39 protein-coding genes and 1 riboswitch are annotated in these 41,725 nt (G+C 46.9%); of the genes, 7 read left to right on the top strand and 32 right to left on the bottom strand.

The window, feature by feature from the left end; all coding sequences use genetic code 11:
- Window positions 1–135 precede the first annotated feature (135 nt).
- From D479_RS09875 to D479_RS09865, 3 genes are all read right to left on the bottom strand, one after another.
- Window positions 136–648: a GrpB family protein gene (locus D479_RS09875; protein ID WP_008636445.1), complete on the bottom strand. Its 513-nt coding sequence runs from the start codon at window positions 646–648 to the stop codon at window positions 136–138.
- A 75-nt stretch (window positions 649–723) separates the two neighbouring features.
- On the bottom strand, window positions 724–2,745 hold the full coding sequence (locus tag D479_RS09870; RefSeq protein WP_008636442.1) for a penicillin-binding transpeptidase domain-containing protein: 2,022 nt from the start codon (window positions 2,743–2,745) through the stop codon (window positions 724–726).
- 137 nt (window positions 2,746–2,882) lie between these two features.
- Entirely contained in the window at window positions 2,883–3,254 is a 372-nt protein-coding gene (locus D479_RS09865) for a VOC family protein (protein ID WP_008636440.1), read from the bottom strand.
- 119 nt (window positions 3,255–3,373) lie between these two features.
- Between D479_RS09865 and D479_RS09860 the strand changes: the two genes are divergently transcribed.
- Window positions 3,374–4,054, top strand: a complete 681-nt coding sequence (locus tag D479_RS09860; RefSeq protein WP_008636437.1) for an alpha/beta fold hydrolase — start codon at window positions 3,374–3,376, stop codon at window positions 4,052–4,054.
- A gap of 1 nt (window position 4,055) precedes the next feature.
- Here D479_RS09860 and D479_RS09855 read toward each other — a convergent pair whose 3' ends face one another.
- The 4 genes from D479_RS09855 to D479_RS09840 all read right to left on the bottom strand — a co-directional run bounded on the left by D479_RS09855 (window position 4,056) and on the right by D479_RS09840 (window position 7,186).
- On the bottom strand, window positions 4,056–4,787 hold the full coding sequence (locus D479_RS09855; RefSeq protein ID WP_008636435.1) for a ZIP family metal transporter: 732 nt from the start codon (window positions 4,785–4,787) through the stop codon (window positions 4,056–4,058).
- A gap of 422 nt (window positions 4,788–5,209) precedes the next feature.
- Window positions 5,210–5,662 carry a DUF6376 family protein gene (locus tag D479_RS09850; RefSeq protein ID WP_008636432.1) on the bottom strand — a complete coding sequence of 151 codons (453 nt, stop codon included), beginning with the start codon at window positions 5,660–5,662 and terminating at the stop codon, window positions 5,210–5,212.
- Between the two features lie 125 nt (window positions 5,663–5,787).
- Window positions 5,788–6,825, bottom strand: a complete 1,038-nt coding sequence (locus tag D479_RS09845) for a hypothetical protein (RefSeq protein ID WP_152413367.1) — start codon at window positions 6,823–6,825, stop codon at window positions 5,788–5,790.
- Entirely contained in the window at window positions 6,785–7,186 is a 402-nt protein-coding gene (locus D479_RS09840; protein WP_008636430.1) for a hypothetical protein, read from the bottom strand. The genes D479_RS09845 and D479_RS09840 overlap by 41 nt, the downstream gene beginning before the upstream one ends.
- Window positions 7,187–7,474: 288 nt before the next feature.
- A riboswitch (purine riboswitch) is annotated at window positions 7,475–7,576 on the top strand.
- Window positions 7,577–7,696: 120 nt separating this feature from the next.
- On the opposite strand from D479_RS09840, the gene D479_RS09835 reads away from it, so the two are divergent.
- From D479_RS09835 to D479_RS09825, 3 genes are all read left to right on the top strand, one after another.
- Complete coding sequence (locus tag D479_RS09835) at window positions 7,697–8,284, top strand: xanthine phosphoribosyltransferase (RefSeq protein ID WP_008636429.1); 588 nt, start codon at window positions 7,697–7,699, stop codon at window positions 8,282–8,284.
- Entirely contained in the window at window positions 8,281–9,573 is a 1,293-nt protein-coding gene (locus tag D479_RS09830; protein ID WP_008636428.1) for a nucleobase:cation symporter-2 family protein, read from the top strand. The genes D479_RS09835 and D479_RS09830 overlap by 4 nt, the downstream gene beginning before the upstream one ends.
- Window positions 9,574–9,659: 86 nt before the next feature.
- Entirely contained in the window at window positions 9,660–10,130 is a 471-nt protein-coding gene (locus tag D479_RS09825) for a GNAT family N-acetyltransferase (protein ID WP_008636427.1), read from the top strand.
- A 42-nt stretch (window positions 10,131–10,172) separates the two neighbouring features.
- Here the strand turns inward: D479_RS09825 and D479_RS09820 are convergent, their stop codons facing one another.
- The 5 genes from D479_RS09820 to D479_RS09800 all read right to left on the bottom strand — a co-directional run bounded on the left by D479_RS09820 (window position 10,173) and on the right by D479_RS09800 (window position 14,106).
- Window positions 10,173–10,457: a hypothetical protein gene (locus D479_RS09820; protein WP_152413366.1), complete on the bottom strand. Its 285-nt coding sequence runs from the start codon at window positions 10,455–10,457 to the stop codon at window positions 10,173–10,175.
- Window positions 10,458–10,557: 100 nt separating this feature from the next.
- The gene (locus D479_RS09815; protein WP_008636425.1) at window positions 10,558–11,148 is read right to left on the bottom strand and encodes a class I SAM-dependent methyltransferase; all 591 of its coding nucleotides are present in this window, start codon (window positions 11,146–11,148) and stop codon (window positions 10,558–10,560) included.
- 102 nt (window positions 11,149–11,250) lie between these two features.
- A complete protein-coding gene (locus D479_RS09810; protein ID WP_008636423.1) occupies window positions 11,251–12,651 on the bottom strand; it encodes a Spore coat polysaccharide biosynthesis protein spsB in 1,401 nt (466 codons plus the stop codon).
- A complete protein-coding gene (locus tag D479_RS09805; RefSeq protein ID WP_008636422.1) occupies window positions 12,644–13,414 on the bottom strand; it encodes a CDP-glycerol glycerophosphotransferase family protein in 771 nt (256 codons plus the stop codon). The genes D479_RS09810 and D479_RS09805 overlap by 8 nt, the downstream gene beginning before the upstream one ends.
- A gap of 2 nt (window positions 13,415–13,416) precedes the next feature.
- Window positions 13,417–14,106, bottom strand: coding sequence for a hypothetical protein (locus D479_RS09800; RefSeq protein WP_008636421.1), 690 nt, complete (start codon window positions 14,104–14,106; stop codon window positions 13,417–13,419).
- Window positions 14,107–14,563: 457 nt separating this feature from the next.
- Here D479_RS09800 and D479_RS09795 point away from each other — a divergent pair, with 457 nt between their 5' ends.
- On the top strand, window positions 14,564–15,070 hold the full coding sequence (locus D479_RS09795) for a hypothetical protein (RefSeq protein ID WP_008636419.1): 507 nt from the start codon (window positions 14,564–14,566) through the stop codon (window positions 15,068–15,070).
- Window positions 15,071–15,290: 220 nt separating this feature from the next.
- On the opposite strand, the gene D479_RS09790 is transcribed toward D479_RS09795, so the two are convergent.
- The 17 genes from D479_RS09790 to D479_RS09710 form a co-directional block, all read right to left on the bottom strand.
- On the bottom strand, window positions 15,291–16,652 hold the full coding sequence (locus D479_RS09790; protein ID WP_008636418.1) for a gluconate:H+ symporter: 1,362 nt from the start codon (window positions 16,650–16,652) through the stop codon (window positions 15,291–15,293).
- A 42-nt stretch (window positions 16,653–16,694) separates the two neighbouring features.
- The gene (gene dgoD / locus D479_RS09785; RefSeq protein ID WP_008636417.1) at window positions 16,695–17,843 is read right to left on the bottom strand and encodes a galactonate dehydratase; all 1,149 of its coding nucleotides are present in this window, start codon (window positions 17,841–17,843) and stop codon (window positions 16,695–16,697) included.
- Window positions 17,840–18,484, bottom strand: a complete 645-nt coding sequence (locus D479_RS09780; protein WP_008636416.1) for a bifunctional 4-hydroxy-2-oxoglutarate aldolase/2-dehydro-3-deoxy-phosphogluconate aldolase — start codon at window positions 18,482–18,484, stop codon at window positions 17,840–17,842. The genes dgoD and D479_RS09780 overlap by 4 nt, the downstream gene beginning before the upstream one ends.
- Before the next feature lie 14 nt (window positions 18,485–18,498).
- Window positions 18,499–19,452, bottom strand: a complete 954-nt coding sequence (locus D479_RS09775) for a sugar kinase (RefSeq protein ID WP_008636415.1) — start codon at window positions 19,450–19,452, stop codon at window positions 18,499–18,501.
- Window positions 19,453–19,464: 12 nt separating this feature from the next.
- Window positions 19,465–20,214, bottom strand: coding sequence for an IclR family transcriptional regulator (locus D479_RS09770; protein ID WP_008636414.1), 750 nt, complete (start codon window positions 20,212–20,214; stop codon window positions 19,465–19,467).
- A gap of 179 nt (window positions 20,215–20,393) precedes the next feature.
- Complete coding sequence (locus D479_RS09765; RefSeq protein WP_008636413.1) at window positions 20,394–21,725, bottom strand: hypothetical protein; 1,332 nt, start codon at window positions 21,723–21,725, stop codon at window positions 20,394–20,396.
- 146 nt (window positions 21,726–21,871) lie between these two features.
- Window positions 21,872–22,990 carry a D-alanyl-D-alanine carboxypeptidase family protein gene (locus D479_RS09760; protein ID WP_008636412.1) on the bottom strand — a complete coding sequence of 373 codons (1,119 nt, stop codon included), beginning with the start codon at window positions 22,988–22,990 and terminating at the stop codon, window positions 21,872–21,874.
- A gap of 192 nt (window positions 22,991–23,182) precedes the next feature.
- The gene (locus D479_RS09755; RefSeq protein WP_008636411.1) at window positions 23,183–23,917 is read right to left on the bottom strand and encodes a tryptophan-rich sensory protein; all 735 of its coding nucleotides are present in this window, start codon (window positions 23,915–23,917) and stop codon (window positions 23,183–23,185) included.
- A 183-nt stretch (window positions 23,918–24,100) separates the two neighbouring features.
- Window positions 24,101–24,475 carry a nuclear transport factor 2 family protein gene (locus D479_RS09750; protein WP_008636410.1) on the bottom strand — a complete coding sequence of 125 codons (375 nt, stop codon included), beginning with the start codon at window positions 24,473–24,475 and terminating at the stop codon, window positions 24,101–24,103.
- A gap of 130 nt (window positions 24,476–24,605) precedes the next feature.
- Window positions 24,606–26,345: a glycoside hydrolase family 35 protein gene (locus tag D479_RS09745; protein WP_008636409.1), complete on the bottom strand. Its 1,740-nt coding sequence runs from the start codon at window positions 26,343–26,345 to the stop codon at window positions 24,606–24,608.
- Window positions 26,346–26,419: 74 nt separating this feature from the next.
- On the bottom strand, window positions 26,420–29,521 hold the full coding sequence (locus D479_RS09740; protein ID WP_008636408.1) for a glycoside hydrolase family 2 TIM barrel-domain containing protein: 3,102 nt from the start codon (window positions 29,519–29,521) through the stop codon (window positions 26,420–26,422).
- Window positions 29,522–29,551: 30 nt separating this feature from the next.
- The gene (locus tag D479_RS09735; protein WP_008636407.1) at window positions 29,552–30,379 is read right to left on the bottom strand and encodes a carbohydrate ABC transporter permease; all 828 of its coding nucleotides are present in this window, start codon (window positions 30,377–30,379) and stop codon (window positions 29,552–29,554) included.
- Window positions 30,376–31,308 (bottom strand): sugar ABC transporter permease, encoded by a 933-nt coding sequence (locus tag D479_RS09730; RefSeq protein WP_008636406.1) that lies wholly within the window; start codon window positions 31,306–31,308, stop codon window positions 30,376–30,378. Before D479_RS09730 ends, D479_RS09735 begins: the two co-directional genes overlap by 4 nt.
- A gap of 125 nt (window positions 31,309–31,433) precedes the next feature.
- Window positions 31,434–32,729 (bottom strand): extracellular solute-binding protein, encoded by a 1,296-nt coding sequence (locus D479_RS09725; protein ID WP_008636405.1) that lies wholly within the window; start codon window positions 32,727–32,729, stop codon window positions 31,434–31,436.
- 123 nt (window positions 32,730–32,852) lie between these two features.
- Window positions 32,853–34,658 (bottom strand): sensor histidine kinase, encoded by a 1,806-nt coding sequence (locus tag D479_RS09720; protein WP_008636404.1) that lies wholly within the window; start codon window positions 34,656–34,658, stop codon window positions 32,853–32,855.
- Window positions 34,659–34,667: 9 nt separating this feature from the next.
- A complete protein-coding gene (locus D479_RS09715; RefSeq protein WP_008636403.1) occupies window positions 34,668–36,209 on the bottom strand; it encodes a response regulator transcription factor in 1,542 nt (513 codons plus the stop codon).
- Between the two features lie 202 nt (window positions 36,210–36,411).
- The gene (locus tag D479_RS09710; protein ID WP_008636402.1) at window positions 36,412–36,768 is read right to left on the bottom strand and encodes a hypothetical protein; all 357 of its coding nucleotides are present in this window, start codon (window positions 36,766–36,768) and stop codon (window positions 36,412–36,414) included.
- 222 nt (window positions 36,769–36,990) lie between these two features.
- Here D479_RS09710 and D479_RS09705 point away from each other — a divergent pair, with 222 nt between their 5' ends.
- Window positions 36,991–37,764: an alpha/beta fold hydrolase gene (locus tag D479_RS09705; protein ID WP_008636401.1), complete on the top strand. Its 774-nt coding sequence runs from the start codon at window positions 36,991–36,993 to the stop codon at window positions 37,762–37,764.
- Window positions 37,765–37,804: 40 nt separating this feature from the next.
- Here the strand turns inward: D479_RS09705 and D479_RS09700 are convergent, their stop codons facing one another.
- From D479_RS09700 to D479_RS09690, 3 genes are all read right to left on the bottom strand, one after another.
- Window positions 37,805–38,755, bottom strand: a complete 951-nt coding sequence (locus D479_RS09700) for a ribose-phosphate pyrophosphokinase (RefSeq protein WP_008636400.1) — start codon at window positions 38,753–38,755, stop codon at window positions 37,805–37,807.
- A gap of 155 nt (window positions 38,756–38,910) precedes the next feature.
- Window positions 38,911–40,146: an MFS transporter gene (locus D479_RS09695; protein WP_008636399.1), complete on the bottom strand. Its 1,236-nt coding sequence runs from the start codon at window positions 40,144–40,146 to the stop codon at window positions 38,911–38,913.
- A complete protein-coding gene (locus D479_RS09690) occupies window positions 40,143–41,189 on the bottom strand; it encodes a metalloregulator ArsR/SmtB family transcription factor (protein ID WP_008636397.1) in 1,047 nt (348 codons plus the stop codon). Before D479_RS09690 ends, D479_RS09695 begins: the two co-directional genes overlap by 4 nt.
- Before the next feature lie 234 nt (window positions 41,190–41,423).
- Here D479_RS09690 and D479_RS09685 point away from each other — a divergent pair, with 234 nt between their 5' ends.
- Entirely contained in the window at window positions 41,424–41,669 is a 246-nt protein-coding gene (locus D479_RS09685; RefSeq protein ID WP_008636395.1) for a hypothetical protein, read from the top strand.
- The last annotated feature ends 56 nt before the right edge of the window (window positions 41,670–41,725 follow it).

The following is a 41,725-nucleotide window of genomic DNA, read 5'->3' as shown; positions in this document are numbered from 1 at the left end:
ATTATGTGAATTACAACACATACAAGCAAAATAAGTCATTTTATGTTAGAATGCTGGGTTAACAAAATGTTATAAATGTATTTTTTTTACTTTTTAGTTCTTTTCTGTACGGCTGCACCGGTTCTCCTTGTACTTCTATTCCCTGTCACGCCTCCATGCAAGCGCCCTTCTTTCCAATTGCGCAACGTATTTCTTTTTTGCGGGACTGTATCCGCTCGTGCTTTCATGAATGGCAGCCAGTTTTTCCTTGAACCGGCTGTACGCCTCCACTTCCTCCGGGTGTTGAAGCAGGTAATCTCTTAGAATTAAATGTCTGTCAATCTGGGAATTATCCTGCTGGTAGAAATGAAGGTGATGGGTTCGCTGATCGCCGCCCTTCCGGAACAGCCTTCTTCCTTCAATCCCCCATTCCCCTGCTGCTTCATATCCCTCTGCTTCCAACAACGATGCATAGCCATCGATCGTTTCTATCCTGCGTACAAGCCCCATCATATCGATGACCGGTTTAGCTTTCATGCCAGGAACGGCGGTACTCCCGAAATGCTCGATGGAGATGATCTCTTTACCGAATATCCGCTTTAACAGCCGGGCCTCTGCCTCAAATCTTGTTTGCCACTCTTTCTGATAATCGGTCAGACGCACTTTCAACGTCTTTCCCCCCTTTTTTAATATGTTCCGCAAAAAAGCCCGCATATGGATAACCACATGCGGACGTAACTGCTTCTAAGAGGACTGCTCGAATACTTTTTTCACTTTGGGAACGACTTCCGCACTTCCTTTATCAACATCCTCGATCATCATCGAAACGAGGAGATCCCAAGATTCCGTATCCCAAGCGACAAACCAACCGTTTTCTTGACCATTCTCATCTTCCAGTGACTGTTTCAACTCGGCTGTACCTGTCTTACCGGCAAGCGACAAGCCCTCTGTCACCGGCTTATGGGCAGTCCCTTCTTCATCAGCGACAACCGCACGCAGGTCTTCTTTAATGGTTGCTGCCGTCTCTTCCGATAGCACGTTCTCATGCCACGGTTCTCCTGCTCCTTCGTCTTTTATCAACGTCGGTTTCAGAAGCGTACCGTCCGTTATAAACGGCGTGTAGGTCATCGCCAGATGCAGCGTGCTCATCTGAACCTGCCCCTGCCCATAGCCGGTATCGGCAAGCAGCGGCTCCTGCTCCTTGAATGCATCAGCATTCAGAATCTGAGAGGACTCGACTGGATAAGGGAAAGGAATATCTTCTCCGAAGCCGAACGGTTCTGCCCCTTTAAGGAACGCTTCGCCTCCGATTTCCAGGATGGACCGGGCAAAATAAATATTGTCGGAGCGGACGAGTGCATCACGCAGATTCACTTGTGTATCGACGGCGGCTCCAGGAACCCGGGTGACAGAGTATCCTCCCCAGCCGTCCTGTGTGTATGTGCGATCAGGAATGGAAAGCTCTTCTGCCGGATCAATGGCTCCCGTTTCAAGACCGATTGCTGCGGTAATTGGTTTGAACGTAGATCCTGGTGAATAGGTCCGCGTGAACTTGTTCAGCAATGGACTTCCCGGTGCCTCCTGAAGCTTCTGACGCTCTTCAGCCCCCATGCCGAGTATGAATTGGTTAGGGTCATAGGCAGGTGCGCTGACCATTGCCAGCACTTCCCCTGTCGTAGGGTTGACGGCAGAAGCGGAGCCGGAGTCATCCTTCATTTGGTTATAGACATTCTTCTGGACATCGGATGAGATGGTCAACGTAACATCTTCTCCAGCTACCGGTTCTGTTTCAGCCAATACCTCTTCTTCGTTGCCTTTCTCGTCTCTGATGGCGACCTTTCCTCCCGGTGTCCCGCGCAGTCGATCTTCGAAAACAGCTTCCAGTCCTGCCTGACCGATTCTGCTCGTACTGGAGTACCCTTCGCCTTTTCTATCCTCCAGCTGCTCCGCGGTAATCGCTCCTACGTACCCCGTCAAATGGGCGGCAGCTTCTTTCAGTGGATAGACTCTTGCTCCTTCTGCCTTGAATATGAACCCTTTCGGAAGTTTTTTCAACGCCTCGATTTTCGCTTCGTCATCCGCTGCAACTGCTCCAATCGGCACGAAGGAACTAGGCTCGACCCAGGACTGATCGAGTTTCGCGTCAATCGCCTCGACCGTCATTCCAAGCTCTTCCGAAAGCCCTTCCTTCAATGCTTCTTCCTGTCCTTCTTCGATCTGCTCCGGTACCAAACCGACGCGTTGGACTTCTCCGTTAACGGCAAGTCCCTGACCATCCGCATCAAAGATTTCCCCACGCTCGGAAGAAAGCGAATCGGCATAGACCGTATAGCCTTCCTTCATTCCAGGAAAGATCATGGAAGAGTCCCAATCGATTGCCCAGCGTTCTTCTTCGCCTTCTTCAAACACGAGACTTGCTGCATGAGTGAAATCAATCTCTCCACCGATCGATCCCATCTTCACTCCAAAATCGAAGGAAGGTTCCTCTCCCTCTCCATAGTCTTCCGACTCCTCGGGCAGATCATATGTAACCGCCAAGTCCTCCATGGAGATCCCGTCATAGATGGTTTCATAGCGATCCACAAATTCTTCTTCTGTCATCAAACCCTGGGAACTTTCACTTAACAATCCGTACATTTTGTCGTACTTTCCGTTTTCCCAGGCATCCATATAGGCCGTGAACGTATCTTCAGGCTTCGGCTGCTGACTGCAGGCAACAAGGCTTAAAAACACCAAGACTGCAGCCCATAGCTTCCAACTCCTCATAAACTCTCCCCTTCTTCTGTCATCTTCTGACAAAACTCTAGTATCTCTTACATAGTATATCAAAATATTCTGTATCAAAAAGAATCCAGCTCGTAAAAAAGCACGCGGCCCTTTTTCCTGGTCCACGTGCTTTCTGTTTATCGATTGAATTCAATAAGATTGCCGTCCGGGTCGGAGATAAACACTTGATGCCACTCTGTTTTGTTGTGCGGCTTATTCAGCATGGCCACATCATTCGCTTCCATCTTCTCTATGAATGCTTCCACATTATGTACACGTACAGCAAAGTGGGCATCGCGGGAGTCAATTTCCGTCGTATCTCTCCTCGCTTGTCCTGCCTCGTGCTGAATCAAATGGATTTGGGTCTCTCCTAATTGATACCAGGCACCGGGGAAGCCGAAGTCCGGGCGTTCCTTACTTTCTTGAAATCCCAATACTTCCCCGTAAAAATGTTTCGCCCTATCCAGATCCGTTATTAATATAGATACATGATGAATCCCTTCATACATTTCCAAACACTCCTTCTTTCTCTTACGTCTACCCTTTTTACATTCCATATATCCATACTAAATCCCTTTTAGAAATTTGCTATACTAAATAATGGAATGGATGAAGGAGGAGGAACCGAATGAAACGACTATATTTCCTGCACGGGTTCATGGGGACAGCAGAAACGCACTTCCAAAGCCAGCTTATTCATTTAAAAGAAGAGTTTGAACTTGTTCCCCTCGATTTACCAGGACATGGATCCTGCTCAACAGATGCCGGTGATCCATACTTCCCGTCAGCCCTCCAATGGGTAATCGAACGGATACAGGAAGAAGGAAAGGGCTTCCTATGGGGATTGTCCCTCGGAGCTTCGCTTGCTGTTCATACCGCGATCAAACTTCCACAGTATGTAGAAGGAATCATCCTGACAGGCTACACTCCCAGGGTCCCCGAGTCGCTGACAGAGGTGATGAACAAGCAATATGACTACTTCCTTCACATCGAAGAACACGAGAGAAGCCTCGCCGACCAGTTCAAAGCCCTGCATGGGGACAGATGGAAATCCACATTGAGAAACGTACTTCACGGGATGACCTTCCACTACCCTGCATTAGATGATGAAGCAATCGAGCAATTAACCGCTCCGACGCTCGTATTAAACGGAAGCACAGAGAAGCACGAACGGGAAGCTGCCATACATATGAAAGCACGTAACGCTGCCATCCAGATCGGTCTGCTTCCGAACGCCGGCCATACTGCAAATATGGACCAACCGGAAGCATGCAGTAAATTGGCATCGTCCTTCCTGCAAGGCTTGTAGACTAGCGAAACCATTCGACAAGGCCGATCATACTTAACAGTCCAATAAGAAAGGAAAAGGTCGCCAGGCGCTCGTATCCATGACCGTGTGTTTCCGGAATTAATTCTTTATATACGATGAACAACATGGCACCGGCGGCGAACGCGAGCCCGTATGGAACGATCCATAACGCTGCACCAACGGCGAAGAAACCGAAGACGCCCGCAAAGAACTCAATACAGCCGGTAAGTGTCGCAAATAAAAATGCCCGCAGCTTGGACACTTCCTGATTCATAAGAAAGATCGCGACAAGAAAACCTTCCGGAGCGTTCTGTAAAGCCATCGACAAAGCGACCACAAGCCCGAGATTGTCGACATCACTGGCAAGGCTGGCTCCGACTGACAGTCCCTCCGGAATATTATGAAGCGTCATGGCAACGACCAGCATCATCCCCTGAAACGGAAGCATCCGCCCATGCCTTTCATGGTCTGCATCGATGTGGGGAAGGATGTATTCCAAGGCATTTAATAGAAGCGCCCCCAACAGGACTCCGAAACAGAGGACATATAAATTCGTCAGTTTAAGCGATGCCGGGATCAGTCCGTATGTAGAAGCAGCTACCATGACCCCAGCTGTGTAAGCAAGAATTGTATCCATACCCCTGTGGGAAATCTGCCTGATGGCAAGAACCGGCAGTGCCCCGGCCGCCGTTGCGAAAGCAGATATCAACATAACTCCGATATTCCAGTCCATGCCGCTCCCCCCACATTCGTCCTGCTTCCACTATACGTAACAGCATGTCCGGATAGAAGCTCTTTTCTTTCACACAAAAAAGCCCCCTTTAAGGGAGCCTTTTTCACAGACTGTCTAGAAATTCCGAGAAAGGGATCAAAGGGAGAAAAACCTTCCTCTCATGAAAATTTCAAAGCAACCATCGATAACTATAGAATACAGGAATGAAACGAAAGATAGACATGTATAACAAAGGGTGGAGGGGAATAAAGCAGACTCCTGTGGGAATAGTGGCACAGGTGAGACCCCGGAAGAGCGCAGCGATGAGCAGGCGCGCCGGCCACCCCACGAACAGCGCTCTATTCCCCGGAGCCCGATTTCTCCCTCTGAAAAGTACTTCTTCTACAAGTTGAAAAAAGGCTCCCTGTAAGGAAGCCTCATCGTCATTCACCCAGCTGCTGAATTTCTTCGATTTGATCAACGATCTGCGACAGCTCACTCATTGTCTGAAACAGTTCTGTGTTTTCAATGACGGACGGGTCGAGTGTTCCGTTCTCCACGTTATCCAAGTAAACTTGGATACCCTCCAATGCCTTGTCATTCTGTGAAACGACCTGTTGATGCAGATCTTCCGCAACAGAAGGCGCATCCAGCTCATTGAATTCTTCTATATCCGCCTTCATTTCTTCCAGCTTTGTCTCCAGCTCACCAGCGGCATCCGGATCTTGAACTGCCTGTTCCGCAAGAGACGGTGCTTCTTGTGCAAAAGAACTGGCTTCATTGGCATATTCCGTCGCTTCATTGACGTACGACAGGGAATTATTCACTCCCTCCAGCATCGAACAACCGCCGAGCACGCCGATTGCTCCTACTAAAGCTGCCGATAATTTCTTCATGTCATCCCTACTTTTTTCTTTTAGTATAGCACGAACCCCATAAAAATAGACCCTCCATCCGAGGGCCTTCCTGCTATTATCAATAGACTCCCTGGCGGTTGCCAGGAAGCAGAAATTTCCGGTATTCATAGTGTGATTTGGGTGATCAAAGCTTTCAGTTTCGTAATCGACAGCGGTGGTGCGACAGGATAATGCTTCTGGATAAAAGCATCCTTCTTCTTATTCCAAGCCTCCGGACCGACCTTTCCATCAAGAACGGCCATCATCTTCCCAATCAAGAGATTCGGATCCTGAAAAATGTATTCGCTCAGGTCGCTGTAGTAATTCGTAGTGCTCGACGCTAATGCTTTCAACTTCCAGATGAATGCTGGTTTACCAGCAAGCAGTGCTTCCATCACGATCGTCGATTCGTAACTGACGACCGCATCCACATTTTGCAGCAGATCATATAAGTGCACACCATTTGCGAACTTGACCGTTTTATATTTTTGCTGGAGGGCAAGCGTTTGGGACGTTCTACTCTGTTTGCCATTCCTCGGCTTGATCAGAATGTTGTATTTCCCTGTTTTCAAGAGCTTATCAATGATGATTTGTGGAATTTCCGTCTCCTGATGATGCAGAACCAGCAGAATGGTCTTTTTAGTCGGTACAAGTTTGAACTTCGCCTGAAAGACTTTGGGAGACATCGGTTTTCTCTTCACCATTTCGTCGAACCTAGGATGGCCGACCACTTTGATGACTGCCGGAGGGACACCTTTACTGGTGTACCAGGCTACATCTTTCGTCCCGTACACACCGAGATAGGTAGCGGCACGCGGGAGGTAGCCGAATTCAAGCAATGGAATGCCGTGCTGAAGACAAATGGAGGGAATCCCTTTACTTGCAGCTGTCAATGCCAGTATCCTCGTGTCACTGCTGTTCGTCGTACCAAGCACGAGACAGGAAGCCGGGTAGCTCGCGAAGAACTTATTGGCAGCGAAGATCTGCTTCATGACGACCGGAATCTGTCTCAGAAATCGTTTCTTGAAATGTTTATTCCCGTAAATAAGATGTGATCGTTTGGAGAGAAGAATACGATTTGCTTTCTTTTTGAAATTATCTATCATCTTCTTAGGAATCGTTTCATATTTGCTTAATGCAATAGACGGAATGGATGATTTCACCTGGAGACGGCCGGTGCATGAGCAGGAGAGCTTTACCAGGCTTGAATTGTTCAGCGATCAACGAAGAAGGGATGCGAAGGACATTGTCATAGAAGACGACCCTCCCTTTCCTCTTCACTACTTTCTTCCGGTAAGGGGCCAGATGTTTTTCAAAATGAGCCTGAATGCTTTTTTCTTTGACGATTTTTGTGCGAAGTATTTTCTCCGCTCCTCCGCCTTTTAATTTATGGATGGCATTTTCATGAATAAGGACATAATATGGCATGACGAGAGGCAGGGAAATCCCAAGGTAATTCAATGCTTTAAAGTCATTAATGAAATCACAATAGGATGACCAATACCTTCGTTCGAATTGATTCATGGTAGTCAAGAACCTCCTTTCTGAAGGACCCGTGCAGCCATAGGTCCCTACCATTTATGAGTCCTTAACTATCTTATGCCGGGATGCTGATTCTGTATAGTTGTGTGACTATGGTGCAGAAGGGAGAAAAATTTAATGACGAAGGAGCTTGAGATGAATGTTTGGTTGACACATACATTTCTTTGATTTTCCTCCTTTATTACAGACTGAATATTCCCTCTATTCATCCGGTTGTACAAAATGACGAATTCGGTATTGTCTTCCAGTTTTCGCGTGCTATACTGTGGATATTAACTGAATAAACGATTTCATATAATAGCAGGGATACGGCCTGCGAGTTTCTACCGGTTCACCGTAAATGAACCGACTATGAAAGGAAGAAAAGAAGATGGATGATCGTGTTTGTCATGGTCGTTCTCTATGTTACATGCGCAGCAGCTTTGCTCCCTTCATAGTCAGGGAATGAAGCTGCTGCGCATTTTTTACTTTCCATAAGGAGTGATCCATTCTATGCATCTACTAGAAGAAAAGATAAAAAAAGAAGGCCGCGTCCTTTCCGACACGGTTATCAAGGTCGATTCCTTTCTCAATCATCAGATCGATCCACAGTTGATGAAGGAAATCGGTGAAGGCTTCGCCGAACGATTCCAACAGGCCGGCATTACCAAAATCCTGACGCTGGAATCCTCCGGCATCGCACCGGCCCAAATGACCGGACTCAGCCTTGGAGTACCCGCCATATTCGCAAGGAAGCGGAAATCCCTGACGCTGAATGACCATCTCTATTCTGCCGAAGTCTATTCGTTCACGAAACAGCAGACGCATGAGATATCTGTTTCGAAAGACTACTTGACTGCCGAAGATACCGTCCTCATACTGGATGATTTCCTCGCCAATGGACAGGCAGCACTCGGGCTTGTTGATATTGTTGAACAAGCCGGGGCAGCGCTTGCAGGTGTCGGAATTGTCATAGAGAAGGGATTCCAAGACGGCAGGAAGCGGCTTTTGGACAAAGGCATCCGGGTGGAGTCGTTAGCCATTCTATCTTCCCTTGAGAATGGAGAAGTACGCTTCGCTGAAGAGGAGGCGTCCGTATGAAAACAGGTGCACTGGCTGTCCAACACCTCCTTGCTATGTATGCGGGAGCCATTCTCGTCCCACTGATCGTCGGTGCTTCTCTTGGTCTGAATTCCGAGCAGCTCACTTACCTCGTCGCCATAGACATCCTTATGTGCGGCGTGGCGACGATCCTCCAGGTACTGAGGAACCGCTTCTTCGGGATTGGTCTCCCGGTCGTTCTCGGCTGTACGTTCACAGCCGTCGGGCCGATGATCGCCATCGGCGGCGAATACGGGGTATCTGCGATATACGGGGCGATTCTAGTATCCGGTTTGTTCGTCATCCTCATCAGCTGGTTTTTCAGTAAATTGGTCCGCTTCTTCCCTCCTGTCGTCACGGGTACGGTCGTTACGATCATCGGGATTACCCTGATCCCTGTTGCTATCAACAATATGGGAGGCGGCGAAGGAGCAAGCGACTTCGGATCCGTTTCAAATATTGCCCTTTCTTTCGGTACGCTCTTATTCATCGTGCTCTTATACCGTTTCACGACTGGCTTCACCAGATCTGTCGCTATTCTGATCGGCATCATCGCCGGCACCGCGGCGGCATCCTTCATGGGGAAAGTCGATGTCACTTCCGTCATGGAAGCTTCCTATTTCCATATGGTCGAGCCCTTCTATTTCGGTACGCCCACCTTCCATTGGTCTGCCATCCTGACGATGATCCTCGTTGCCATGGTGTCTCTCGTTGAATCGACGGGTGTCTATTTCGCTTTGAGTGACTTGACGAAAAAAAAGATCGAAGAGAAGGATTTAGCCAACGGCTATCGAGCAGAAGGGATCGCCATTCTGCTTGGAGGAGTGTTCAACGCTTTTCCTTATACGGCTTTCTCCCAGAACGTCGGTTTGATGCACATGACAGGCGTAAAATCACGGAAAGTCATTTTCGTCACAGGCGCCATGCTCATCACCCTCGGATTCATTCCTAAAATTGCAGCCCTGACCACAATCATCCCGGAACCTGTGTTAGGGGGCGCGATGGTTGCGATGTTCGGCATGGTCATTGCACAGGGAATCAAGATGCTCAGCGCTGTCATCGCGGAATCACACGAGAATTCCATGATCGTCGCCTGTTCTGTAGGGATGGGGCTCGGCGTAACGGTCGTGCCCGAGCTGTTCGCCAAGCTCCCTCAAAGCTTCCAAATCCTCACGAGCAACGGCATCGTCGCTGGAAGCGTAACAGCGATCGTTTTGAATATCCTATTCCATATGCTCCCTTCCAAAGCCTCTAAGAAGGTTACGGTACTAAGCGAACGAGGAGCTTGAACAAATAAGGGGAGCGTAAATGCTCCCCTTGTTTATTTCCATAGAATGTATATACTTATTAAAAAAACAACCAGGGAGAGATGACCATGAACATCCACCAGGCTACCATGGAAGAAGTGGAAGCAGCCGCTGTCTTATTCGATCAATACCGCCAATTCTACAAGCAAGATCCGGATTTAGAAGGAGCGAAAGCCTACATAGAACAACGAATGACGCGGAAGGACTCTGTCATCTTTCTCGTAAAAGAAAAGGATAACTACGTCGGCTTCACCCAGCTCTATCCGACCCATTCTTCCATTTCCATGAGGAACGCTTGGATATTGAATGATTTGTATGTCATACCAGCAGCCCGCGGCAAAGGCATCGGAGAACTTCTGTTGAACAAAGCCAAAGACTTTGCCAAAGATACCAGAGCCGTCAGCCTCAGCCTGTCGACTGCTTTTGATAATTATACGGCGCAAAAGCTGTACGAGAAAAAAGGGTACAGCAAGGAAGCAGATTTCTTCCACTACAGTCTTCCCCTGGACGAAGCCGCAACTATACAAAATCCCCGATAACAGGTAAGGTCAGGCACAGGTCCCGACCTTACCTGTTTTTTGTCAAAAGGCCCTCATCACCTTCTTCCTCTTCCCGCACCTCCTGCATTCATAGATTGCTCCCGACGCCATTTGCTCATCCCAACCGATATGAACGAAACTGTGCCAGCCGACCCGGCAGCGAATGGCGGTCTCTTTATTAATCCTTACAGCATAGACGGTGAATAAGAACACAGCGGCGAAAAGACAGAGAAAAGGGAAGAAGATGAGGGCATCCCCCGTGATCCATCCCCATAGAAACAGAACCAAAGCTGCGAACAAGAAGACACCGGCAGACTTCTCTATCATGATATCCTCTCCAGACTTAAGCAGAATGTTCCTTTTATTCCCTTCCTTCAATCAGAAAAACTCTTCCTGGGAATATCCCAACAAGAGTCGCTTTCTGCTGTTATTTCAATTTTTTAAAGACCCGAAGCGTGTACGCCTTCAATCCGGCAGCTTTTGCATTGCTTTCCGTCACTTGTTTAAAACCGAGGTCTTCAAAGATAGCTTTATAATTACGAGGAAAAATGTGCCAACCTGATGCTTGTTCTGCCTCGACCGTGATGATGTAATCCCGGGATATCCTTGCCATCTCTTCGAAAACCCAGTCGCTGTCCGGGTGTATATGAAGGAGCACGGCCATGGAAAACACGAGATCATAGGAATTGGACGGCAGGCGTTTGATGATTTGTTCCACGGGTGCATTCATGATGTGCGCCGCTTCGGCTAATTCCGGAAACGTCTTCTTCATCGCCATTACCGCTTCCTCGCTGATCTCAATTCCACTCAGGTTCTGGTAGCCCTGCTCTCTTAAATAGTTCAAGTTTCGACCGACGTTGCAGCCGACCTCCAGAATTTGTCCATTTCGGACGATGCATTTGCGGATATATTTGGTCAGGAACTCACTTCTCTCTACTCTCGGAGCATACAAATCTGGTGTACTGCTGCTCTTCCAGTGGTCATGAAGCTCTTCCATCGTTTTTTTCTCTTCTTCCATTTTCTTTATCCCCCCTTCTATTTTCAAGCATACGTTATTCTATGAAAGTTATGGAAAAGCGTATTGGTAGATGACTAAGATACTCTATCTTTTTATCGTTCGTTACAGAATTAAAGATCGAACAAGCTCTGCCAGAACCTTTGTGGAGGTTCCACTGCGGTTCTGGTAAAGGGATGCAATCGTCTTTTCCCTTACAGCATGATACCCCTGTTTATACGACCCATCCTCAAGTAAAAGACAGAGGGCTTCAACGAGCTCTTCCGGCTTCTCAAATCGATAGTATTCCAATGAATCGTAATAATTGGTAGAACTGCGGGACAGGCTGTTCAGCGACCAAAGCAGGACAACCTTTCCAGCAAGCATCGCCTCAAGAACGATCGTAGAGTCATAACTGATCACCGCATCCACATGACGGAGAACGTCATGCAAAGGCAGATCATCGACATAAGTGAGTTTTTTATATTTCTTGGCAAGTGCAAGCGTTGCCTCCGATTTGCGCTGTCTGCCGTTTCGTCGCTTGACTACTATGTTGTACACTGCATTCTTTTGCAGCTCAGAAAGAATGGAATCCACCATCTCCATCTCTTCATGATGAAGCACCAAAAGGATAGTCTTCCTCTTTTTATTCAACGATAATCGATGACAGAAGGCTTCTCTGCTCATTCCTTTCCTCTTATAAATATCATCCATGCGCGGGTGGCCGATCATCCTCAGAGTAATGGACGGAACCCCCCGGCTCTCATACCATCGCTTGTCTCTTTCCCCATAGACCGCCTGGAACGTGGCCACTTTAGGAAGATAACCGAACTCCAGCATAGGAATACCATGCTGCAGACAGATAGTAGGAATGCCCCGCTGCGAGGCAGCAAGTACGAGACTGCGGCTGTCGCTGCTGTTTGTCGTCCCGACGATCAGACAGGAAACTTCTGTCGTTTCAAAGAACTTGGCAGCTGCCGCGATCTGCATAAGCGCAGAAGGCAGCAGCATCCGGACCTTCTTCCGAAAATGAACATTTCCATAAATCGGATGGTCGACATACTGATCCATCGTACTATTCCATTCTTTAATGAACGATTTCTTCGTTTCCTTATCCACCTGCTGAAGCGAGTAGAAGTACTTGGTCTTATAAGCTGTATAGGGATTGACCGACTGCTTCTGACGGAGAATCAATGTCTCGGCCGGGGAGAAGGAAGACCGTAAGAGGTATTGGGGGATTCTTAATACCGCATCATAAAAAACGATTTTCCCTTTTCTTTTCGTATTTCTTTTCTTATATGGCTTTAATACTTGTTCAAAGCGTGACTGCAGCTCTTCTTCCTTCGCTAATGGGACAGACCATCTTCTCCCAGCAGCCGGAGTTCCCAACTTATCCAGCCCGCGATCCATGATAAGGACGTAATAAGGAAGCACAAGCGCCACAGGAATACCCATAAACTTCAATGCTTTAAATTTATCAAGAAAATCGAAATACGAACTCCAATAGTCTCTTTCATAATCATTCAAACGGAATCCCCCCTTGCTTCGAGAGACGTCGAAGCAGTTCCATCAGTCTGGTTCCGGACGGCTTGGCCGTTGGGTACGCATGATTTAGAAACGCCTGCCGTGTTTCTTTCACCTGCTGCTTCCATCGATCATCGCTGAAGTATTTCCCTACCATACGGGCTACTTTCATAGGACGCGGATCTACTAACGGGACCAGTCTGTCAAAATAACCTGTATAGGTCGGAAAAGTAGTGGATAGGACGAACACTGGTTTATCCGCGATCATCGCTTCCAGACCTACGGTTGATAAATAGGTTAAGACGACGTCGCTGTGGTGGATTACATCATATAATGGAATCGCTGCGGATGAATAGATATGAGGAGAAAGTTTCGTGAGCGGATGAGGTGTGCCCCGATAGAGGAAGTCTTTGATGATGATATTATAGTTTCCTTCTTTACTTAAGTTCTGGACCAGCGTCTTCCACTTATCGACTTGTTTATCTTCTCTTACAATGACAAGAATCGTTTTTTTACCCGGATTTATTTTCAGCTGATTGACAAGCTCTGATTTCATCAGGGACGAACGGCGGAAGAGGTTATCAAACCGCGGATGACCAATGATTTCAACAGCCGTCTTCTTTACACCGACCTTCTGAAACCATTCCGATTCAAAATGTCCGTACACTCCTTCCACGTCAGCAATTTGGGGCATGTACCCTATTTCATCCCCGATAATTCCATGCTGCATGCAAACCGTCGGGATACCCGCTTCTGCCGCTACCATAGCTATCGTCCTGCTCTGATAATAATGGGTGGATGCAAAAACGATACAGGATACAGGGTTTTCCGGAAGAAACGATTCGTCTCTTCAATTCTCTGGACAATCCCTGCCAATTGTTTGTGGAAGTTCACTCGAAACGATGCATGGTTAAACATAGGGTGACCAGAGTATGCTTGAATGATTTTATCTGCCTGCTTCTGCAGCACCTGGACGCTTGCTTCTACAGGGACACGATAGGAACTCAAATAATTGGAGGGAACACCTTGGACCGGAATCCCTTTAACGATTTTCGGCTTTTTCTTTGCAGGAAAGTCCTGAAGCAGTACGGTCTGGTCAGGCCGGAAATGCCGATCCATCGTCTCCTTTGGGAAGCGAAGGAGATTGGCCGCATTGTACAAGACGATTTTACCCTTTGGAGCCTTCATCCTTGGAAACAGTTTACTCTTTTTCTTTTTCACATGGGACTGCTTGTATTGATCGAATAGTGCCTGCAGAGTCTTTCTATCCTTCACATCATGGGATAAATGTTTACGGAATGCTGCATTCGGGAGGTTCTCCCATATATACGTATTCTCATGGTTCAAACTCCTGAAATGACACAGGTAAGGAATAGAGAACCCTTTATATCTGATCGACTGGAAAGCAGATAGAAACTCTGCATATAAGGACCAGTAATTTCTTGATGCGTCGTTCATGTCCACACTCCTTTCTGTTTTAGTGAGATTACTCCTAACTATATATATGAAGACTCTATCAATCGTGTGAAGTTATCTACCTATCCTACGAACGGTTATCTATTAAAAATGAGCGAAAAGTAACACGTATGCACTCTTCCTGTTTCTTTCCGGCTTCCTTTTCCACAATAGGAACGTCACCTTCGACAGGAAGCCTTTTCAATAGACAAAATAGCTCAGCCCCTGCAATAGAAAAAGAGTAATCCCATGCACCTAATAGTTCCCTGCGCCCATTCCCTTTCTGCCGTCAAAGGGATTAAAATGGTAGTAAGCCTCGATGGATGTCTGATGTATTATGGGATTTTTTGCAATTAAAAGGGATATCAGGGAGGGGTTCTCCACCTTTTGTAGAACTATACATAATAGTACAGTTCACGCTTCACAGGTTCAGGCTTATACTAAAAGGAAGGTGACTAGTATGTTCAAAAATCCAGTATTTAAGAACGTTCTATTCAAATGGATGCCGCACAAGGAACAAAATATATGTGAGAAAAAACTTGAGAAAGTCATGAAACGTCTGAAGATTGACGACTATCACTTTAACTGGGACCGCAACAGCTGTTTTATCGAATTTGCATACCAAGGCGAACCTTACCGCCTGGAGCATTCGATCGAAAAGGCGAAAGAACGGGGAATTATTTTAAGAAACGGGTTGGACTGTTTGAATGAACTGACCCAGTCTCTCGAAGAGTTATGCGTCATCCTCGATCGTGGTATTTACAAATTCGAAATGTGGATTACAGGCATGAGGCTTCCTACTGCCAAACCGAAAGATGTCCCGGAGTTCCAGGAGGAATTCCACATTCGTTATAAATCAACCGGCACACAAGCTCCTCCCGAATTCCATAAGAACGAAGAAAACCTTCCGTTCCAAAACGAATTCGAGGAAGAAGCTCCGAATATCCAGCGTCACTCGCTGAAATAACAAAACCAGCCCTTTATGAAGGGCTGGTTTTCGTCTTGTTGAGAAAATCAAAAAATAGACTTCACTTCTATTTAGCTGTTAGAATCTCATCTTCAAGAACAAACGATCTCCACTTATCCAATAATGAAGAAACATTCCCGGCGCCCGCCCTCTCCCCACTGAATATCACTTCCTAAAAAATAAAAAAACCAGCCCTTTGCAAAGGGCTGGTTTTTCTTCCTTATGCTACAAACAAGCTGAGGATGAGCGAAACACCGAAACCGACAAGCGCGATGATCGTTTCCATCACCGTCCACGACTTCAACGTATCCTTCTCAGACAATCCGAAGAATCGGTTAACCATCCAGAATCCTGAATCGTTGACGTGAGAAGCAATAGTAGCACCAGACGCAATGGTAATAACCAGCAGCGCAAGCATCGGACCTTCGATTCCCATCGTGTTGATGACAGGAGAAATCAAGCTTGCTGCAGTAACCATCGCTACCGTTGCCGAACCTTGAGCGATACGGACAGCAGCAGCTACAAGGAAGGCGAAGACGATGATCGGCATATTCATGTTACTCATCGTATCGGCAAGGACATCGCCGATTCCTGTTTGTACAAGTACCTCACCGAAGACTCCACCGGCACCGGTGATCAAGATAATGACACCTGCAGGTTCCAGAGACTTCGTGGCAATCTTCTGGATTTCCTCTTTCGTATAACCACGGCGTGTTCCAAGTAGATAGAACGTAACTAAAGCGGTCATTGTTAAAGCAACACCGGGATCACCGATGAAGGAGAAGACCGTTACCCACGTGCTTCCTTCTGGTAAAGCGGCACTGCCGAACGTATTAAGTAGAATCAAGAATAGTGGAAGCAGGATAAGAAAAGCGATCATACCGAAGCTTGGAAGCTCCTTATCGTATTCTTTTCCTTTTGCTTCTTCTGCCATGTTCTTCAGCATTTCCGCCGGCACTTTGACATGGATTTTCTTACCGATGTACGTTCCGAATACCGGCCCTGCAAGGATCGCTGCCGGAATACCGGCAATGAATCCGAAGAGGATAACCCAGCCGATGTTGGCACCGATCAAGGATGCTACAGCGATCGGTCCCGGAGTAGGCGGGATGAAGCTGTGTGTAACGGCAAGACCTGCAAGCAACGGAATACCGAAGTGCAGCAATGATTTCCCTGTTTTCTGTGCAAGACTATATAAAATAGGAACGAGAATGACAAAGGCTACATCTAGAAAAACGGGAATGGAAATAATGAAACCGGTAAGCACCAGCGCCCAGTTGACGCGTTTTTCACCGAATTTGTTCATCAAGGTCAAAGCAAGACGTTCCGCTCCGCCGGATGCTTTAAGAATTTCTCCGAACATAGCTCCGATACCGATGATGACCGCGACCTCAGCGACGGTACCTCCCATCCCTGCCTGAACCGCTTCCAAAACTTCCATCGGATTCATTCCGGACAAGAGCCCGACAATATAACTCACAAGAATCAACGCGATGAACGCCTGCAGCTTTGTCTTCATGACGAGGAATAACAGCAGAGCGACTCCGAATACTGCAAGCAGGATCAATCCTGTTGTAGACATAATTATCTCTCCTTCATAGTTGTAAATACGAGTGAATTTTCTTTACCATTCAGCGACGGTACCGTCCGCATGCCGCCAGATCGGATTCTTCCAAAGCTCCGCCTGTTCCGACATTTCCTTGACTTTCTCTTCGTTGATATCGATTCCAAGCCCTGGTCCTTTCGGGATTTTCACCGAACCATTCTCATATTCAAAGACGGTCGGATCCACAAGGTAATCAAGCAGATCGCTTCCCTTGTTATAGTGAATACCTAGACTCTGTTCCTGGATGATGCAGTTAGGCGTACAGGCGTCGACCTGCAGGGACGCTGCGAGATTGATCGGTCCGAGCGGCGCGTGCGGCGCGACTGCTACATCAAAGGCTTCTGCCATAGCGGCGATTTTTTTCGTTTCCAGAATCCCACCAGCGTGTGACAAGTCCGGCTGAATGATGTCCACTACTCCATCCGTCAATAATTGCTTGAATCCCCAGCGGGTGTAGTTCCGTTCGCCTGTTGCAATCGGAGTCGTCGTGTGCTGTGCAATCTCTCTAAAGGACTCTGCATTTTCTGTCAGAACCGGCTCTTCAATGAACATCGGACGATACTGCTCCAGCTCTTTGACGAGTATTTTCGCCATCGCTTTATGGACGCGCCCGTGGAAATCGATTCCAATTCCAAAATCCTGTCCGACAGCTTCACGAATTCCCGCTACCCTTGCTACTGCTGCATCGACTTTGGTATAGCTGTCTATGTAATTCATTTCTTCTGTACCATTCATCTTAATTGCGGTGAAGCCTGCCTCCGCTTTTTCCTTGGCAGCAGCTCCTACATCGCTGGGCCGGTCGCCTCCGATCCAAGAGTAAACTTGGATATTGTCACGGACAGATCCGCCGAGCATTTCATGGACAGGCATGTGGTAATACTTCCCTTTGATGTCCCACAGCGCTTGTTCGATACCGGAAATGGCACTCATCAGGATTGGTCCTCCACGATAGAAACCGCCTCGGTACAATACCTGGAAGTGGTCTTCAATGTGACGCGGATCTTTACCAATCAGATAGTCCATCAATTCTGTAACACAGGCAGCAACGGTATGCGTACGTCCTTCCACAACAGGCTCTCCCCATCCGCAGACGCCTATATCAGTTTCTATTTTCAAGAACAACCAACGTGGTGGCAGCTGATACAGTTTGTAATCTATGATTTTCATACTCTCTCCACATCCTTTATCGCTTCACTGAATTGTCTTGCCGTTTCTGTCAATTCCCTGAGTGCCGTTTCATCCATCGTCTTATTGGAAGGGACAAGCGAGCTGCCAAGCCCTGCGGCTACTGCTCCTTTATCAAAGTATTCGCGGACGTTGGACAGGTCGACTCCACCTGTAGGCATTAACGGGATGTGTGGCAGCGGTCCGTGTACATCTTTGATATACCCAGGTCCCATCGCTCCTGCCGGAAAGACTTTAATCATGTCTGCACCCTGCTCATAGGCTGTCAAAATCTCAGTCGGAGTCATTGCTCCCGGAATACTTACAACGCCGTACCGTTTCGCCATCGTGATCGTTTCTTTGTCGACCGTCGGCGAGAAGATGAACTGCGCTCCGGCAAGAATGGCTGTCCGTGCTGTTTCCGGATCCAGTACCGTTCCGGCTCCGACAATCATGCGCTCACCGAAAGCTTCCTTGACTTGACGGATATGCTCGTCGAATCGTGGAGTATCCACCGTGATTTCCATCATGTGCACCCCACCGTCATGCAGCGACTGGGCGATGTTCACTATATCTTCTTCTTGTTGCCCACGAAGAATCGCTACAAGCTTATGCTCTAACATTCGTTGAAAGACTGTTCCCATTTGTCCATTCCTCCTTATCGCTCTACATCCTCTTTGACATCCTGATTTTGAAACGCTTCGACACGTTCCTTCGTTGGCAGACCTTCTACGTCACCCTCGACTAACGTGACCATGGCCCCTGCAGCATTTCCGCGTCTGCAAGCCTCTTCTACCGGCAAACCGTCCAGCAGGCCTGAGAGACAGCCGGCTGCGAATGCATCGCCCGCACCGACCGGATCGACCACATCATCGATGGGATAACCATCGACATAGCCTGTGAATGAATGGTCTTTCACGTAAGCTCCCCTTTTGCCGAGCTTCATGATGACGACAGAAGCTCCAAGTTCATGAAATCTATCAGCCAGCTGCTCCGTAGAAGATGGTCCAAAAAGGAATTCTGCTTCATCGATACCGGGCAGCACAATGTCCGCCATGGAGGCAATTTCCAACAGAGCCGATCGTGCTTCTTCTTCTCCCCACAACTTCTTCCGCAGATTCGGATCGAAAACCACTGTTACGCCGTTACGCTTGGCATAATGAACAGCAGTTAAAACGCTTTCAAGACAACTTGAACTGAGCGCTGGTGTAATACCTGTAATATGCAGGAACCGGGCGCCGGCGATATAGGATTCGTCCAGATCGTCCGGAGTCATCGCACTCGCTGCAGATCCTTTACGGTAATACTGGACCCGCATCTCGTTCGGTGTCAGCTTCTCTTTGAACATGATACCTGTAGGAGCTCCTCCGTACGAAGTAACTTTGTTGACGTCCACTCCTTCTCCTCGGATGAAGCTGCGAACCTTCTCACCGAATTCATCGTCTCCTACTTTGCTGATAAATCCAACATCATGTCCTAATCGTGCAAGGGCGATGGCAACGTTCGATTCTGCACCAGCCACTTTCATTGCAAAGTCTGAAGCGTAACGCATCAGTCCTGAAGATTTGGACGTGAAAGTAACCATCGTCTCTCCCAGTGTGACTACATCCATTTCGTACCCTCCTTATAAAACGTATCCATTCCTTTCTGAAATCGCTTTCGAAACTGTCAATAAAGATTCAGAAACGAATTCGTAACGCCCGAGGACCCTTGTTTTGGGACCGGCTGTGCTGATTGCCGCAACCATTTCGCCGGCAGCATTATAGATAGGAGCTGCCAAGCAATACAATCCCACTTCATTCTCTTCATCATCAATCGCGAAACCCTGTTCACGAAAGCCCGCGAACTGCTCTTTCAATGCTTGAGGATCTGTAAGGGTCTTACTTGTAATCGGTTCCAATTTCATGTTCGAAAGAAGATGGTCACTGACAGGTTCCGGCATAAAAGCTAAGAAGGCTTTTCCAAGACCCGTACAGTACAACGGTTTCCGCATCCCGATCTGTGCAGTCGTCCGTATAGACCGATAATTATCGAATTTCGCCACATAGACAAGTTCTTCTTCAATCATCATTGCCATGAATACCGTCTCCTCGACCTTCTCCATCAATTCACGGAGATAAGGACGTGCATCGGCATAGACATCGAGTGTCTCTAAAGCTCTCGTTCCAATCTGTACGAGCTTCGGACCTAGTTTATATACTTTCCCTTCAGCCACCGTCAGGAAATGCCGTTTCTGCATCGTCTGCAGCAGTTGGAATGTACTGCTTTGCGGCAGAGCCAACTGGGCGGCGATTTCTTTAAGGGAAAGACCGTTGGGATAATCCTTCAAGTGATCCAATATAGAAATGACACGATCTGCTGATTTGACCGTCATTTTCCTCACCTTCCCATTCACATATGTAAATCGGTTTCTCATATGTAAATTTCATACACAACATTATCACAATGAACCGCTTTCATCAATAGATTGACAGAATTTTTTAAATGAAAGTTTCATCTCTTCGTTTATACCAAATAAAAAAACTGCCAGTAATATACTGGCAGTTTTCCCATTTATTCTGTTGCCTTCTTACGATAGACGAAGCCTGCTCCTGCTGCAGCAAGCACTCCGAATGCGATCCACATCCAAATGTACTGGCCTTGATCACTCATACCGCCCAAACCTGTGTCAGGCATTGCATCAGGCATTTCTGTACCGAATTGTTCCGGCATCTGCATCACGATCGCATCGCCTAATGTTTCCCCGATACCGAACATGAATGCATACCCTTCGCGGAACGAATCGTATGCTGCTTCATAATCCTCTCCAGCATAGCTTTCGAATGTTTGCAGGACGTCTTCTTCATGAGACCAAACAGCTTCTGTTGCTGCATCTGCTGGAAGATTTCCTTCTGTCGCCGCATCCAGGAATGCACCGAAGTCTTTAGCAAACAACTGCAGACTGTCTTCAGCCATCTGCTTCGCTTCCTCGTCCCCTTCCAGCGCGGCAGATACGACATCTGCTTGTGCATTGATGTGATCCTGCTGCCATACCTGCTCAAACTGTGCCGCACCATCTTCTCCGTAAATAGAGGCAATGGCTGCTGTGAAGTCTTTCGTATGTTCATTTTCTGCCCATGTCACGAAATCATAATCCTCCGCCTGGTCATAGCCCTTCTGCATTTCCAGGACGGCTAATGCAAAGTGCTCGGCTGCCAGTGCATTCAGATTAGAACGAAGATCTGCTGCCTTCGTATCGGCCTTCGTGCCATCGAATTGATCCGGCATTTGAGTCACAATCGCAGTAGATAGCGCTTCACTGACCGTGAACATCCGTTGAAAACCTTCGCGGAACGCCGTATATGCTTCTTGGTAGTCTCCATTTACATAGTGATCGAAGACATTGACTACATCCTGCTCATGCGCTTTCAATGCTTCCTTCGCTGCATCTTCCGGAAGATTTCCGTCCGTCGCGGCTGCCAGGAAACTGCCGAATTCATTTACGAACTCATCTACTTCCGCTTCCGCCATTTCACGTGCATCCGCATCATCATTCTTAGCTGCTTCCACAAACGCGTCTGAATAATCATTGTGGCCGCGGAAAATTTCTTCAAATTGCGCTGCCGCTTCCTCTCCATAGACGGAGGCAATGGCAGGTGTCATATCCGCTGCGTTTTGATCAAGCTTCTCCCACACCTGTTCCGCATCAGGTGCATCGTCATACGACTTCATCATATAAGTAGTCGCAAGGACGAAGTGCTCCGATAAAAGCTGATCCAGTGTCGATCGTAAATCTGCTGCCGGTGTTTTCACCGTAGGACTGTTTGATGCCATGGCGAGGAGGGTACGAGGAGGACCAACGCCAACATCATGATCGTGATTTTCTTCAAGTGTTTCATCTGACACTCTCCTTTATTAAATAGTTTCTACTCAGCTATCGGAAGAGGGAAAGAATTGGATCACTTTTTTAGAAAAAAATCATAATTTGTCTGAACAATAGAGGGAAAAGCAAATAAAAAAAGCCTCTCCTGTCTAAGGAAAGGCTTGTTAGATCAATATTTAAGTGCGGTAAGATCCTGATCGAGCGGATGACCCGTATAGTCCCATATGTCATCCACTTTCACAACAGCGGATAGAGCGCCTGCTGTGGTACGCTTCCTGTCTACCTGCCGAAGCATACCGGATGTCAGGACGTCACCCATTTGGTTGGAAATAATCAAGACACCAGGCAGGATTACGTTCTGATCTATTGGATGATTAGTGGAATGGGTGTATGTCAACGGCTCTTCGACGGCATAAGGCTCACCCATGAAGTCATAGACATCGTCCGGAGATACCGTTGTCGTCTCAAAGTTATCAAACCCATAATCCAGCAGTTTCTCCGTATCATGGTAAGCGCCGAGCTGCGTACTATTCTTCATCGTGATGGCAACAAGACTGGTACCGTCCCGTTCGGCACTCGTTGCCAATGTGAAGCCAGCCTGTCCGACATACCCCGTCTTGCCTCCAGTCACACCGTCATACGGCATTTCCCGCATCAGCTTATGGTGCGTGTATAACGTCGTATCCCAAGACTCACTGTCCCAGTCTATCTGCTTCTTTCCGAACATTTCTTTAAAGGTATCATTCTTCATCGCATAAGCGGTTATCCGTGCCAAATCCTCCGCTGTCGTCATATGCCGTGGATCAAACAAGCCGTGTGGATTGAAGAAGGTTGTATTCTCCACCCCCACTTCCTCTTTCAGGTATACGTTCAGATCCTTAGCAAACTGCCCCGTGCTTCCGCTGAGGTGCTCCGCAATCGCTACCCCTGCATCGTTTCCTGAATTAAGCAGCAATCCTTGAATGAGCTGACCGAGCCTCATCTGATCGCCTTCTTTGAGGAAGACACTGGATCCGCCTGTTTCACTTGCCTGCTTACTCACTGTTACCGTATCATCCAAATCCCCATGCTCGATAGCGTAGATAGCGGTCGCAATTTTCGTCAAGCTGGCTGGGTACAAACGCTCTTCTGCATTTTTTTCATACAATATCCGTCCTGTATTCGCTTCCATGACAATGCCTGACTCACTATCGATCTGTGGAGTATCCCCGGCTTCTGCGGCAGCAGGAGAGGTTAAGATAAATGGTGCGATAATGAATGCAGCGATTATGGCTATAAATATTCTCACATTCCCTGACCCCTTATTTTTCAAAAATTCGTACTTCCGATTACAAAAACTAGAATCTATTATAATAGCAAATCCCTGGTGTTTCGACATGTTCCGACTCTTTGTAACATAAAATTAATTCCATTGTAATTTTCAATCCAAAAAAAGAAATTCCAACTCTTATAGAGCGGAATTTCTTCAAGGTGTCGAAACTTATGTTGTTCTCTTTTGTTTAAATCCGAATACAATCGTCAGGATGAAAATCAACGCAGCCAAAAGGTAAGCGGTATAGACGACAACCGTCTCATCGGAACCCTGGTTGCGCACACCAATGCCTATGAACGCCCAGACGAAGACGAGCGGATATACCCAATCCTCTTCGCTTACAAGGAAAAATACCGCTAATACCGTGGCGACAACCAGCAGAATAATCGTCCAGACGGTATCAGAAAGACCAAAGCCGTCCCATCCAATATCTGTTAGATAATAGCTGATGTTAGCGATCGTCGCTACACTGATCCACCCTAAATAGATGGAGAATGGCAGAAGATCGAAAAACGATGCCCCGCTTGCTTTCACTGTCGTATACAGCCGGATCAGGGTAAGCAATAGCAGCAGCATGACGATCACGGTCAAACCGAAGTAATTATAATGCCAAAGGAAGATCCATAAACTATTGAGCAGGCTGCTCAGGACGAAAAGTCCACTCGTATTTTGATAAAGCGGCAGATCTCTGCGGCTTGCCGGGAACTGACGCAGCACCCAGATTCCAAGCAGAAGATAAATTAGTCCCCAAATACTGAAGACATACCCTGCCGGTGTAAATAGAACATCGAGGCGGTTGGAAATTTCACCAGTCGTTTGTCCATTCAGCGGCAGCGCGTTCGCAAGTCCGTTAACGACGACGACAAGGATAAACGCCAGGAGATTCAAGATGAATTTACCCATGAAGACACTCCCTTTCCTTTTCCTTTTCTGTTACATAGTATTCCTCTCCTCGCCGGGTTAAAACATAATCATGAAATATCGGTCCTTTGGCCGCTGTAAATGATTTTGATCCTGATTGTACTCTCTCCATCCTTCCTCCATAAAAAAAGCGCAGCTTATGGAATAAGCTGCGCTTTATCATCTTTAATAGCCTTGGAACAAATCCTGTTGATCCGGGACGTTTTCCAAATAGCTGATCCGGCCCGCTTCGTCCAGACGGGCAATGTCCTTCCCTGTCTGCGTGTACACCTTTCCATTTGCAAGCTTTCCGCACACGGCCCACCGCGTTTCATATGCATCGGTTCCTTCGACTTTTTCCCAACCTTCATACATATGCTTAATGTCTGTATTATTGGTGAATACCTGCTTCATGAACAGCTTCCATTGATCCAGCCCCTGCTTCCTGCTGCCATTTAATACGAAGACCATGTCATCCGTGAACAAACCATTTAACTCTTCCATCGCCTCTTCACTTGTTCGGGAACGATCAAAAAGATCGAAATATTTATCTAAATTCATGCTTATTATTCCTCCTGCAAATCTCGCTGTCTTTTTTCCACTAGTAGGTACTTTACACCGCTATATGAGAAAAATCCAGCATCGTGCTTCCTCAAAAAAAGTCACCGCTGTAAGGCGGTGACTTTTCCATTTATGATTTCACAACGGCGGCAAGTTCAGGCTGATCCACCAACTGCACTTCTGAAACAGAAGAGTGCTCTAATTCCAGTATGACCAGTTCATTTCCTTGCTCCTTCAACAGCGGGCCTGGGACGTAGATCCGCTTTTGAGGACCGGCTGTGTTCCAATATCTCCCCAGATTGAACCCGTTTACGAAGAGATTCCCCTTCGTGAACCCTTCACTGTCGATGTAAGTGTCGTGTCTCCCCGGCGCATCGAACGTACCGCGGAAGAATTTCGGATAACGGGAGTCCTCCTGCTTTGCGTAGCTTTCAGGAAGGATATCCAATTCAACGGCGTACATCTCCCATTCAAAGAAATACTGCTCCCCGAGCCAAATATTCTTCGTCAAGCCTTTACGATCCTCCAGATGCTCACCGTAGTTGGCTCTTCCCATATTCTCGACGAGGATTTCCAGCGTATTGATCTTTTCCGGGAAAACGAGTGTCGTTTTCTTCTGTTCGTCATTGATATAAATGGTTTTCTGATACGTACCATTAACGTAAATAAAAGCACGGTCATGAACGGCTTCGATCCCCATACTCAGCTCTCCGGAGCGGTTGACGGTCGTCTTATAAAGGGTGTAGCCATAAGCCTGGTCAATTTCCTCCATAGAGAGCGGCTTTATGTGTGCCGTCCGCTTCCCGATTTCGGCAAGGGTATCGAACAGACTTACGCCCTCCTCCACTTCCACCCTGCCGTAAGCTTCGGATGAAAGCACAGACTCATAGTCGGCCGGGACGGTTTGGTAGTCGGCAAGGATGGATTTCACTGCATTGTATTTCTCTGTGATCGCTCCACTCTCTGTCAACAAGCTGTCATAATCATAGCTTGTAATCGTAGGGTAGTAGACATCATAGTGGTTGGCTCCGTTCATGAACCCGAAGTTCGTGCCGCCATGGAACATGTAGAAGTTGACCGATGCTTTTCGTTCCATCAATTCTCTGAAGACAGCCGCAGCATCTCCTGCGTCACGGGTGTGATGCTCCCCTGTCCAATAATCGAACCAGCCGATCCAAAATTCTGCAACCATCTTCGGTGAACCCGTCTTGAATGCATCCAGACGTTCAAACGCCTGCTCCACCTTGGAACCGAAGTTCAACGTTGTCGTCACGTCCGGGAGTGATCCCTGTTCGATAAAGTCTGGACCGTCTGATGTGAAGAGGAAGGTATCCAGACCATGCTGCTCGTATTGTTTCTTAAGGAACGTCAAATATTTCTGATCATTGCCGTAGGCGCCGTACTCATTCTCAATCTGCATCGCGATGATCGGACCGCCGTTCTGGTATAGGTGCGGGACGAACTTAGGAAGTAGCTCTTTGTAATAACTTTCTACGTACGACAGATAAACGGGATCACTGCTTCTCATGACAACATCCTTGTCCTTCAGCAGCCAGGAGGGAAGCCCTCCCATCTCCCATTCGGCACAAATATACGGGGCTGGACGGACGATCACATAGAGTCCCAGATCGGCCGCTGTCTGTATGAAACCTTCGATATCGGCTAAGCCCGAGAATTCGAACTCCCCTCTGCGCGGTTCATGCAGGTTCCAAGGGACATACGTTTCTACCGTATTCAATCCGAGAGCCTTCAATTTTTCCAGTCTGTCTTCCCAGTGCTCCGGGACGGTACGGAAATAGTGAATGGCACCGGAAAGGATTTGAAAGGGCTTATCATTTAAAAGAAATTGACCGTTTTCAGCTGTAAGCATGGCGCTCCTCCTTCTTCATTTGGACGATCTTAAATGTCACACTTCTTCCTGAATACAAGCGAGGCGGACCGCTATCAGATGGTGGGCACCATGGACACCCTGAACTGGAATGGCCCGCTCTTCAGCTGATACTTCTCCAATACATCCGGTCCACAGCTTGCAGACCCCAACCCATGCTGGCGATGGTCTATCAAAAGCGTCAGGAAGTCTTCTTTTTTCAGGTCATACGTATGTTTGGCAGCTTCCAAGTTTTCGACGGTGTAATAGTGGGCGTTGAAGTCGAACAAAGAAGCACTCTTCACCTGCAAACCTATCCCATCTAAACGATGAAGCTTCATCCAGCGGACTTCATGACGATTCCCGTTCTCCTGAGGGAAGACATAAGGAGTACGAAGCTCCTCTACGTGCTTGGACCATACTCCGATACGGGCCGACTGCCTGCTGTCGATATAAGCTTCACCCGGTCCACGTCCGAACCATTTTACGTGATCCAGTCCGGCTGGGAGTTCCATTTTTAAACCAATCCTCGGGAAGGTTTCCGGGGGTTTCCCGTAAGGTTCCCCTTTCACCTGAAGATCGATGATGCCGTCTTCCTGTACAAGGTAACGATAGGTCACGTCCAAGCCCCAGTTCAGGGACGGTGGAGCCACACGTGTTTCTACCGTAACCTCCATCCGGTTATCAGCATGTGCTTGATAATGAAGCGATCGCAGGCGATGACGCATATCCGAAAGCCCGGCGTCTCTCCACTCTTTTATCGAAGGGGTTTCCTTCCATTGATCCTGTCCCCATAGGTCATTGTCAATAGGTGCCCTCCACAGATGAAGAGCAGGGCCTTTCTCGAGCATGGATATCCCTTGATACGTCCATTCCGTCAGCATGCCGTCCTTCTTCGACCATATGGCGGCGAAAGAACCTCCGTCCAAGCGAAGGTGTCGCTCGTCCTCTACCCGCGTAATCGGCGAATGGGGCTCTGCTTGATTATTAACCGTCAATAGCTGTGCCGGAAGCTCAAACTGCGCCCAGGCAATCTCGTGCCCAGTCTCCGCCCAGTCTGTTTCGTGAGCGAGCCTGCATTCTACTGTCAGCCATACTTCCTCTTCGAACGCTTTATCCTTCAGAGATAGAAAAGGAATGTCCACCGTTTTCGATTCGCCCGGCATGATCCCTTCTAATGAAACCACTCCACTATCCAGACAGCGTTCTCCTTCCATCACTTTCCAGGAAGCGTGCAGGTGGTCAAGAGAAAGGAAATCATAGCGGTTGGTTACGTCGATTGTCCCTTTTGCAAGGTCTGCCGCTTCCATACGTACAGGTTCTATCACCTTTTTGTATTCTGCAAGCGCCGGAGACGGGGTGCGGTCCGGCATGACCAAACCGTCGATAACGAAATTGGAATCGTGAGGACGTTCACCGAAGTCCCCTCCGTAGGCATAATATTCCTCACCGTCTTCGTTCGTCTGTAAGATTCCGTGGTCCAGCCATTCCCATACGAATCCTCCCTGCAGACGGTCGTATCGATAAAAGGTATCCCAGTACTCCTGCAATCCTCCAGGTCCGTTCCCCATGGCATGGGCATATTCACACAATATGTGCGGCTTCTTCAAATCCTTACGCTTCCCTAATGCCTCCATTTCTTCTACAGACGTGTACATCGTTGTAAATACATCGGAAGCTTCCGGATCTATTTTCGGATCATAGAAGCGTTCCGAGGAAGCAAGGGCGCGACTCTCCCCTTCATAATGAACCAGACGCGTGTCATCGTATTCCTTCACCCAGCGGGCCATTTCCTGATGGTTGCTTCCGAAACCGGACTCATTCCCAAGCGACCACATGATGATGGACGGGCGGTTCTTATCCCGGGCAACCATCCGCTTCATTCGGTCTACATAAGCATCTTTCCATTCAGGGTCATCACTCAGTGCATTCCAGTCCCCGATGACTTCGAAACCATGGCATTCCAAATCCGCTTCATCAATGACGTACAAGCCGTATTGATCACACAAGTCATAGAATCTTGGATCGTTAGGATAGTGGGCCGTACGGACGGCGTTGATGTTATGCTGCTTCATCAAAAGAACATCTTGTTTCATCCACTCGAAAGGAACGGCACGGCCTAGTTCCGGATGGTGATCATGGCGGTTGACGCCTTTCAGTTTCACAGCAGCGCCGTTGACAAGGAATTGTCCATCTACAAGCTCAATGGAACGGAACCCGACTTTCAAAGGGATAATCTCTACGGTCTTTCCTTCCCCGTCTTTCAAGGTAAGGAGTAACGTATATAAGTAAGGATCTTCTGAAGACCAAAGCCGTGGCTTCATTACAGAGAATTCACGGACAGGTGCCAGGTCTTCCAACGGATCATGGATTTCGGAGAATACAGGCTGCTTCTCTTTATCAAAGAATTGATAGTCAAGCGAATAACCGGATATGTCTTTTCCTGTTCCGTTCTCCACCTTGGTTTCCACGACCAACTCTGCGACATCGGACGATTGTTTCCATACCGTCTTCACGAAGATATCGTCGATATGTACTTTTGGAACGACAAGCAAATAGACATCCCGAAAGATGCCGCTCAACCACCACATATCCTGATCTTCTATATACGAACCGTCCGACCATTGATATACCCGAACGGCGATTCTGTTCGTACCTGCTTTAAGAAACGGAGTAAGGTCGAACTCAGAGGGGATACGGCTTCCCTGGCTGTATCCTGCCTCTTTTCCGTTCACCCATAAATGGAAAGCACTGTCTACTCCTTCGAATTTGACGAATACTTTCTCCTCCAGCCACTCCTCAGGAACATAGAATTCCCGTACATAGGACCCTGTCGGATTCTCATCCGGTACATAGGGTGGATCGACAGGGAATGGATAGACAACGTTCGTATAAGCCGGTTTCCCATAGCCGTGCATCTGCCAGGACGAGGGGACCGGAAGCTCCTCCCAATCCATGACATCATAATTCGTTTCATAGAAACGTTCCGGGGCATCAAGCGGATTTTCAGCATAATGGAACTTCCAATTTCCGTTGAGAGATTGGAAGGAAGGCGAACACTCCCTCTCAAACGTCCATGCTGCCTGTTCCTTTTTATAAGGAAAGAAGTGTGCCCGCTCTCTTCTACGATTCCGTTCCAACACCTTGATATTTTCATAATCATGCGGCTTTAATTCCATGGATGAACCTCCTTATATCAGCTGTTTCTCTTAACCTTTGACAGAACCCATCATTCCAGCTACGAAATGCTTCTGCATAATGAAGAATACAAGCGCTGTCGGCAGTGTCGCGATAACAATGGCAGTCATGATTACTCCGTAATCCGGAGAATATCCTGCACCAAGATTGGAAATTAACAACGGGATCGTCTGGTTTTCAGGCGACTGCAAAATGACCAACGGCCATAGATAGTTGTTCCAGCTGTTCATAAATGCAATGATCGCTGCAGCTGCATACGTCGTTTTCATTGTAGGCAGGTAGATACGGAAGAAGATACCCAGCTCACTCAACCCGTCCATACGCCCGGCTTCCACTAATTCCTTCGCGAACATCTTCGTATTCTGACGGAAGAAGAAGATAAAGAATGCCGTAATGACGGTCGGCAGGATGGCAGCCGCGAGGGTATCGATTCCAAGAAACGGGATGGTGGAAGATACGCCTCCGAACAAACGGTAAAGCGGAATCATGATGGCTGCAAACGGAATCATCATAGAAAGAAGAAGAACATTAAATATGCGGTCCTTGCCCGGTGAGCGGTAAATTTCAAACCCATAACCAGCAAGGGAACCGATCAACAAAGTCAAAAATGTCGTGATGACGGCAATGATCGTAGAGTTTACGAGCGCCGTGACGACATCCACTGACTCGAACAACACACGGATGTTTTCAAATAGATGGGTACCCGGCAGCAAGCGCCCTTGAGTAACGTCCACCGACTTGTTGGTCATGCTCACAATCATCCACAAAAACGGGAAGATAGAGAACAACGCCGCGACACTCAAAAACACATAGACACCGATTCGTTTTGCTTTCTTCATTTTTCTTCACCTGCCACTTTAAATTGAATTAGCGAGAAGATAACCACAAGGATAACGATTACGTAAGATACAGTCGCTGCATAACCAAAATCAGGGCTGTACTTGAATGATAGATTATAGATGTACATGGAGATAGATAGGGTTGCGTTACCCGGTCCACCACCTGTGATGTTCATGATTTCATCAAAGATCTGAAGTGTTCCGATCGTAGACATGATGGAAGTGAACAAGATGATCGGCTTTAACATAGGGACAGTAATATAGAAGAAACGTTGAATGCTTGACGCACCGTCTATTTTTGCCGCCTCATACATGGACTTATCTACGTTCTGCAAGGCCGATAGATAGAAAATCATATTGTAACCCGTCCAGCGCCATGTGATGGCAAGAATGATCGTGATCTTGGCAAGCAGTGGATCCGCCAGCCAGTTCAACGGTTCCGAAATGAGAGAAAGATCCAACAGGAACGTGTTGATTAAACCATCGACACCGAATAAGTATTTAAAGATAACTGCATAGGCGACCAATGAAGTGACACACGGAAGGAAAATTGCCGTCCGGAAAAATCCTTTGAATTTCAACGTCGAATCATTCAGGATGACCGAAAAGACCAGAGCCAGAATGATCATGACAGGCACTTGCACAAGAAGATAAATGAACGTGTTTGTCAGAGCTGCTATGAAGGTGGGATCACTGAAGAGGCGAATATAGTTATCCAGCCCTACATATTCAAGATTGGCTCCCATACCGGATTGGAAGGACAGCAGCAAAGCTCGTAACATTGGATAGAAATAGAACACTGCGATTCCAAGAATGGCAATGATGATGAACAACCAACCGACATAATTCTTTTTAAACCACCGTTTCGTTCCGTTCTTCTTACTTTTCTCCACATAAGTAGAACTGGTACTTTCCATGGAATTGCTCATTTTGTACTTCCTCCTCTTTCCGCCTGATCCACACTTTTTTGTAAAGAAAGGGATTCTTCGAAAGCATGAACACTTCCCAAGAACCCCTTTTTTAGTGAATCAGTCCTGACTGATTTCTAACGGAATTATTTCAACTGCGCTTCTGCCTGAGCTTGAGCATCTGCGAGCACAGCATCCAATTCTTTTCCGTTCAAGTAGTTCTGCATTTCCGCTACAAGGATATCTTCAATGGCGTACGTGTGCGTTCCGTAATCGACAGCCGGGATCTCGTTTGTCCATTCAGACAAGTCAGAGACCAATTTCTGTCCGCCGAAGAATTCGCTTTCCTGCTGATAAGCTTCTCCCTCTGCTGCTGGAGAGTACGTAGCGACAGCTCCTACTTCCGTAATTAGATCCTGATAGAAATCAGTATTGCTTCCGAAAGTTTCACCCAGGAATTCAGCTGCTTTCTCTTTCCCATCGATGTTCAACACATAGAAGGAGCTTCCTCCAAGGTTCGATGCGTTGACGGCACCCTCTACATCAAGTTTTGGAATTGGAGCGACCGCCCATTTACCGGACTGGGATTCTTCCGCCATGATGCTTGCACCGATCCAGTTACCAGTCGGAACTGTCGCAATGTCTCCACTGTTAAAGGCAGCGACATATTGACTCCAGTCTGAATTCGCTTTCACAATATCCGCTTCCATCATGGACTTGTAAGTTTCGAACGCTTTCTTCAGTGCTTCGTTACCTTCAATGTTCAATGTTTCTCCATCTTCCTCGACATACCATTTACCAGCAGACTGGATCATGGCACGGACGATTCCAAGATCATTAGGATCCATGGAAACCATGTCTTTTCCTGTTTTCTCTTTCACGTCTTTACCGATGGCAATGAATTCATCCCACGTGATGTCTGTCAGATCTTCTTTCGTATAACCGGCTTCTTCCAAGTAGTCCGTACGGAAGTAAAGCCCCATAACGCCTGTATCAAAAGGAAGTCCGTACTGCTTTCCATCCAAGCTCGTCGGAGCGATCTTATAGGATGCGAAATCATCTGGATTCATATAATCATCAATTGGATAAAAAGCATCAGGATAAGATTTCAAGAAACTTTGAGCACGCTGGTCTTCAATCAGAACGATGTTCGGCATACCTTTCATTGTTCCGGAACTGAGTCCTGTATTCAATTTCTGTACGATATCATCTTGAGCATTTTCAATAATTTCGATTTCTGCATCGCCTTCGTAGGCATCTTTAGCAATTTCCAATGCTGCTATATTGAACTTCGGATCCCACGCCCATGCTGTGACTTTATTGGAATCTTCCCCACCTCCATCACTACCGCTCGATTCATCCGAAGAACAAGCAGCAAGTGTGAAAATAGCGATCAGAGCTAAAGCGAACACCCAACTTTTCTTAAAAAGAAAACCTTTCACAACGAAAACCCCCTTTTATTTGTAAGCGTTATCATTACGCCTATATTTATCATAACGGATAAAAAAAAAGACCGTTAGAACGATCTTTAGAAAATTATTTAACTATCTTTGGAGTTTCTATGATTACGATGGACCTATTTTGGTATTATTTATAGGTATGGTCATATCTTTAGGATTTCCTTCGAGTAATGGTAGAACTATTTTCACTTTCGTGCCCTTTTTCCACTCACTGGCTATTTCTACTCCGTAATGTTCTCCGAACAACATCTGGATTCGATCATGTACGTTCCGAATCCCTATACCGCTGAACAACTTTCGTTTCTCCTTCTGATTTCGGAACGTTTCCATCCGCATGCCGTCTCCTGTATCCACAACTTCACAGACCAGTTTGTCCTCCCGCTGGGCAATGAGAATTTGAATGAAGCCTTCCTTTTTGTCCGTAAATGCATGAAAGAAAGCATTTTCCAGGAAAGGCTGGATCACCAGCTTAGGTAAATGATAATGAAGACAGTCAGGGGAAATAAGCGTATTCACCTTAATTTTGTTTCCATAACGCATCCGATTAATAAGGATATAGTGCTCGATGTTCGCAGCTTCCTGCTCTACGGTAATGGTTTCATCCACGTTTCCGAGTGCATTCTGCAGCAAAGGAATAAGCGCATCGATCGTATCGAATGCTTCTTCTTTCTTCCCTTCTTTCACCATGAATTTAACAGAAGTCAACGTATTGTATAAGAAATGGGGATTGATCTGGTGTTGAAGGGCCTCAAGTTCCGCTTTTCTCGCCTGCCGCTGCGTTTTCAGCAGAATATCCACATGATCCTGAAGCTCGTTCAACATATAATTGAAAGCCTCGCCGAGCTTTCTGGCTTCGTATCCACCCTCTTCGTCTACCGGCTTTCGGAAATCGTATTTTGACATATTGGAAATCTGTCCGACCAGCCTGCTCAAGGAATTGGTCATCCTCCTCGATATAATGAATACGATTCCTACGGCCAAGATGACGATTCCTACGCTGATCATCACCAGTTCCTTCGTATCAATCAAGTTATTGACGACGACCTCCTGATCGATCAAATTAATGACATACATGTCCAAAGCCGGCAGAGATTCTGACATCATTAAATAGTCCTTATCGAACGCCTCCGCATCTCTATATTCCTTACGGTTTACATCGGAAGCTTCTGCAACGGAAAGAAGGTGCGGGGTACGGCGTCCGATCCATTCAGACCTATTACTGGAAACGATCTCCCCCTGGCCGTTCATGACAAGCACACTATTCCCTTCACTCGTAAACCCTTCATAAAAGGCGTGAACGTCCCTTTCCCGGATGGGAATATATACATATCCATAGATATTGCCAGTCGACCTTTCCGTCAAGGCTTTAGAAGCAACGACCATATCTCTGCCATTTGAAATTTCACTGGCAGGAATGAATTGGTACAGAATTTCGTCCGGGTTCTTCTGCAGATTTTCTGTAATTGGATGGTTGATCAGAGCATCTGCAGTGACAGGCCAATGGTTATATTTCATATTGAACAGACGGCCATTGTTGCCAAGTACGATCATATTAGCCTGATTCAGACTATCTGTATAAATACGGTCCAGCTGTTCTGTAATCCCGTAGTACGACTTCGATTCTTCTACCGAATTCATATCCTCTCTCGTCAGCAGTCGCTTGATCGTCCCGTTATCCTGGACATTCATGGTAGTAGATGCGACTGCATTACTGAAAGATTCGAATTCCTGCTTGATCTGATTCAACACTTTCGTATTGGTAATACTGAAGGTTTCCATGAATAAATTATTGGACATTCGAATCGTACTGAAGGCAATTAAGACCGAAACAGCGACAATACTGATCACCATGACCAAAAACATCTTCATGAACAACCGATTGTTCCGAATAAATTCTCGCAGTCTTTTCATCTGGTTTCCTCAATTCGCTGCCATAGCTTTTTTACGATACTTTCCCGGAGAGGAACCGACCAGCCGCTTGAATACTTTACCAAAGTAGCTTGGATCAGAATAACCGACCTGCTCACTCACTTCGCTTACAGGCGTATTCGTCGATTCCAGCAGCCGTTTCGCTTTCTCAATCCTCACCTTGTTCAAATAATCGCTGAAACCGATATGAAGGTGCGTACTGAAATACGTAGATAAATAAGATGCGTTAAAGTGAAAATAGTTGGCAAGCGTCGTCAAGGACAGCGGTTCCGCATAGTGTTCTTCTATATATTGCAGCAGACGCTGGACATCGGTCGGGCATTCCCTCTGGGTATCCTCTTGAACGACCACTTGAACCTTCTCCAAAAAATCATAAAAAGGTGCGACCGCATCATTTACATTCCCAGCCTCGTTGATGACTGCAAAGTATTCATACTTTAACGTTTCCAGGTCATCCACCGGATATTTCATATTGCCGAGGAGAACAATGCTGTTAAAAATGACGTTCTCCATCCAAGATTTAAACTCAAAGATATCGAGAGTATAATCACTCGTCAAGGCATCGAGGTGCCTTCTTAAATTTTGTATGGCCGTATCGAATTTCCGCTGCTTGAAGCGATCAATGAAACCACTTAAATCGAATGGGCGCTCCTTCCGCTCCAAGTCCGGCAGCAGCCCTTCCATAAGAATAGGAGCTTCCGGCATATAAAAGGCGTATTCTTTCAAGCGAATAACCTGGTCGCGATAGACTTCACCGACTTCCTTAAGAGAGAAAAACGGTGCACTGACGACCCACGGAGCGCGGTCTCCGACTCCTTCATATTCATCGGAGAAACGTACCAGCCTTTCTTGGACAGCAGCTGTATGAAGGGAGTCATAAATGAGCAGAGCCACATTGAAATCGCTTTCAACGTCAGCGATCCACTCAATTCCTTTAATCGCTCCCTCTTCGGATAATTTTTGATGCAGAGATATAAGTGACGAATTGCCGCCATTCCGTCGGGTCTCGGTCAATCCAAGGAGCGTGTAGGCTCCCTGCGGGAATGCCTGTAACTTCTCTTCTTCTTCCGCCGTCCACTCCTGTCCCTCCAATTTCTTACGCAAAAGATCTTCCAAGGAGATATCTTTTTCATATTCAACCGGGTTGTCTGCTGTATTCGGCGAAATCCGATTTAACGTCCGAATCAGCTCTTCCCCGTTCAATTTCGGCTTTAATATATAATCGGCAATACCGAATTGAAAGGCGGAACGCACATAGTCGAAGTTCTCAAAACTGCTCAGTACGATAATTTCAACGGACGGATGCCGTTCCTTGACGGCCTTCACTAATTCAATTCCGTTCATGCCCGGCATAACGATATCCGTAATAAGCAGATGTGGATGAAGCTCATCGACAAGCTGCAGCGCCTCTTTCCCGTTTGATGCTTCTCCCACAATACGGAATCCCTGACTCTCCCAGTCGATATAATTGATGATCCCCTGCCTGATCAGCATTTCATCATCTACAATGACCACTCGATATAAATCTTCCATACGAACCCCTCCCCGCTTTCATTCCCAAGGCTTGATCCTGTTTGCCTTTCTCTGTCAGCTGAACCCATCTTCACCAGGAAACCAGGGTTTTTGCAGAAAATTCTTTATACCTATATTCTAATGTCATTTTTTTAAACCGTAAACAGCAATCCATGCGAGGTCTCTGACAGAAAAAAAAAAAGGACCAGCATCCTGGTCCTTTTCATAAGCGGGGAGAAGGAATATAGACAAGGAAGCAGCGGAAACCGTCTTCCCTTCCCATCTTTTCTGTATAGTCTATCCATCTGACAGCTGCTTCCATCTCAAGCGTATGCTGATGGATGTCTCTCTCCAGATCTTTCATGGTTTGAAGAAGTTCAAACAACGTCATACCAAACCTTCGGGCGGCCTTCCGGTGTGGTTGATCGCTGCTTATCAATCGAATGAAATCGTCCGGGGTCGACACTGTTTCTGCAAGTTCATCCTCCATTTGAATGACATAGGTATATAATTCTCTTTTGTCAGGATTCATCTGAAGCAGGACATTCTTTTTTAGTATGTTGCGCAGATAATGACTCACGCCTTTTCCCTCGATTCTTTTGCTGAATATACATAACATAATTAAAGAGTAACGATTACTATTTAAAATTATACAATATGCGCTACGTATGTAAAGCTGAAATTCCCAGAAGACAACCGAAGAATTAAATTATTTTTAATACCTAGTTGACTGATAGGAATTATTGTAGTTTAATACCAATAATAGCAAATTCGATCCTCAAGAGGACAAAGGAGTGGAAGGATGTACGAATCATATCCGGTAATCAATGGAGCAGAATCGTTTACGTACGAAGGCAGTAACGGCGTCGGGATCCTTTTGTGTCATGGTTTTTTAGGTACACCACAAAGCATGAAGGACCTTGGGACGGCGTTTGCATCCAAAGGCTACACCGTTAAAGCACCAAGGCTTGCAGGCCATGGAACACATGGGGAAGATCTGAAGCACTGTTCTTTCTCCGACTGGTTCTTATGCTTGGAAGAAGCCTACAGCGAGTTAAGCGCCCAGTGCGGCCGGGTTTATGTTGTCGGTCAATCGATGGGCGGCACGTTGACGCTCGACCTTGCCAGCCGGCATAAGGCAATAGACGGTATCCTGTTGATTAATCCAGCTATGTCCATCCCCTCTTTCTCTACTTATAACAGGAATGATTGTCCGATGTGGATCGAAGAAGGACGTCCGGACATCAAGAAAAACGACGTGGAAGAAATCACCTATACCAGAACCCCGCGATTTGCATATCGACAGCTGCTTCAATACATGGAAGTGGTCCAGAAACGGCTTCCCGCCGTATCCTGTCCGATCAGCTGTTTCCAATCCAGGATCGATCATGTCGTTCCACCGGCAAACACCGACTTCATCCTTCAACGTGTTGGTTCGAAGCAGAAGTCCAAAGTGGTGCTTGAGGACTCTTACCATGTCGCATCGATGGATAATGATCAGGAAACGATCATTGAGCACACCCATGCTTTCATTCAGAACCACCTGCACTACGCCTTACCAAAAGTCGATCTCTAACAAAAAAGCTGCCAGGCAATGGCAGCTTTTTTGTCTTCTATTAATCGAACAGAACACTGACGGAGTGCTCGTGTTGGACACGAAGGAGTGCATCTGCAAGCAATGGTGCCACAGACAGCGACTTGATTTTAGAGATCCGCTTTTCCTCCGGAAGGAAAATAGAATTGGTTACAAGCAGCTCTTTGATCGGCGATTGATCGATTTTCTTCACAGATGGATCCGAAAGTACGGCATGAGTTCCACAGGCATAGATATCTTTCACATCATGCTTGAGGAGCGCTTCCGCAGCAATTGTAACTGTATCGGCGGTATCAATCATATCATCCACGATAATTACGTGTTTGCCTTCTATGTCACCGATGACATTAACCTGACCTGGTTCTCCCGGCCCCTGCCTGCGCTTATCTACGAAAGCAATCGGCAGATCCAGAATGTTGGCCATTCTTCTTGCGCGGCTTAAACCACTCGTATCCGGTGCAACGATGACTGTATCCTGCAGATTCTTATAATTTTCTTTGTAATACTGTGCAAGAATCGGAATACCAAGCAGCTGATCCACCGGCGTATTGAAGAAGCCTTGGATTTGAGGCGCATGCAGGTCGAGAGTGATCACACGTGATATGCCCGCTGTTTCCAGAAGGTTTGCAATCAATTTCGCAGTGATCGGCTCACGAGGACGTGCCTTTCGGTCTTGACGTGCATAACCGAAGTAAGGAATGACGACGTTGATCGTCTTCGCAGAAGCACGTTTCATCGCATCAATCATAATAAGCAGCTCCATCAAGTTCTCGTTGACAGGCTGGGACGTCGGTTGGACGATATACACATCATCCCCGCGGACGCTTTCTTCAATGTTGATCGTAATTTCTCCATCACTGAAACGGATGACGGAACTCTTTCCTAAAGGTACTTCCAGAATGTCCGCTATTTCCTCCGCCAACGGCTCATTGGAATTCATGCTGAACAGCTTCATCTTTGATTCTGAACTCATATAGATCTCTCCCGTACAAAAAAAGTGAAAACCGGCTTAAGGTTTATGAAAAAAATACAGCAGCGTTTTCCGCCCCTATAAATGGAAAGTACACCTTCTTATTATAGCATCAAAATCCCCTATGCTTAAATCAGACTCCTGTTCCATTTATTCCCTCAGATCCTCCTTCTCTTATCCAAGGCAGGATGAAGATAAAAAAAGGAGGCCGACAGGACAAGTAATCCTCCTGTCAGAATAGGAACAGTTGTCCCGTACACTTCCGCCAGCCATCCTGCAAATAAAGCGGAAACCGGCATGAGGGACCACGTCATGAAGCGGCTTGTCGCCTGCACTCTCCCGAGCAGATGCGCCGGACTCCCCTGCTGACGGATAGTAAGGATACATGGACTGCTGATGGAAGCTGTTCCTGTACCGACGGCATTCATCACAGCAAGCCACCAGAAAGACCCTCCTGCCGCGAAACCTGCAATAGACGCCCCGCCGAGAACGCCTGTGCAGAAGAGAAGCGTCCGGTATGTCATTCGTTTACTGAGCCAGCTGGACGCTAAGGATCCTGCCACAGCTGTAATGCCCCCAACAGAAAGAAGAAAACCAATGGGGACGGTGGCCATGTTAATGGTGGAATTCAAATGCACAATGTACATGGTAAGAAACATGGTCGTTCCGAAAACAGAAAACAGCATAGCAAGGTTCGTGTGAAGAATCGCTTTGACAGACCAAACATAACGAAACCCTTCTTTCAACCCGGATATCATTCCGTCTTTGTTCTTTCCACTCCATGACGGCGATTGTATAGGAAGGCTCCAAACGACCAAAGCCCCGATCAGAAACGAGAAACTATTCAGGATCAATCCAACTCCGGGGTTCCAAATACTCAGAAGAATCCCTCCAAGCCCCGGGGACAGAAACACAGCAGCCTGAAAAGTTCCACTGTTGACAGCATTCATAGCCGGCAGCTCTTCCTCTTTTACTAATTCAGGAAGAATAGCAAACTGAGATGTTTGATAGAGTTGGGTACACACGCCCACAAACAGTGCTGCTGCATACAGATGCCAGATTTCCAGCTGACCCGTTATGTATAGAATCCCTAAAAGTCCAATAGCTGAAAATCGGGACAGGTCACTTCCCAAAAGAAGGAACTTCCTGTTGAAACGGTCCGTCCACACACCAGCCACCGGCTGAAGGAGAACAGGCAGCCTTTCCAATGCCGCAACGATTCCCATACTTAAAGGAGAACCTGTGATGGATAAGACAATCAGTGGCAGAGCAATCAAGTAGATTTGATCTCCGAAGAAAGATACAAGATTCCCTCCAATGAACCGGAAAGCCGGATGACGAAAGGTGTATCGTCTCTTATCTTCGACAACGTCTGGAACGGCTCCCCTCCTCATTTACATCCCAAATAAGCTTTCATATCTGTTCCCATAGATTCAATTACTTCCGGATTTCCCTCATAAACATTCCCTTCCTGCTTAACAAGTCGCGCAGATTTCAACAGTTTCAAATGATGGTGAATGGTCGTCTTTCCCATTCCCAGCTCTGTCGTCAACGATCGGAGCGAATGCGGTTCCTCCATCAGCCGCTTCAATACCCTCAAACGTGTTTCATCCCCCAGCGCTTTGTATCTTTGCACCAGCTGTTTGTTCGGAACATCCGCTTCCGGATAGATGCTTCCATTCGCTGCTGCATAGTAAAACACCTTCACGCCTTCCAAGTCGGCCTCCACATTCCACGGACGATAAATATAGTGAGGGATAAGGATAACTTTATGGACTCCCGGCTCCGGGAGATACTTCACTCCATCTGTTGCCCACTCCACAAGCTGTTCCGCATTCATCTGCTTCTGCCTCTTCTGTTTAGAAATATGATCTCTCGTTAAAATGGAAGAAAGCTTTTCCTTATCCGGACGTATCACGGTCTCAAACCAGCCTTCCATCACCTTCCCCAAGTGCTCCTTCAACTGTGTGCCGGAAACATGCATAATAAATGCCAAGTAGCCGGGCAGGAAAGGATGATTCTTTAATTCTTTCTGGAGCACATGCAGCGCTTCCTCAGAACCTTCCAAAAGCTCTTGTTTTCTGGCCTCATACTTTCTCCCAAGATAAGGAACAGCATAGGATTTCAATTCCTCATTCGACAGCCCTTCGATAAAGGACTGAAATTCACTCATCTGTGTAAAGTCCCCTTGATGAAGCAGCTGCAAAAGCGTCTTCCATGTATTATGTTCTTTCACATAGGATAGGTGGTCGATCATATCGCTTGAGAAAGAGGCAAGAATCAATTCCCGATCTTTCTCCTTCCATTCCAGCGTGTCCAATAAGGAATCGTTGGTAATGGCTGCAATGCCAAGAGCCGCTTCCCATAATAAAGAAGACTTCACCTCCACCTCATACGTCTCTCTGTTCAGCTTCGTCCCTGCAGAAAATAATTCCATATTATCCCTCCTACCTATATTCTATACATATAGAACACAATATTCAAACTATTTAAAATGAAAAAGCCTCGAAAATCCTTTCTTGCTACTTCTGTAGTAAACAGCACATTCAGTCATAGGAATAAAGTGCCGAAATCCTCCTATTTCGTTGAAAAGCATGGAATCAATTGGTAATGTGATAAAAACTTCCAATTAATCCTCATCCATGACAAAACAAAAGGAGAGTTATGTTTTATGAAGAAACTTGCAAAAGTAGGAATCGCTTTAGCCGCTGTAGGTATCTTGAGCTTTGGGGACGTTACAGGTTCGACCTCTTCCGTCGTGGAAGCAAAAAGCATGACATCCGACACCCTTCACCACGCAGGTTCCACTTCTTTCGGAAGCGATTGGAAAAGTGGACGCGTAGGATTCTGGGGCGGTTGTGCTCTATCCGGTTGGTTAGGGACATTTGAATGCCATGAGTCCCAACTTCCTTGGTAATAAAACGACTACTCATAAGAAATGAATCCAAAAAGCCCCTGTTTCCTCTCAACAAG

The organism is Halobacillus sp. BAB-2008, from assembly GCF_000328325.1.
Taxonomy (GTDB): domain Bacteria; phylum Bacillota; class Bacilli; order Bacillales; family Halobacillaceae; genus Halobacillus.
This window is presented reverse-complemented; position numbering and strand designations above follow the sequence as displayed.

Excerpts from the sequence above, each read along its gene's own strand:
- D479_RS09870 (WP_008636442.1), bottom strand. The coding sequence starts at position 2,745 with ATGAGGAGTTGGAAGCTATGGGCTGCAGTCTTGGTGTTTTTAAGCCTT.
- D479_RS09865 (WP_008636440.1), bottom strand. The coding sequence starts at position 3,254 with ATGTATGAAGGGATTCATCATGTATCTATATTAATAACGGATCTGGAT.
- D479_RS09860 (WP_008636437.1), top strand. The coding sequence starts at position 3,374 with ATGAAACGACTATATTTCCTGCACGGGTTCATGGGGACAGCAGAAACG.
- D479_RS09855 (WP_008636435.1), bottom strand. The coding sequence starts at position 4,787 with ATGGACTGGAATATCGGAGTTATGTTGATATCTGCTTTCGCAACGGCG.
- D479_RS09850 (WP_008636432.1), bottom strand. The coding sequence starts at position 5,662 with ATGAAGAAATTATCGGCAGCTTTAGTAGGAGCAATCGGCGTGCTCGGC.
- D479_RS09840 (WP_008636430.1), bottom strand. The coding sequence starts at position 7,186 with ATGAATCAATTCGAACGAAGGTATTGGTCATCCTATTGTGATTTCATT.
- D479_RS09835 (WP_008636429.1), top strand. The coding sequence starts at position 7,697 with ATGCATCTACTAGAAGAAAAGATAAAAAAAGAAGGCCGCGTCCTTTCC.
- D479_RS09830 (WP_008636428.1), top strand. The coding sequence starts at position 8,281 with ATGAAAACAGGTGCACTGGCTGTCCAACACCTCCTTGCTATGTATGCG.
- D479_RS09825 (WP_008636427.1), top strand. The coding sequence starts at position 9,660 with ATGAACATCCACCAGGCTACCATGGAAGAAGTGGAAGCAGCCGCTGTC.
- D479_RS09820 (WP_152413366.1), bottom strand. The coding sequence starts at position 10,457 with ATGATAGAGAAGTCTGCCGGTGTCTTCTTGTTCGCAGCTTTGGTTCTG.
- D479_RS09815 (WP_008636425.1), bottom strand. The coding sequence starts at position 11,148 with ATGGAAGAAGAGAAAAAAACGATGGAAGAGCTTCATGACCACTGGAAG.
- D479_RS09805 (WP_008636422.1), bottom strand. The coding sequence starts at position 13,414 with ATGGTAGCGGCAGAAGCGGGTATCCCGACGGTTTGCATGCAGCATGGA.
- D479_RS09800 (WP_008636421.1), bottom strand. The coding sequence starts at position 14,106 with ATGAACGACGCATCAAGAAATTACTGGTCCTTATATGCAGAGTTTCTA.
- D479_RS09795 (WP_008636419.1), top strand. The coding sequence starts at position 14,564 with ATGTTCAAAAATCCAGTATTTAAGAACGTTCTATTCAAATGGATGCCG.
- D479_RS09790 (WP_008636418.1), bottom strand. The coding sequence starts at position 16,652 with ATGTCTACAACAGGATTGATCCTGCTTGCAGTATTCGGAGTCGCTCTG.
- dgoD (WP_008636417.1), bottom strand. The coding sequence starts at position 17,843 with ATGAAAATCATAGATTACAAACTGTATCAGCTGCCACCACGTTGGTTG.
- D479_RS09780 (WP_008636416.1), bottom strand. The coding sequence starts at position 18,484 with ATGGGAACAGTCTTTCAACGAATGTTAGAGCATAAGCTTGTAGCGATT.
- D479_RS09775 (WP_008636415.1), bottom strand. The coding sequence starts at position 19,452 with ATGGATGTAGTCACACTGGGAGAGACGATGGTTACTTTCACGTCCAAA.
- D479_RS09770 (WP_008636414.1), bottom strand. The coding sequence starts at position 20,214 with ATGACGGTCAAATCAGCAGATCGTGTCATTTCTATATTGGATCACTTG.
- D479_RS09755 (WP_008636411.1), bottom strand. The coding sequence starts at position 23,917 with ATGGGTAAATTCATCTTGAATCTCCTGGCGTTTATCCTTGTCGTCGTC.
- D479_RS09750 (WP_008636410.1), bottom strand. The coding sequence starts at position 24,475 with ATGAATTTAGATAAATATTTCGATCTTTTTGATCGTTCCCGAACAAGT.
- D479_RS09745 (WP_008636409.1), bottom strand. The coding sequence starts at position 26,345 with ATGCTTACAGCTGAAAACGGTCAATTTCTTTTAAATGATAAGCCCTTT.
- D479_RS09740 (WP_008636408.1), bottom strand. The coding sequence starts at position 29,521 with ATGGAATTAAAGCCGCATGATTATGAAAATATCAAGGTGTTGGAACGG.
- D479_RS09735 (WP_008636407.1), bottom strand. The coding sequence starts at position 30,379 with ATGAAGAAAGCAAAACGAATCGGTGTCTATGTGTTTTTGAGTGTCGCG.
- D479_RS09730 (WP_008636406.1), bottom strand. The coding sequence starts at position 31,308 with ATGAGCAATTCCATGGAAAGTACCAGTTCTACTTATGTGGAGAAAAGT.
- D479_RS09720 (WP_008636404.1), bottom strand. The coding sequence starts at position 34,658 with ATGAAAAGACTGCGAGAATTTATTCGGAACAATCGGTTGTTCATGAAG.
- D479_RS09715 (WP_008636403.1), bottom strand. The coding sequence starts at position 36,209 with ATGGAAGATTTATATCGAGTGGTCATTGTAGATGATGAAATGCTGATC.
- D479_RS09705 (WP_008636401.1), top strand. The coding sequence starts at position 36,991 with ATGTACGAATCATATCCGGTAATCAATGGAGCAGAATCGTTTACGTAC.
- D479_RS09700 (WP_008636400.1), bottom strand. The coding sequence starts at position 38,755 with ATGAGTTCAGAATCAAAGATGAAGCTGTTCAGCATGAATTCCAATGAG.
- D479_RS09695 (WP_008636399.1), bottom strand. The coding sequence starts at position 40,146 with ATGAGGAGGGGAGCCGTTCCAGACGTTGTCGAAGATAAGAGACGATAC.
- D479_RS09690 (WP_008636397.1), bottom strand. The coding sequence starts at position 41,189 with ATGGAATTATTTTCTGCAGGGACGAAGCTGAACAGAGAGACGTATGAG.
- D479_RS09685 (WP_008636395.1), top strand. The coding sequence starts at position 41,424 with ATGAAGAAACTTGCAAAAGTAGGAATCGCTTTAGCCGCTGTAGGTATC.